Raw genomic sequence first — 45,777 nt, 5'->3', positions numbered from 1 at the left:
TCTCTCTTGTGTCGTGGGCTCGGGGATGGGTATAAGAGACAGGATATTATCATTTAGTTTGTTTTCATTTGATAAATATAATGAGCTCACGTACCTAGAAGCAAAATCGATAGTTGTGACACTTCTTCCTGTGTTTTTTTTTAGTCAACAGCTAATAAATACTAATGATCTTGAGCGCGATCTAAGTTTATATGGGAAAGCGATGTTGATTGGCATAATATTTTATGCAGTATTAAAGCTTTCACTTGTTGTATTTGGTTTTTTCTTTGGTGTTAATACACCTGAAATTTATGAAATAGCTTTTGGTTTAGAACCGAATAAGTGGGAAATTATACCGGGATTTTATCGCGCGCAATATATAAACGATACGGTATGCATTATTCTGTTCTTTATTATTTGTCCGTTGTATGAGAATGAATCTAGCCGTTCTAAATTTTACTATTTGGGTTTTATAGCTATTTGGATTATTGCCGTCAGCTCATTCTCTAGATTGCTTATTTCTTATTGCTTATTTTTAACCTCGCTTTATCTGATCAGATATTTAAAGATAAGAATGCTTTTTATTATAGGTTTGTGTTTTTCAGCATTAATAGTGATGTATTCAGATGTTCTACAGTCCCTAATTGAAGTTAGATTGGATAACAAATATATCGCCGCATCTGATAATGAAAGATTTATGCAATTCAATTGTCTTTTTGACGCATTTAGCGATAATCCAATAGTAGGCCTTGGAATGGGGGCTTATGTTAAATCATGTATTCGTGGTGGTAACGGAACTGAATATCTATATGAAATACAGTGGCTGAGTTTTTTGATGAAATATGGTATTTTTGGTTTTATACCATTTCTGATGTACTATATTTATCCGGTTTTGTTATGGAGGCTAATAGGGGCTCTCGCTGTAAGTAGTTATTTATTGTTTATTTTGTCAGGATTAACCAATCCCTATTTATTGTCATCTACAACAAGCGTGATATTTATGGGGTTGATTCTACTATGTGCCTTTAAGAGGTTCTTACGAGATGGAGCAAAAAGTGCTTAATCTTTGTGTAGTGGTAGTTATATATAATAAATCTTTTTTTAATAGTAAAACACTTCAATCTCTGTTATACCAAAAATATGTTAAAGATTATTTATATATCACGCTTAATATATATGACAATAGCGTAGATGCTAAAATTAAAACAAATGATATCATCGCTTTAAATGAAAATTTTTCAAAGGTTAATTATAACCATGATGGTTTTAATCATCCTTTGAGTGTAATATATGAAAGAGAGTTTAAAAAAGATGGTGGTGATTACGTTTTATTGTTAGATGATGATACAACGTTGCCAGGGAATTATTTTGAAGCGTTTTTTTTACAATATAAGAAATATGGTGATGGGGTTGTATTCGTTCCAAGAATAACAATAAATGGAAAGTTATTTAGCCCGTATCATTCTTGGTTGTTTATTTCAAAACCGATAAACAGTAATCATCAAGGTCAAAGTCATGGTATATCAGCTATTAATAGTGGGGTATATATCCCTAAGACGAAAAAAATAGAAAGTTTTAAATATCCAGAATATACAACTTTTTATGGCACAGACACTGTGCTGTTTGAGTATATTAACCGTGAAAATATATGTATTGTAACTATGGGAATATCAGTGTCACATGACCTGACATTTCATCCTAGCTCTGAAATAGACAAATATATGCTTTCCTTATCAAAGGTTGTTTGCTTTTGGAAAGCTCACTATAAAAAAAATATATTTTCTTATATAATGCTGTTTTTTTACTTACTTTTTTTAACAGTAAAGCTTTCACTGAAAACGAGAAAGTTTATAAATCTATTTAATATGTAATGGTTAATGGTTAATGGTTAATGGTTAATGGATGATGTTAATGCAAACTAAAATTTTCCCTTTTTATTTTCCCCAGTTTTATGCGACCCCGGAGAATGATCTTTGGTGGGGTGAGGGGTTTACTGATTGGCAATTGGTGGAGAATGCTAAAGCAGTATCAACAAAGCAAAGGCAACCCAGGATTCCGTATGGAACGGATTTTTACGATCAATCAATAGTTATGACGTTATCAGAGCAAGCTGCTCTCGCTAAGCGTTATGGTATTTCTGGATTCAATTTTTACCATTATTGGTTTGATGGGAAATTAATTTTGGAAAAACCAGCGGAAAATCTTTTGGAAAATAAAGATATTGATATCGAGTACTTTTTTACTTGGGCGAATGAAACATGGACCCGTCAGTGGGTAGGTAAGCCAAAAGATATTTTAATAAAACAGCAGCATATAGTCGACACTGAACTTTGGAAAGCACACTACCAATATTTAAATCAGCACTTCCAAGATATAAGGTATCTTAAGGTTTCAAATAAACCAGTTTTTTGTATTTATAGGCCTGAGCTGATAAATAATTTAGATAATTTTATGTCTTTTTTTAACGACGAAGCCATAAAGTCAGGGTTTGACGGTGTTCATTTTATTGCACTCCGAGCATATGATGTAATTAATGCAGAGAATCTGTATAAGAACTTCAGTGCAATCGTTAACTTTCAACCTCGTTATGCCATCAACAAATATCTTAAAAAAAATGGTGTTGTAAAAAATGTTCTGGGAAAGATAGCTAGGCGTTTACCTGAATCTATGCAATTAAATATTGCAACAATGTTAAAGAATAAGACGTATAGTGAATTCTCCTATGATTCATATCTAGACACATTGAAAGTTCGTTCTGACTTGAATTTCCTTGACAAACCTGTATATCAAGTCGCATTCCCTGACTGGGATAATGCCCCTAGGTATAATGAGCGCGCAACGTTTTTTTCTAATGTGAAGCTTGAAAAATTTGTTGAGGCACTAGAAATTATAAAATCACAGCTTAATGAATATGATGAAAAAATAGTCTTTATTAATGCATGGAATGAATGGTCTGAAGGTGCTTATCTTGAGCCTGACACAGTCAACGGGCATAAATATCTCGAAGCTGTTAATGATGTCTTTAGATGTGAATATTAGTTATGGATAGTCGCAACAATTATAGTATTGCTGTTCTCTTGGCTGCCTATAATGGTGAAAAGTGGCTCACGGAGCAGGTCGATAGCATCTTAGTGCAAAAGCAAGTTGATATTCATATATATATTAGCCTTGACCGTTCCAATGATGACTCACTGGGGTTGTGTGTTTTTTATGCGTCCAAGTATGATAATATCACCTTGCTGCCTTATGGCGATAGATTCGGTGGTGCAGGGCAGAATTTTTTCAGATTAGTTATGGATGTTGATTTCAATAGATATGATTTTATAGCCTTTAGTGACCAGGATGATATTTGGCATGCGGATAAGTTGATTGGTGCTGTGAGGAAGTTAGACAGATATGATTGCTATTCCTCTAACGTAATCGCCTTTTGGGATGACGACCGAGAGTTACTCATTGACAAGGCTCAATCGCAGCGAAAATGGGATTTCTTATTTGAAGCTGCTGGACCGGGTTGTACCTATGTATTTAAGCGTGACTTGGCTATTGTATTTCAAAGATGGCTTATAAAAAATCATGATGAAGTCGTGAATAAAATATCGTTACACGACTGGTTACTTTATTCCTTTGCACGACATCATGGCTATCGTTGGATTATAGATTCTGAGCCGAGTATGCGCTATCGCCAGCATGCTAATAATCAGGTGGGTACGAATAATAATTGGCTTGCAGCTAAAAAAAGATTGCAATTGATTAAAAGCCATTGGTATAGAGAGCAGGTTGTAAACATTGCAGGCTTATTGGAATTGCATGACATCTCTATCATAAAATATGGTTTATCTGGCAGTTATTTAGGTAACTTATACTTGCTGTCAAAAATCAGCGAATTACGAAGACGAGGGCGCGACAGATTAGCTTTAGCTATCGCATTGCTGTTTAATTTATTCTGAATGTTGAGAACCAATATGATTCTATTGACAGGGGCCACTGGGTTTATTGGTAGTGCGATTGTGAAGCGTTTAAGTGGTACTTCTGGCATGCACATTCGTACTTATGGCCGCAAAGAAATTAATGGTCAATTCATATCACATGTGATGGGGACGGTAGATGCTGTAGCGGATTACTCATCGGCTTTGACTGGTGTTGATGTAATTATTCATGCTGCAGCCAGAGCTCATGTAATGAATGACGCTGAAACTGATCCATTGATTGCGTACCGTAATGTCAATGTGGCTGGAACATTGAATTTGGCACGACAGGCGGTGAATTCAGGTGTTAGGCGTTTTATCTTCATTAGCAGTATTAAAGTAAATGGTGAATCGACAGAGATTGATACCCCATTTAAAAGTACTGATTGCATCCATGCCAATGATCCATATGGTGTCTCGAAAGCTGAAGCCGAAACCGGGTTAAGGAAAATATCTATAGAGTCTGGAATGGAAGTTGTAATCATCCGCCCTCCACTGGTATACGGACCGGGGGTCAAAGCTAACTTTTCCGCGATGATGAATTTAGCTAAGAAAAATTTACCTCTTCCTTTTGGTGCGATACACAATAAGCGCAGTTTAGTTGCCCTCGATAATCTGGTCGATTTGATTATCACCTGCCTTGATCATCCCGAGGCGGCTAATCAAATTTTTTTGGTCAGTGATGATCGTGATGTGTCTACCACTGAGTTGCTAGAGTTGATGACCCGAGCGGCAGGGAAAGTGCCACGGTTGTTGCCAGTCCCCGTGAAGTGGTTAAGGTTGGCTGGCAAACTTACAGGTAAACTGGCGGTGATCGATAGGCTGTGTGGTAACTTACAGGTAGATATTACACATACTAAAGAGACTTTGGGTTGGCTACCGCCAATCTCGCTGGAAGAAGGCATTGGGCGTTGTTTTTTCGAGGATAAATCATGTTGATTCGGTTACTGGATTTTTTGGCAGCCTTTTTTGGTTTGCTATTGCTTTGTCCTATTCTGTTGGTTGTTATAATAATTGGTCAATTTGACACTGGATCTCCTATTTTTGTACAAACCCGAGTTGGTAAGCACAAGAAACCATTCAAGCTCATCAAATTCCGTACTATGGCGGTTGATACCAAGTCGGTTGCAAGTCATTTGGCCAGTGCAGCTTCTATTACAAAGCTTGGTGCCTTTCTGCGTAAAACAAAAATTGATGAGTTACCGCAGCTGATTAATGTTCTGAAAGGCGATATGAGTTTGGTTGGGCCTCGTCCAAATTTATTTAATCAGGAAGATCTTATTGCCGAGCGTGATGCTTTGGGTGTATACGATGTTTTACCTGGGATTACCGGACTTGCTCAAATTCAGAATATCGATATGTCTACTCCTAGACTTTTAGCTAAAACAGATCGTGAAATGATCGACTCCCTGAATGTGCGAAATTATTTTAGTTATATCATCATGACAATAAGTGGTAGTGGTAGTGGTGATGCTGTTAGACCAAAATAGTTTATAACCATTTAAATTTCATAATCATCATGGTGTGATAATGTTCACTTCATTTCTTGGAATTCCTCGTTTATACAAGCGAATTATTAGTGTTTTTGTCGATAGTGTACTGCTCTCACTGGCATTCTGGGGAGGGTTCTGGGTTCGGCTGGATGCCGCAATTCCTATTAAGAGTGTATTGCATTGGCAAACACTGCTTTTATTAATTCCAGTTACTATCATCATTTTTATGCGCTTGGGGCTTTATCGCGCAGTATTACGTTATGTCGGGTTTAAGGTGTTATGGACAGTTATGCTTGGTGTGTCTCTTTCCACCATGTTTTTAGTTATGTTGGCCTTCTTTTTGGAGGCTCCATTACCAAGAACGGTATCTGTGATTTATTTTGCTTTTGCTGTATTACTTGTGGGTGGAGCCAGACTGTTTTTTAGAATGCTGGTCAATCGTGGTAATCATAACCGGATTCCTGTATTAATTTACGGTGCAGGCTCATCTGGTCGTCAGTTACAGCTTGCTCTTAATCAAGGTCATGAATTTTTCCCTGTTGCTTTTGTGGATGATGATCCTGCAATTCGTAAGGCAGTCATTCAAGGAATCAATGTTTACAGTCCGGATCTGATAGGTGAACTAGTCGCCCGCTTTGGTCTCAAGAAAATCTTGCTGGCAATGCCCAGTGCACCACGTTCAGTGCGCCAGGAAGTGATTCACCGCTTGGAGCATTTTCCATGCGAGGTTCTCTCGATTCCAGGTATGTCTGACTTGGTTGGTGGTAGGGCTCTGATCGACGAACTCAAGGAGGTCTCTATTGAAGATCTACTTGGAAGGGATCCTGTTGACCCTATTCCGGAGCTGATCAATGCCAATATCTGTGGTAAGCGAGTGATGGTTACCGGTGCTGGTGGTTCAATAGGTTCTGAGTTGTGTCGCCAGATCGTGTGTTGCAAGCCGGCTAAGCTAGTATTATATGAGTTGTCAGAATATGGCTTATATGCCATTGATAAAGATCTGAATGAGCTTTGTTTACGTGAAAATATTGACTTGGAAATAATTCCGTTATTGGGTTCGGTGCAGCGCCAGCACCGCTTAAGTGCAGTAATGAGTAATTTCCAGATTCAAACAGTTTATCATGCCGCAGCTTACAAGCATGTGCCATTGGTTGAATACAATGTAGTGGAAGGGGTACGTAATAACGTATTTGGAACACTTTATTGTGCACAGGCCGCTATTGAGAGCGGGGTTGAGACATTTGTACTGATCTCGACGGATAAGGCGGTACGCCCGACTAATACAATGGGGGCGACCAAACGCTTGGCTGAGCTTGTATTACAAGCCTTAGCTTCTGCTCAAAATAAAACTCGTTTTTGTATGGTTCGTTTTGGTAATGTACTGGGGTCGTCTGGTTCTGTCGTCCCTTTATTTCGTAAACAGATTCTGGATGGGGGGCCACTCACAGTCACCCACCCAGATATAATTCGCTATTTTATGACTATTCCTGAAGCATCTCAATTGGTTATCCAAGCCGGGGCAATGGGGAATGGTGGTGACGTTTTTGTGCTAGATATGGGGCAACCAGTCAAGATTTTGGATCTAGCCCATCGAATGATTCGTTTAAGCGGTTTAACATTAAAGAATGATAAAAATCCTAATGGGGATATTGCAGTAAAAATCACTGGATTACGCCCAGGAGAAAAATTGTTTGAAGAGTTACTTATTGGTGATGATGTTCAAGGGACAGACCATCCCCGAATCATGACGGCTCATGAAGGCATGCTGCCATGGGAAGAACTTCGCGAGATTCTTCTTGAACTTGATAAGGCTTGCCACTCTTTTGAATATGATGAAATACGGCGAATTTTGCTAGCTGCACCAACAGGCTTTAGCCCTACTGATGGTATTTGTGATCTTGTTTGGCATGCGCGTCAGGAGGGTAATCTTAACACTGCAAAAGTGCATTCTCATGGAATTAAGTTTTTAACAATTGACGCTGATAACGTTTCCAATCAACTGAACTAATGCTCATTTATAAAATCAGTTGTGACTTTTTCGTGTAGTTAAAACTTTAATTCATTTTTGGTTTTTGCATTTAATAGATAAGAGATAGCAAATGAAAGAGAGAACCCCAGATGTACCATCTCAGTGGGTACAGCCCACTGGATCCGATGAGATTGATCTACGCGAGCTAATTCTGGTGCTATGGCGCCAGAAAATATTGATCCTGCTGATCGCAGGTGTGTTCGCCATTGCTGGGGTGGTCTATGCCCTACTGGCTCCTCAGGTTTGGGTTAGCCAAGCAGAGATCAAGCAACCGACTCTCAAGGAAACGGAATCCCTTGAGCTCAATCTCAATCAGTTGATAAATGCCCAAATCCCTGTGACAGCCTTCACCGATTTTGAAAAAAAGTCACTCTACGGTGATTTTGTTAATAACTTCAATAGTTTGAATAACAAGCGTCAGTTCTTGATTGAACGCGGCTATCTCGAGATCGATGCTGCCAAAGGCGGGGCAACAGAACCGAAACAGAAGCGTCAATTGCTCAAGAAGATGGCAGAAGGTATCAATGCCCAAGCTCTGGATAAGTTGAGTGAGGAGGTTACTCTCTCCTTTGCAGCAGATTCGGCAGAGGAAGCCAAGTTGCGTCTGGAGCAATATATCGCCTTCATCCAGCAGCAGGAGTCGGCGGCCAAGGGCAAGGAGCTCAACACCATCTGGCAGAACCGGATCAAGACGTTGGAGACTCAGTTTGAGAGTGCCAAAATGGATACCCTCAAACAACAGCAAGACGATATATTGCGTACCGAATATAGCTTGCGCATTACACAGGCAGCGGGGATAGATACACCGGTGCAAAACCTGCAGAGTCAGGGTAGCCTGAACATTGATCTTGGCGCTCGTGCCTTGGCCGAAAAGCTCAAGATCCTCAAGGAGATCAAGAACCCTGAATTCTTGAATCCGGCGCTGAGTGCCCTGCGTTTGCAGCTGAGCAGCCTTCAGGCCATCAAGCTCGAGGAACAGCCGTTCCAGTCCTTCGCCTACCAGGCTTCACCTAGCGAGCCACTGTCCCGCGACAAGCCCAAGCGCCCGCTGGTCGTGGTGTTGGCTACGCTGCTCGGTGGCATGCTGGGGGTCGGTATTGTGCTGGTACGTCATGCGTTTCGGAGATCAGAACAGGTATAGTGTTCATCTATGAGCGAAAGGGGGCATCAGCCCCCTTTTCTTTTTGAGGTGAAGAGTGATGGCAGGGTCGGTATGGGCGTGAGGGGCTGGGGAAGATGATGGAGACGGCAAGGATTTTTAGTGTGATCAGCGTGCTGTACTGGCTGCTGGGCATGCATTTCTTCATGCACAACCCGGGCGGATCCGGGCTCTATCTGCCGTTCAATGCCTGGGGCTGGGTCTTCGCTAGTCTGGTGATGGGGCTCGGGCTCTGGCAGGTGACGCGGCGGCAGACGTTGGTTGTCTCCCCTCTGATGATGGGGCTGTGGTTGGGGGGCATGTTGTTGCTGCTGCCCATGGCGTATCCGGGGTTCGAGCTCAAGGATTACGCCATTCCACGGTTGCTGGGGCTGTTTGCCGGCCTGCTGTTTCTGAGTTGTCTCTACCAATGGCGATGGGCGAGTCAGACGCGAGATAAGCTGCTGTACCTGTTATTGGGAGCAGTTTCTATTGAATCTATTCTCGGCTTGGTGCAGTTCTATCTGCTGACGCCGGGCAACTGGATAGGCTACGACACTCGGGTCAACCGCCCTTATGGCATCTTCCAGCAACCCAATGTGATGGCGAGCTTTATGGCGACCGGGCTGGCCTTGGCCATCTGGCTGGAAATGCGTGCCGACGCCCATCCTTGGCTGAGGGGACTGCGTTACGGGGTTATCCTGGCGGCGTGCGTGCTTCTGGTGGGACTGCAATCGCGGGTGGGTCAGCTTGGCGGCCTGCTGGCTCTGCTCCTGCTCGTGCCACAACTTCGTCGTCAACGGCAACTGGGCCGAGTATTGGGGCTGGTTGTACTGGGTACAGCGCTGGGTCTGGTATCTCAATATGGGATGAGTGGCGCCAAGCGCGGGCTGGAGATCTATCAATCCGGTGGCATGCGTTCCATCTACTGGCCCTACGCCGCCAAGCTGATTGGGGAGGCGCCCTGGACAGGTTGGGGCTACGGCAGCTTCGAACCCATTTTCCTGCAGCACTATATGGCCGACAAGGCGTTGAACCCGGCCATGGTGCAGATCGAATACAACCTTGACCACCCTCACAACGAGTTTCTCTACTGGGCGGTGGAAGGGGGGCTTGCTCCCATGCTCGGTATGTTGATCATGGCGGGTGCCTTGCTGTGGCGATTGAGCAAAGCCGGCTGGCATCGGGGGTTGGCCTTGCTGGCACTGGTGACGCCCATCTTGCTGCACACCCAGACCGAGTACCCCTTCTATCATGCCATCGCCCTGTGGTGGGCCCTGCTGCTGCTCATTTATGTGCTGGATGCGGAAGTGGAGGAGGGGAAACAAACCTTGGGTCATGCGAGCTGGCGGGAATATGTCTATCGTCCCTGGCTGCTGTTGCGATTCCTGGCCATCGCCATTCCCTTGGCGGTGGTGCCCTTCATGCTGACCGCCATTCACACCGCCTGGGTGGTGACCAAGTATGAGCGCGGCGGCTACAAGCAGCCGACCCTGCTGCTGGAGGTCGTCAACCCCATGGCCTGGTTGACCCGAGTGGAGTTTGACGTGAATGCGGTACGCCTGATGGTGGGCCTGCAGGCCAACAACAAGGAGGAGCTCGAGGCCTACCTCGACTGGGGCAAAGAGTTCGTGCGTCACACCCCGCGTGCCAACATCTACGCCAACATGGTGATCGCCCTCAATGCGTTGGGACGAACGGAGGAGGCCAACCGTCTGCGTACCCAGGCGCTGGCACTCTATCCGGGTGAGCCCTTGCTCACCGCCTCGGCGGCCAAGTCGGTGGCGGCGACCCTGGAGCGCAAGTCTTCCTCCTGATGGCATCGCAGACCCGCTTTGTTTCATAACGGCCGCTTTGCGGCCGTTATCATTTCCATCTCAGGCAAGCTTGCAGTCAGCTTTAGAGGTGTAGTCTCGTTGGAAAATGGCGAGGGCTCTCAATGATCTACGAGCCATTCATCAGCCAGTTGCCCGGATCAAAGGGCATTCATTCTTCATCGGAGTCGACATCGTGAAAAGAATCGCATTCATCGCCGCCAGCCTGCTCATCCTGACCACCTCGTCCGCCATGGCCGGTACCAGTGCCAAGGTCGAATACGGCACAGTGCAGGAGAGCCGCCTCGTCGGCACACCGAGCACCTCCTCTCACCAGCAGGGGAACCGGCCACTGCGCACCATAGGGGCAGCGGCCCTGGGGGCTGCCGCAGGCAGCCAGTTTGGAGGTGGCTCGGGTCAGACCATAGCGACAGTAACGGGGGCCATCGCCGGGGCCGAGGTATCGCGTCGTCGCCAGGGGGATCAGGGGTCGGCTGCGACCGGGCAATCGGTCGAGCTGCTGATCAAGACCGAGGCCGGGACACTGCTCAATGTCGTACAGGAGAGCGATCCCAAGCTCAGCTTCAACAAGGGGGACAGAGTGCGCATCTTGACCTCGGGGACTGATACCCAGGTCGACAAGACCCTCTAGGTTGGGATCTCAGCTCGGACGTGAGATGCATCCTGCCGCCGCGATGCCTGGCGAGTCGCACCCAGGATAGGCGGCACTCTGGCTTTGTCGCCAGACCCAAGTCGCTGGCTGGCTTCGATTGGGTTGCGTTATGCCAGGGCGCCCCGACCTGAACTGTGCGATGTTTCATCAAGGGTTTGATTGGCTCGCAAAAATGCGGTTCAGTGCTGGACGCACGGAGTGCCTTGGCTAAGATAACCGCCTTAACGTTTGGCAAGGGAGATTGAAATGGAGTTAGTACTAGGCCCGCTGGAGGCTCGCGTGATCGGCTGTCTGATAGAGAAAGAGATCTGCACGCCGGATCAGTACCCTCTCTCTCTCAATGCGCTGGTCAATGCCTGCAACCAGAAGAGCAATCGCGAACCCGTGCTGGAGCTCTCCGAGCTGGACATCCGCGCCGTCATCGACGAGCTGATCCGTCGCCGTCTGGTGGTCAATACCGCCGGCTTCAACGCGCGGGTGCCTCGCTATCAGCATCGCTTCTGCAACACCGAATTTGGCGAGCTGAAGTTCAGCGCCCAGGAACTCGGCATCATCTGCGAGCTGCTGCTGCGTGGTCCGCAGACGCCGGGTGAGCTGCGCTCGCGCACCAACCGGCTGTGCAGCTTCGATGATGTGACCCAGGTGGATGCCGTGCTGGCCAGGCTCGCCGAGCAGGGCCCCTATGTGGTCAAGCTGCCGCGCGAACCGGGCAAGCGGGAATCCCGCTACGCCCACCTGTTCAGCGGTGAGATAGATCTGCAGGCCCTGGCCGAGGCGGCCCCCGTCAGCCACCAGGCTTCTCCCGCCGCCGATCGCTTGAGTATGCTGGAGGACGAGGTCGAGGCCCTCAAGGCGCAGTTGCAGGCGCTGGAAGCGCGACTGGCCGAGTTGGAAGGCTAAGCCCTTCGCCTGCTCATCCCACTGTGGACCTCATGAAACAAGGCGCTGCGGCGCCTTTATATTGTCATTTCGCCGCATTTTCCCGCCATTTCTCCGCATTTAACCCTCGTTGTCCCTCTTCCGCCCCCTCGTCGCTCCGGGTCATAACATGAGGCTGCCCGCTTTTTTTGTACTAATTCGCGGTTAAGGGTCGAGCCGCCGCCGCTTTCCCGTTAAAATTCCGCCTTTGCACCTGCCCGTGAGTTCTGATGTCAGCCTTCACCCTCTCTTCGGATTGCTATGCCCTGCTTGGCGAACTGCAATTGCAGCGCACCGCCAGCCCTCGCTATTTGCTCGATATGCTGCCGGCGCCGCTGTCGTTGCAGGCGCTGATCGACAAGCTGAACCAGCTGCAACAGCAGGGGTTGGTGCGGCTGCGCGGGGAGCAGCAGTGGAGCCTGACGGCGGAGGGAAGCCTGACCCTGATCCTGGCGGTACGGGCAGGGCAGTGCCCCATGCCTGACTGGACGCGGGTGCCATCGGTTACCGGTCAGGAGATGGCACAGGCCCTGGTGCGCGAACTCTGTCTGGGGAAGGCGGGTCAGATCCCGGCCTATTACCAGAGTGCCGAGCTGCTGAGCCTGCTGGACTTGCCCGACGCCCATCGCCTGTTGCCGGACGCGAGCCCGGCTTGGCAGCAACTGCTGCTGGAGCATTTTGCCCTGCAGACCCTGCTCGACGCCGAACCTGAGTCAGGCTGGTCGCTGGCACAGCCCACTGCCGCCTGCGCCCCCGAGCTCGCGAGCCAGGTCCATGGGCTGGCCACCGAGTGGGAGTGGCTCTGTGGCCCGCTCGCCGGCGAGGTAACCACTCACTGGCCGGCCTTGCAACAGCTGGCTGAGCGGGGCGGGGAACAACCCCTGGCCGAGCGCCTGCTCGGCGCGCTGGGGCAATGGCAGCAAGAGGAGGGGCGAGCGCCCTGGCCGCGGATGTTCAGTGCCCTGCTCTGGCTTGGCTGGTTGCAGCAAGCCGACCCTGTGCTCGCCAGCGAGCAGCGCAAGAAGTGGCAACGCAGCCTCGGTAATCAGTGCCCGCTGCTTGCCGATCTGCTGGCGCAGTGGGCCGGTGATCGCCATGGGCAGGCGGTCGGGCTGTTCGATACCCTGCAATTACCGCTGGAGGAGTTGCATTGGGGCTATCTCTGGCTCGATCTCTGCACCCTGGCGCGCCATGGGGAGCAGAGCCCTCAGGTGGCGATCTTGCACAAGTGGGATCTCTCCCATGTGCTGGAGGCCACTCCCCGTCATCGCCTGATGGCCTTCTGCCAGGATCTGCTGCGGCTGTTGCTTGGGCTGGGAGCCGAGCACCTCCCGCTGCAGCAGCTGCGTGCCCCCCAGGATCCCGATGCGAGCGACGAGTCGGACGATGAAGACAACACTCCCGCCTCGGCCAGCTGGCTGAACTGGCTGCAGGGGCTGGGGCGCTCCAGCGGCGTGCGCAAGGCGCAGGAGCGGCTGGTGTGGCTGCTCCATGCCGATGGTCCCGAGTTGGAGTGCAAGATCCAGAAACAGAGCACCAAGGGGGAGTGGACCGCCGGTCGCCGGGTCGATCCGGCCCTGCTCTCCACCCAGTATGCCGCCTTGCTCGACGAGGCAGACTGGGCGCTGGTGCGCACCCTGCCAAGGGGAATGAGCAAGTTGCCGCGAGATGCCTGGGCGCCGCTCGCGAGCCACCCCCGCCTGTTCAATGCCAAGGGGCAGAAGCTGCAACTGGCCATCAGTGCGCCCTTGCTGCAGATAGTGGCGACCGAACAGAATTCAGAGACACCGGGCATGAGCGCCGTGTTGAGCCCGGCCGCCGCCGCTCGTGGGGCGCACATAGTGCCGCTGGCGCAGGACTTGTGGCAGCTCATCCTGACGCCGCAAGCCCTGCTGGACAAATTGCCGGCGCTGGAATCCATCCCGCAGCTGCCCGAGGCCGGCTTGGCTGAGCTGCAGCGCACCCTGGACGCCATCCCCGATCTGCCCTGGCACAGCCAGGTGGCGGGGCTCAAGGGCAATGCCGAGCTGGCTCCCTGGCCGGGCGTCGCCGCGGTGCAGCTCGATTGGCAGGACAGCCAGCTGGTGGTGCAACTGGTGACCCGACAGGGGGAGCTGCCACCCTTGCCGCTCGGCAAAGGTGAGGCCATCGTCCGCCAGGGGGTCAGGGACTATCACTACTGGCAGCGGGATCTGCTCGCCGAGAAGGGTGAGGCCCAGCGCCTGCGCAACCAGCTGCCCATCGGGCTGCCGGGCAACGAATGGAAGCTGGAGGGTGAGCAGGCGCTGACCCTGGTCAACTCCCTGCCCGAGCTGGTGGAGGCCGGAGTGGTCATTCACTGGCATCAGGACAGCGCGCGGCTCAAGAGCCTCGACGAGGCCGCCCTGAGTCTTCGCATCGAGCGGCGCCAGGACTGGTTCCAAGTGGAGGGGGCACTGGCGCTGGATGAGCACCAGATCCTCGACCTGCGCCTGATCCTGCGCCAGCTCACCCCGGGTCAGCGCACCGTCCAGCTCGACGAGAAGACCAGCCTGATGCTGAGCGACAAGCTGGTGGAGCGCCTCACTATGCTCGGCGCCATGCTGGACACCGAGCAACGCATCAACAACAAGCTGGCCTATCCCCTGGCCCGGCTGCTGTCGGCGGTCACCACCGCCGGGGATGACGCCTGGCAGTCGCTGCAACAGGAATGGCAACAGGAGGTGGAGTGCGCGCCCGAGCTGCTGACGGCGCTGCGGGACTATCAGAAAGAGGGGGTGCGCTGGATGGCGACCCTGGCCCATCACGGTTTCGGCGCCTGCCTGGCCGACGACATGGGCCTCGGCAAGACGCTGCAGGCGCTGATGGTGCTGCGCATGCGCCAGCATCTGGGCCCGGCGCTGGTGGTGGTGCCCAAGTCAGTGGTCACCAACTGGCAGGAGGAGGTCGCACGCTTCGCCCCCGAGCTGGAGGTGGTGGTGTTTGAGAACCCCGCCGAGCGGGAGGCGCTGATCCAGGAGGCCAAGGCCGGCCAGATCATCCTGGTCAACTACGGCATGCTCGGCAGCCTGGCCCAGGCACTCAAGTCCCGTCGCTGGGCGAGCATGGTGCTGGATGAGGCGCAGCAGATCAAGAATGCCGGCACCCAGCGTGCCAAGCTGCTGTTCCAGCTCGACGGCGATTTTCGCCTCGCCCTGTCCGGCACCCCCATCGAGAACCATCTGGGGGAGCTGTGGAGCCTGTTCACCTTCATCAACCCGGGCCTGCTCGGCAGTCTCGGCGAATTCAAGCGTCGCTTCGGCAAGGCGGTCAAGGATCCCCAGCACATGGCGTTGCTGCGGGCGGTGATCAGCCCCTTCATCCTGCGCCGCCTCAAGCAGCAGGTGCTGACCGAGCTGCCGGACAAGACCGAGATCATCCATCACATCAGCCTCTCCCCCGAGGAGCGCCAGCTCTACGAGGCGACCCGGCGTGAAGTGGTGCAGCAGGTGCAGAGCGCCGATGGCCGCGCCCTGATGCACGTGCTGAGCGGCCTGACCCGGCTGCGCCGGCTCTGTTGCTCGCCAGCGCTGGTGATGCCAGAGTGGAACCAGACCAGCAGCAAGCTGGATGAGGCCATGGCGCTGCTGGAGGAGGCCATCGACGGCGGTCATCGGGTGCTGGTGTTCAGCCAGTTCGTGGATCTCTTGAGCCTGCTGCGCGCGCGCATCGAGCTCAAAAAATGGGACTACTGCTACCTGGATGGCGGCTGCTCCGCCAAGTCGCGCCAGGAGTCTATCCTGCGGTTCCGCCACGACCCCGTGCCGCTGTTCCTCATCAGCCTCAAGGCGGGCGGTACCGGCCTCAACCTGACTCAGGCCGATACCGTGCTGCACCTGGATCCCTGGTGGAACCCGGCGGTGGAAGATCAGGCGAGCGATCGGGCGCACCGCATGGGCCAGACCCAGCCGGTGACAGTCTATCGACTGGTGTGCGAGCAGACGGTGGAGGAGAAGATAGTGGCGCTGCACGACGAGAAGCGGGCCCTGGCCGATGGCCTGCTGAGTGGCCAGTCCGAGGTGCGTGGCCTGGACGTGGAGAGCCTGCGCGCCCTGCTGATGGGGTGACAGCGGCAACCACTGCTCGTGCATTCGTCCAGGCAAGGGGATCGTCATCATGGCGATCCCCTTGTCATTTGAGAGGGGTGACCCCGTTGCCGGCAGGATGGCTAGCCGCAACCCGGTGGCGTCAGCCCCCGTGGGGGGAGGCTACCCCTGATAGCGGTAGAGGTGCAGCCGCTCTATGATGGCTTCGCCCCCTATCTTGCGATCCCGCCGCGCCTGGCGCAGCTTGGGGGGGTAGTGACCGAGGTGGGTGACGCTGGGCGGCGTGTCCGAGCAGAGCAACAGCGGCAGGCTTGCCTTGAGCTGCTGCTTGCGCGGCTCCCTGTCCTGCCACAGCAGGTTGATCATGGGGTGGGTCTTGACCGGCCGCCGGATCCGCAGCTCAACGTCGGCGGGCAGGCGACGAATGTCGTACACCTCCTGATCCACCATCTTGCTCCACTCCTCGTTGTCCGACAGCGCCGGAATATAGCGGCGGCTGCGCTCCAGCATCTCCAGTACCTGCTCCCGGCTGAGGCGGCTGATACTCTGCTTGTCCGCCCAGGTGAAGCCCAGGGAATGCAGCTCTCCTTCCAGCAGCGTCAGCTTGCGGTAGACCTGCAGGGTGATGACCCCGGGCAGCGCCTGGTGCACCAGCTCGAACTTCTCGTCCCGTCCGCCGGCGGCCTGCACCATGGCCTTGAAGGCAAGCTTGTGGCCGTTGATCTCGTCAATCAGCGGGGCGAGCCGTCCGGCGCTGGCGGCGGGGAAGCGCAACCAGCCCGGCAGCCGATGGGTGGCCTTGGTGGAGCAGCCGGGGCGGGCGCTGTGATCCTGATAGGCCCTGAGGGTGGCAGCCAGCGCGGCTTCGCCGCCCAGATAACCCACCTCGATGGCCTCGATGGGATCGTGCTCCTCCCCCAATGGCACCGCGGGGAGGGGATAGACATGGGCCTCCAGCAGCTCGAGTTGACCGAGCTGCCCGGCGAGGCGAGCCAGGGCATCTTCCAGGGTGGTCATCTGCTGGCGCAGGGCGGCACTGGGGGTAAAGGTATCCATCGGCATATCCTGTGGTCGACCCCGCTGCTTGCCCGTGATGGGCGACGCCGGGGCGGGCTAAACTACTGTATAAATAACCATACCAGCATGCTACAGGGGCGCCAAGTGCCGCTTTGATCGGCCCCTTGGACGAAGGGCAAATGCGATAGCCATTTGAGTGTTTTTGTTTTGTATCTGTTTGTTAAATAAGGATCAATAAAAGATCGCATGATTAACAACTGGCTGTAAACCTCAGGTTGTCAACGGGATCGCCGGATCCGGTGACTGCATACCTAATTTGAGAAAGTGCATAGTTAGAAGTACGCCATGCAGCAGAAAATGCTGCAGGGGGAATATGCGGAATAACACATGGCCATTGTTGTTCAAAATCAATGGGTTGATGTTTTTGTGATGCGGTTATTCGCCATTAGTTTTACTAATGTCTTGTATCAAAATTCGTCAATTGAGACGCTCCCTCTGCCTGACTAAGCTTTGCGCAACTGATTTGAACCTTGTGCAGAACCTTCAGAGGAGCCATCCCATGGCCAACATGACGTATACCGAAGCCGGTTACCAGCATTCCAGCCAATCGAATCTGATGGCTCGCGTGAAAACGACTGTCCTGACCTGGCTGGAACGCAGCCGCAGCCGTCGCCAGCTCTCCGAGCTGCCTTCCTACCTGCTCAAAGACATCGGCCTGAACGAAGCCGACCGCTATCAAGAGACCACCAAGCCGTTCTGGCGTGGTTGATCGACCGGGCATGGATGCCTCGTTTTTCTGCCAATAGTCCTTGTATTGCCGCCGCTCACCGCCGGCCCTGTTTCTCCTCGCTTAGCCCGTTTGAATGCCCCTTCTTGCTTGCTGCCCCCATTACGTCATTTGTCATCGCCTGTCGTCACATTTGTATCCTTACTGTTTGAATTTGTTTAAAAACTGATTTTAAGCCCGAGCGCCTTGCGTATAATCCGCATTGTCTGACATCGACAAGTGTGAACCGACAAGAGGGTGAGACGGATGATTCCCCAGCATGACTTTTTGGCCCTGACCCGCCGCCACGAGTGGCAACTCGAGCCTTTCTCCTATGCGCTGCCAAACGGTGACAAGGTGAGCGTGTGGGACACGGGTGTGCTCTGCCTGGAGCCCGCCAGTGGCGCGGGCGATCAACCGGGCGGGCGCAAGGACATAGTGCTCTCCTGCGGCATCCACGGTAACGAGACGGCGCCCATCGAGATCTGCAACCAGTTGCTGACCAGGCTACTCAGCGGTGAGTTGCAGGCCCGCCATCGGGTGCTGTTCCTGTTTGGCAACCCGGCCGCCATGAATCTCGGGTTGCGGGAGGTGGAGGAGAACATGAACCGCCTCTTCAGCGGCGCCCACAGCAAGGGGGAGGGGCTGTGCAACCGGGAGCGGATCCGCGCCATGCGCCTCGAGCAGTATGTGAGCCGCTTCTTCGCCGACTCCGCGAGGCCCCGCTACCACTACGATCTGCACACCGCCATCCGCGGCTCGCGCCACGAGAAGTTTGCGGTCTATCCCTTCCCCCACGAGCGGCCCCACTGCAAGGAGCAGGTGCAGTTCCTCGGCGCCTGCGGGGTGCGCACCATACTGCTCTCCGCCGGGCCGACCACCACCTTCAGCTATTACAGCTCCCATCGCCACGACGCTCATGCCTTTACGGTGGAGCTTGGCAAGGTACGCCCCTTTGGTGAGAACGACATGACCCGCTTCATCGAGGCTCGCCAGGCACTGCAGGAGCTGGTGACCCGGGACGAGATGGTGCTGGAGCCCTGGCGGGCGGACGACTTCACCTTGTTTGCCATCGATCGGGTGATCAACAAGCGCTCGGCGCAGTTCCGTTTCCTGTTTGCCAGCGACGTGGACAATTTCACCGAGTTTCCCCAGGGGTTTGTGCTGGCGGAGGACGGGGATCGGCAGTACAGGGTAGAGAAACCGCGGGAGGCGGTGGTCTTCCCCAATGCCAACGTGGCCATAGGCCAGCGTACCATGCTGCTGGTGGTGCCGACCCGGCTCTGGGAGTGAGCTGAGCCCGTTTTTGCCCGCCAGACCGGCGCCCCTGGCGGCCGAGGAGGCAGAACACATAATGGGAATGATCCCGTACCCACACTGACAGGGAGCCCGAAAGGGCTCCCTTCTTCGTTCCTGCTCGCCGAAAACCCCATCTTCTTTCCAAAATTAAAGAAGTTTCTACTGGTCTAACCTGACGAAATTCCATTGCTATAAAGTTAACATGTTGTTTACATTTTGAGGGTCACCTCATGGTGGTGACGTTGACAACGGCAAGGAGCCAGTTATGACCCATGTCGACATCCCTTTCCTTCGTTACCTCGATGAGGAGGGGCGCCCGGTCGCGACACTGCCGACCTGGCTGGACAAGGCGACTCTGCACACCTTCTACCGCAACATGGTGATGGTGCGCAGCTATGACAAGAAAGCGATAGCGCTGCAGCGAACCGGCAAACTCGGCACCTTCCCCTCTCATCTGGGGGCGGAAGCGGTGGGGATTGGGGTCGGGCTCGCCATGCGGCCAGAGGATGTCTACGTACCCTATTACCGGGACATGCCGACCCTCTATGTGAGGGGCGTGCCCATGGAGCAAAACCTGCAATATTGGGGCGGGGATGAGCGGGGTAGTGTTTTCTACAAGTCAGATGGCGAATTATCGGAAGATTTACCTATCTGTGTGCCCATCGCTACCCAGATCACCCACGCCGCCGGCATCGCGGCTGCCTTCAAGCTGCGCAACCAGCCGAGAGTCGCCGTGGTTACCATCGGCGATGGCGGCACCTCCAAGGGGGATTTCCTCGAGGGGCTCAACTGCGCCGGTGTCTGGCACCTGCCCATGGTGATGATCATCAACAACAACCAGTGGGCCATCTCGGTGCCGCGCAAGCTGCAGACCAGCGCCCCCACACTGGCCCAGAAGGGCATAGGGGCCGGCGTGCGCAGCCTGCAGGTCGATGGCAACGACGTGGTGGCCGTCTATGAGGCGACCCGTGCCGCCATGGAGCGGGCCCGCAGCGGCAAGGGGCCGACCCTGATCGAGGCGGTCAGCTACCGGCTCGGGGATCACACCACCGCCGATGACGCCACCCGCTATCGGGAATCCGCCGAGGTGGAGGCCGCCTGGGCCAAGGAGCCGGTCAAGCGACTGCGTCAGTTCATGGCTGAGCAGGGCTGGTGGGACGAGCAGCAGGAGCAGGCCTTGCTGGTGGAAGCCGGCCGGGAAGTTGAGCGCGCCGTCGCCGCCTACGAGGGCATGGCGCCCCAGGCGCCGGAGACCTTGCTGGATTACCAGTTCGCCGAGCTGCCGAGGGACTATCGTGCCCAGCGCCAGCGCATCATCGCCAAGGGGATGCAGGCCCAGGGCGGGGAGAAACACCATGAGTGACATGAGATTGGACCGCGAGCTGCCATGGGCGCTTGGCGAGGTGGTGGCTGGTTTCGGGGAGGTAGCATGAGCGAAATAACGCTGCTCGAAGCGATCAACCTGGCGCTGCATCACGAGATGGAGCGAGACCCTGACGTGGTGGTGCTCGGCGAGGATGTGGGGGTCAACGGCGGGGTGTTTCGCGCCACCGTGGGCCTGCGCGACAAGTTCGGCTTCAAGCGGGTGATAGACACCCCGCTCGCCGAGGGGCTGATCGCCGGGGTGGCGGTCGGCATGGCCACCCAGGGACTCAAGCCCGTGGCCGAGTTCCAGTTCCAGGGCTTCATCTTCCCCGGCATGGAGCAGATCATCTGCCAGGCGGCGCGGATGCGCAATCGCACCCGTGGTCGGCTCTCCTGTCCTCTCGTCTACCGCTCTCCCTATGGCGCCGGCATCCATTCGCCGGAGCACCACAGCGAGAGCGTGGAGGCGTTGTTCGCCCATATTCCCGGGCTGCGAGTGGTGATCCCCTCCAGCCCCAAGCGCGCGTACGGTCTGCTGCTCTCCGCCATCCGCGACCCGGATCCCGTGATGTTCTTCGAGCCGGATCGCATCTACCGATCCATGAAATCGGACGTGGTGGATGACGGTGTCGGTCTGCCGCTGGATGTCTGCTTTACCCTCAGACCCGGGCGGGATCTCACCATAGTCGCCTGGGGCGCTTGTATTCAGGAGGTGATGCGGGCCGCCACCCAGCTGGCGGAGGTGGACATCCAGTGCGAGGTGCTGGACTTGGCCACCATCAAGCCGCTCGACATGGAGAGCATCCTCACCTCGGTGCGCAAGACCGGTCGCCTGCTGGTGGTGCACGAGGCCTGCGGCAGCTTCGGGGTCGGCGCCGAGATAGTGGCGCGGGTCACCGAGGAGGCGCTGACCTCCCTCAAGGCGCCGCCGAAACGGCTCACCGGGGTGGACGCGGCCGTGCCCTACTATCGCAACGAAGAGTATTACCTCATCACCGAGCAGGATATCGCGGATGCGGCTCACCAGCTGATGGAGAAAAATTGGCTATGACCTTGTTCACATATTGGCGGTTGAACGATCGCGCAGACGACAGGCATGGAATTTTTCAACGTGCGGTGATTTCCCAGCGGATGGAGAACGGGTCATGAAATTTTTCAAATTACCGGATCTGGGCGAAGGCTTGGCCGAGGCCGAGATAGTGGAATGGAAAGTCAGCGCCGGCGATACGGTGCAGGTGGATCAGGTGCTGCTGTCGGTGGAAACCGCCAAGGCGCTGGTGGATGTGCCCTCGCCGGTGGCCGGGGTCATCGCTCGTCTGTGCGGCCAGGAGGGGGATATCCTCCACATCGGCGCCCCCCTGGTGGAGTTTGAAGGGGGCGAGGATGACGGTACTGTGGTAGGCAAGGTCAGCGCCCATCAGCAGCATATCGAGGATCACTTCGTGGTCGGGGCTATGGCTCCCGGCGGCAGCCTGGTGCAGGCCATGCCCGCGGTGCGGTTGCTGGCGCAAAAACTCGGCCTCGACATCGACAAGATCAAGGGCAGTGGCAGCGCCGGCATGGTGACCGAGCCGGATGTGCAAGCAGCCTTCGAGGCGATGCAAAGCAGTGGCAACGAGTTTCTCAAGGGATCTCGCCGTGCCATGGCCAAGGCGATGGAGCTGTCTCACAAGACAGTGGTGCCGGTCAGCCTGACCGACGAGGTGGATCTGAGGCACTGGCGTGCCGATGAAGATGTGACCGTGCGTCTCATCAAGGCCATCGGAGTGGCGTGCCGCGCCGAGCCCTCCATGAACGCCTGGTTCGACGGGGATACTCTCTCAAGACGTCTATTCCAGGAGGTCAACGTGGCCATCGCCGTCGACTCCAAACACGGCCTCTATGTGCCGGTGATGGAGAACGTGGCCGAGCGGGAGCGGGCGGATATCCGCCAGGGGCTGGACCGGATGATCGCCGACGTGAAGGCCCGCGCCGTGCCACGGGAGATGCTGCAGGGGGCGACCATCACGCTGACCAACTTCGGCGCCATCGCGGGCCGCTACGCCAGCCCCATAGTGACGCCGCCTCAGGTGGCCATTATTGGCGCGGGCAAGTTGTTCGAGAAAGTGGTGTTCATCCACGGGGAGGCGAGACCAGTACGGGCCCTGCCATTGTCGATGACTTTTGACCACAGGGCCTGCACCGGCGGGGAGGCCGCACGCTTCCTCAAAGCCCTGGTTCAGGCACTGGAATCTGCGGACGTATAAACGACGGTGCCCTGCGGTTGGCAGGGCACAAATTTGTTTGCGTAATCGACAAAGGCACGTATAATCCTAGGCAGCTTGAAAGGGCGATAGTTATGTCAATGAAGACGATGTTCTACATTTTCTCCTGTTGTCTATAAGTAATCCCGTTTTTGAGCTTTATCCGCTGAAAAGCATAAGTAATTTTTTTGAATACAGGTTAAAGATATGTCTAACATGATCACCGGTACCGTTAAGTTTTTCAACGAAACCAAAGGTTTTGGCTTCATCCAGCAAGAAAACGGCCCGGACGTTTTCGTTCACTTCAGCGCTATCGGCGGTAACGGCTTCCGTACCCTGGCTGAAGGTCAGCGCGTACAGTTCTCCGTGACCCAAGGTCAGAAAGGCCCGCAGGCTGAGAACGTAACTGCTCTGTAATTCTTACAGAATTTAAGAAAGCCGTGGTGCCTCTGGTACCACGGCTTTTTGTTTATGGCATATTCTTAAACCTCCCTCATCCATCACGCCAATCTCCATGATCCCATCACTGCTGCTGACCGCATCCTTGCTCGGCCTTGCCGAGGTTCCCGTACCGGATCCCGTGGCGAGTCAGGCCGTGACCGTCTGTCAGCAGTTCGTACAGGTGCGTCTGGGGAAGATGGAATTGCCTGATGAGATCAAGGCTCAGCCGGTGGCAAAGCGGGTGGGAGAGTGGTTGAACGATGGCAAGATAAAAGGACCCGAAGGTCCTTTGCTGTTTGCTTGTCTGCTGCGACAAGGTAAACATTGGGAATTGCTCAACTTCTCGCTCTGGGCGCCGCAGGAAATCAACTCGGCTTGAGCGCGACCAGCAGATGATGGAGATGTTCGAGCATGGTCATGCCGAAGGGGGTCAGATAGCCACCATCGGCGGCACTGATGAGGCCCTGTTGATGCATCCGCTCTGCCGCCTGGCACAGCCCTTCAGACATGTCGCTGCGTAACTTGATCCCCTGACTCATGTTGGCCGGATCAAAGCATGCCAGTATTTTCAGCTCATTTACAAAATCGTCAGAAACCTGGTCGATCCCACTCATGGATGCACTCCTTACGCTAAAGATGTATGCAAACTAGCATTCCCGATTTTACTTTAGTGCGCGCTGGCTCAAACTATTGGGCTTTGTCCGGACTGGCTGAGTGCGAACGCTGCTTTTTTGGCCTCAGTTCCCAGGCAGGGCAAGCGTGACGGGCACAATCCGTGAGCCGGTAAACATGATAGAATAGTTTCTCTTTTGTCTTTTCGGCCAGGTTCGATCCCGGTCTTCCAGCTCAAGGCGCCTCTTATGATCACTGTGACTCTGGTCTCTCTGCTGCACTCCCTTGCTCCCCGTTTTCCTGTTTATGCTCCCTCTCTGCTGCTGCCCTTGCTCGATGCACACCAAGGGGATCTTTGGCTGCCTGGCATCAAGGGGGAAGACATGACGCGCCTGCGCCAGCATGCCAAGGGGGGAAGTGCGCAGATACTGGTGTCGCTTGCGGCGGGGTGGTGTGATTTTGCGGCGGGCAATGAGGGGAAGACACCCGAACTGGACGCGCTGGAAAGTTACGATGACGAGATGATGGACAACCTGCTGATGTATTGGAGCCATCCAGCCAAGATCAACAGCCCGATCACCGATAACCTGTTCGAGCTGCGCCGTGAGGTGGTGGATGAGGCCCACGGTAGCAAGCTGGCGAGCGCCTGGCAGGAGCAGCAGCAGGCACGCTTCGAGCAGATCATGCAAGGCGTGCAGGCCGGTCGGGATCAGCTCTGCTTCGTGGAGGTGGAGTCCGCCTACTGGCTGCGCCAGCGTCTGAGTGAGACGCCCGGGATTACCCTCATCGCCCCGACGCTGGGTTGAACCCGCCAGACGATAACGTGCTCATGCTGGACAAGCCGTCGGCAAGATGTGAACATGTCGCCCTTTATTGAACGAGAGACTTGACCAATGAGCTATGAACTTAGCGACACCGAGCGCAATGCCGCGCTGCAACTGAACGCCGACTACCGCTTTGATCACTTCATCAGCAAGCTGGTCGAGCACGAAGAGCTGTTTGTCCTGACCGACGAACATGGCGTCATGATGCTGACCACCGAAGACGAAGACTGCATCCCTGTGTGGCCGCACCCTGAGTATGCCAAGGCCTGGGCCGAAGGCGAGTGGGCCGACTGCAAGCCGCAATCCATCACCCTCAAGGTGTGGCTGGAGCGCTGGGTCGATGGCATGGAGCAAGACGAGCTCTGCGTCGCCGTGTTCCCGACCCCGGATCAGGAAGGCATAGTGCTGGAGCCGGCCGACGTGGCCGACGCCATCGCTCAGAAGCAGGCCAAGCGCGGCTAATCCCCCGCCTCTGTATCTGCTGACATAAAAAGACCTCGCCAAGCTGCGGGGTCTTTTGTTTTCAGGCATCTCTCTTTTCGTACAAGAGACCCCGTCCGATATGGCGCGAGGTCTTTCGTTTGGTGCTGCAAGCAAGGTTCAAAGCTGCTGGTAGCGGGTATCGATCAGGGTGACGGGAGGGAAGCGCTGGCCACTCTTGATGGCCGCTTGTGTCTCCTGTTTCACCTGCTCGTCGATCCAGAACAGGCCGCCAACGCTGTAGCCCGAATTGGTACCATCGAGCGGCCAGTACAGCAGATCGCTCTTGGGGGTCGCCGGGATCTTGGGCAATTTCACCCAGCGCCAGGCGCCGGCCCGGGTGTAGGGCACCTGATAGGCGGGCACGAAGCTGGCGAGCTCATAGAGCCGTTGCTGGATCTGGCGAGACAGCTCGGCCTTCTTGGTAAAGTCGAACGCCTTGTCGAACTGCTCCACCAGGGCGGTGATGGCATCGTCATCGATGTTCATGATGTTGTTGGTCTGGGGCTTGTTGGCATTGACCTTGTGAAAATGCTCCCAATAGGCGGGATAGCGGCCGGAGCTCCAACCCATCCAGGCGCTCTGGTGCTTCTTCTCCAGCATGGATTTGAAACCGGCGGAGGCATCCATCAGGTTCAGCTCCAGATTGAGGCCCGCCTTCTTCGCCTCTTCCCGCAGCAGGGTCAGGCGCTGGGCATGCTCCTGGGTGGTGTAGGTGATGCTGAGCGAGAGGGGCTGCCCCTTGTCATTTTGCAAGATGCCATCGGGCCCTGTCCTGGTGAAGCCCGCCTTGGCGAAATATTCCCGTGCCAGCTTGGGATCAAAGGGGCGCGCCTTGAGATCCGTGTTGGTGAAGGCGCCCTGACCTGAGCCATAGCTGTTGAGACGCTGGTAATCCCCGCGCAGCAGGGTGGCGATCATCTTGTCGATGGCGAGCGCGTACTGGATGCCGAGCCGCACATTGAGATCGCTGAGCAGGGGATCGGCGGTGTTGAGGTAGAGCCCCATGGGTGACTGCGGCGTCTGGGTATAGAACCAGATCCTGTCGATATAGCCCTTGTCGAATTCGGCGGTCTTGCTCTTGTCGTGCCACCAGTTGGGCATGACGAGGGGGAAGGTATCGAGCTCGCCGCGCAGGAAGTGCTGCCAGGCGATGTTCTGATCCCGCAGCACCTTGATCTCGATCTGATCGGGATTGAAACGGTGCTGGAAGTAGCGCTCCCCATCCCCCCACCAGTCCTTGACTCTATTGAAGGTCACGGACTTGCCTTTCTTCAGCTCCCCTATCTCATAGGCGCCGGTGACCGGCAGTATCTTCCAGTTGTACTCCTTGACCCAGTTATCGGTGAGCTTGATGGCATGGCTCGGCTCCGGACTGAAGGGCAAGGATTCCAGCAGATCTTCCCGGCTCTTCTCGGTGCCGCTGGTGATGGACAGCGTGTGATCGTCGAACTTGGTCACCGCGCTTATCTGGGTGCTGTAGTAGTTGTTGTACCAGGGATCGTTTATCTCCTTGCTGCGCATCATCTTGAGGGTAAACAGCCAGTCGTCTGCGGTGACGGGCTGACCGTCCGACCAGCGGGCCTTGGGGTTGATGCGAAAGTAGAGGGTCTTGTTGTCGGTCCCGAACGCCCACTGGTTCGCCAGCATGGGCATGGGCTTGCCGGTGAGGGGATGGGTGGCGAGCAGCGGCAGGGTGCCCTCCCGGATATAGCCCGCGAAGCCGCCGTTGGAGTCAGGCCCGTATTTGCGCAAGGTGAGCGGGAAGCTCGACATGAAGTCGTGGAAGGTGCCGCCACGCCGGGCGGCGGGATCGGCGTAGACGGGGTCATTGTCGTTGCTCTCCCACACAAGATCCGCCGGCAGGGCGGCGCTCCAGCCAAAGGTGCTGAAAAACAGCGGGATCACCAGTGTCGTGAGTCGTACAAGGCGTGGAAACAGTGAAATGGTTGGTGACGAAGGGTGCAGCATGTCCTTGCTCTCCTGATGATCGGCGTCCTGCCGGGAACGATGTCAGGCCCGGGAGGGCCTGTCTCATGATGGGAACTTTCCCTCGGTTGGTCAATGCCGCTGCTTTAGTGCTCGGCCTGGGGCTTGAACAGCCTCATGCGCCCGCCCAGCACATGCACCACGAAGCCAAGCAGCACCAGGCCGGAGCCCAGCCACTGCAGGGTGTTGGGATGCTCGTCGAGCAGGAGGGCGGCGGCCACCATGCCGACGCAGGGCACTAGAAGGGAGAGCGGCGCGACCTGGGCCACCGGATAGCGCATCAGCAGGCGCCCCCAGAGCCCGTAGCCGAGCCAGGTGGCGACCAGCGACAGGTAAAGCACGCACAAGAGTCCCTGCCAGCTGAAGTGCTGCAGGCTGCTGGCGATGCGCTCCGGCCCCTCGAACAGCCAGGAGAGCGCGAGGAACGGCAAGATGGGCACCAGACCACCCCAGGCGATGAGGCTCGGCAAGCTGGTCTGATAGCGCAGGCCAATCTGGCGGTTGATGACGTTGCCAAGGCCCCAGCAGGCGGCCGCGCACAGGGTCAGCATGAAGCCGAGCAGGGTGAGATTGCCCTCGCCGTTGGCGGCGATCAGATAGAGGCCACACCCCGCCAGCGGCAGCGCCACCCAGTGATGGGTCTGCCAGCGCTCCCCCAGCCAGATCATGGCGAACAGCAGGGTGAACAGCACCTGGGATTGCAGCACCAGAGAGGCCATGCCCGCCGGCATGCCGAACTTCATGGCGCTGAACAGGAAGGCGAACTGCCCAAGGCTGATGGCGCCGCCATAGGCCAGCAGCCAGCGCCAGGGCATGGCGGGCCTGGGCACCAGCAGGATGGCGGGGAACACCACCCCGATGAAACGCAGCGCTCCCAGCAGCAGAGGCGGGATCCCGTCCAGCCCCCACTTGATCACCACGAAATTGAGTCCCCAGCACAGAATGACCAGGGCGGCCAGACACTTGTCCTTGGCTTGCATGATGCGTCCTTGTTGATACGGCAGTTGTGATGCGAAAGGCACTGGTCAAAGGGCGCCGGCGAGTCGACAGAGACTCGAGCATAACCGCTCAGGGGTGAGGGGTGTCAACCAGATAGCGGCAATGGAAGTGGCAATAGTGCGCCGCCAAGGGCTGGTCAGGCGGCGACGCAGTGCAGGGTCACGCTGCGGGCCGCGAGGGCGCCACGCATGGCGGCGGGCAGGGCATCATCGGTGACCAGCACGCCGATCTGTCCCGGGATGCCCAGCGGGCTGGGGTGGATGACGCCAAACTTGCTGCTGTCGGTGATGACCACGTTGGTCACCCCCTTGGCCAGCACGCTGTTGACCACGTCGGCTCGCATCATGTCGCGGCCGGTGAAGCCGACGTCGGGATGAAAGCCATCCACCCCGATGAAGGCCTTGGAGAAGTGCACCTGCTCGATGCACCGCCGGGTGAGCGGTCCCACCACGCTCTCGCTCTGCTGCTGATAGAGACCGCCGAGCAGCACGACCTGGGCCTGGGTGTCTTTGAGCAGATGGGCGATGAAGCTGCTGATGGTGATGATGGTGACGCGTTTGTGCAGGGCCAGGTGGCGGGCCAGCAGGGCATTGGCGCTGCCCCCCTCGATAAACACCGTCTCGCCATCCTCCACCAGCTGGGCGGCCCGCTCGGCGAGCCGCTCCTTGAGCGGATAGTTGATGTTCATGCGGGCATCGGGATCGTCGCTCTTCAGGACCATGGCAAAGCCGTGCACCCGCTTGAGCAGCCCCTGTTTCTCCAGCTCGGTGAGATCGCCCCGTACCGTGACCTCGGACACCCCGGTCTGTGCGGCCAGGTCGCTCACGCTCATCTTGTGGGCCTGGTGGACCAGGGTGAGGATCTGTTGGCGGCGTTGATTCATGGCAAGGGCTCGATGCGAAGGATGAAAAAAACATGGCGGCAGGGCCGCCATGAGGGTTCCCGTCAGAGGCTGTGCTCGATGCGGGCGATGATAGCATCTTGTGCATTCGGCGGTAAGGCGGTGAAAACACGATAAAATATGCGTGTTCACCTGTTACCTACCGCCGCTCGGAGGCTGTGCTCGGTGCGGGCGATGATGTCGTCCTGGGCATCCGGGGAGAGTGCGGTGAAGAAGGCGGAGTCGCCCGCCACCCGCACTACCCGATCCCGGTACTTGTCCGGCGGCTTCTTGGCCGCCAGCAGGGTTTCGCGCGAGACAATGTTGTACTGCACGTGCCAACCCTTGTGCACCCCGAAGAAGGTGCGCAGCAGGCTCATCAGCTTGGCCTGGCCCCGCGGGTTGTCGAGGCTCGCCGGGCTCAGCTTCTGGTTGAGCAGCACGCCGCTGAGGATGGCCCCGATGGGCAGCTTGCCGAGGGAATTGAACACAGCCGTCGGCTCCAATCTCTCCGAGCCCGAGCCCGAGCCCGGGCTGGTTCCTTCTGCGAGTGGCGTGCGGGCGTGGCGACCATCCGGGGTGGCCTGGGTGGCCGCACCGAAGGGCACGTTGGCGGAGATGGAGGAGGTGCCGGCGTAGTAGGTGCCGCCGATGGGGCCGCGGTGTGTCGCTGGTCCAGGGTCCTGCCGCTGGCGAGGGTCACCACCAACCCGAGCATTGCCGCCGCCGGGGGCTGCCCCTGGCCAGCCTGCTGCTTGCCTTGCGGGAGCTGCTGGGGCCCAAGGCGCGGCTGTTCGCTCAGGTGATGGCAAAAACGGAGACGGGGATGGTGCGGGAGGCCATGGCCCTGCGCGAGCGGGACCCGGAGCTGGTGATCAAGATACCGTCTGCGGGGAGTGGCTGGCGGCCTCCTTTAGAACGCCGCGTCAGGCGCTGGATTGCCTGCTGGCGGGCTGCCAGTCTATCACCCTGCCGCTCTGGCCGAGTCGCTGCCCAACGTGCCGGCAGTGGATGCGGCGCTCGCCAAGTTCGACCAGGATTGGCAGCGGGCCTTCGGTTAAGGCCGGGGGAGGGGACAGGGGAGCTACACTCTGGGGAGGCCCGGCATCCTGGGCCCCTTGGCAGGAGATTCCCCATGAGCGATCACAGTCTGTTGCCCCACGGCGAGGATCTGCGCCGCGCCGTGCGCTGGCTCGGCGAGCACCACCAGCACGACTTGCGGGCCATCGAGGAGGCCAGCCAGCGTTTTTGCCTGTCCCCCCTGGATGAGGAATTTCTCATCCGCTACTGCCGTGAACAGGCGCCGGACGCCCAGAGCCGTTAGACGAAGTTGGCGAGGTTGATGCCAAATTCCTTGGGATCCACCGTGCTTTCTATGCGCTCCTGTACCCCGTTTTTGGCGAGATCCAGCCACTGCACCTCGAGGTAATGACGCTGACCGGTGTGATAGATCACCTTTACCACCGGCTTGAGGGGCTCCTGGGGGTTGCGCTGCATGACGATGGCCAACCGCTGGTTGGACAGCTGCACCAGGGTGCCGACCGGATAGACCCCCATGCACTTGATGAAGCGGGTGACCAGCTCCCGATCGAAGTGGTGATCGGCCCCCTTGAGCAAGATCCGGAACGCCTGGGTCGGCTGCATACCTTGCTTGTAGACTCTGTCCGCCGTCACGGCGTCGTAGACATCGACGATGCCGCTCATGCGGGTGTAGAGGGAGAGCTGGGCGCCCTTCAGCCGACGGGGGTAGCCGCTGCCATCGAGCCGCTCGTGGTGATTGGCCGCCACCTCCAGCATGATGGGAGTGATACCGGCCGTCGCCAGCAGAATGTCGTGGCTGTGCACCACGTGCAGGCGCATCACGCCAAACTCCTCGTCAGTCAGCTTGCCCGGTTTGTTGAGCACCTCGTCCGGGGTCATGATCTTGCCCACGTCGTGCAGCAGTCCCCCCAGGGTCAGCTCCTTGAGCACGCCGTGCTCCAGCCCCAGATAGCGGCCGAAGTTGGCCAAGAGGATGGCCACGTTCATGGAGTGCTCCATCAGGTAGGCGTCCTTGGCCCGGATCCGGGCGAGGCAGAGCATGGCATCGCCGTGGCTGAACATGGTGTCCACCATCTCCTCGGCAACCGCGGCGAGCGGCGTGATGTCGATGGGTTCCCCCGCCTTGAGCTGGCGGATGAACTTGCCCTGCAGCGCGCGCGCCTCCTGATACAGACGGCGGATCTTGAGTTCGCGCCCTTCGCCGTTGGCACTGGCGCCGGGACGCTGGGGGTCGGTGATGGCAGGGGAGGGCTCGGGGGAGAGGGTCTGGTCGATGCTCACCAGCTTGCTGCGGGAGAGATCCACCTGCACGGCGCTGACCCCGCGCCGGATCAGGGCCTCGATCTGTTTGGGGTTAGTGACCAGTCCCGTCTGGGCAATTTCCATGGCGCCGCTCTGGCGGGTGATGGCAACCACATACATGCCTGATTGCAGCTGGTTGACGGGGATGACGGGATGAGGTGTGCTCGACTTCATACGGCTTCCTGACATTATTGTGCGTAACGGGCGCGTTATCGAGCAATCTACCACGACACTATTGAGTCTGTGCCTATTTGTGTGGTTTTTGCCACCGAAAGCAGCTTGTATCGCTATGTAACATCAAGATTGAGGCATTGGGGGGCGGCTTTCAAGCACCGTCTTCAGGCTGGTCCCGCTCAAGCCAGTGAATGATGCTGCCGTTCGATCACGGCAGTCGGCCGTGCCACCTCAGACTGGCCATGGCTTGCAGAGGGGTATCCAGTGACTCCCATCCTTGCTTAGTGCTGGCGTTGTCCGGCCCGGCCGATATAATGACGCCCCTTTATTGATGGACTCCGAGGTTTGTGCATGCGGCTCGATAAGTTTCTTTGCGATTGCTCCGATTTGACCCGTTCCCAGGCGGGCAAGCTGATCCGTCAGGGTGAGGTGATGGTGGACGGGATCCTGGTCAAGCAGCCTGCTTTTCACATCAACGAGCAGAGCCAGGTGGAGTTCGATGGTGTCATGCTCACCCTGGATCAGCGCAATCGCTACTTCATGCTGCACAAACCGGAAGGCTATGTCTGCTCCAACGAGGATCCGGATCACGCCACCGTCTTCCAACTGCTGGATGAACCCGCCATGGGCAAGCTGCACGTGGTGGGCCGGCTCGATCTCGACACCACCGGGCTGGTGCTGATCACCGATGACGGCCAGTGGTCCCATCGCATCACCTCGCCAAGGCACGAGTGCGCCAAGACCTATCATGTCTGGCTGGCCGATCCGGTGAGCGAGGATGCCATCTCGCTGTTTGCCGACGGGGTATTCCTGCGCAACGAGGAAGACAAGACTCGCCCCGCGCAGCTGGAGCTGCTCGGGGAGTGCGAGGCGCTGCTGACCATTCACGAGGGCAAGTATCATCAGGTGAAGCGGATGTTTGCCGCCATCGGCAACAAGGTGGTGGGGTTGCATCGGGAACAGATCGGGGAGCTGGTGCTGGATGAGGAACTGGCGCCGGGTGAATATCGCGAACTGACTGACGACGAGATCGCCCTGTTTTAATCACGGGATCCGGCAACGGATGTCCGATTTCGCCATGATGTTGCCGCGTCCGATCATATCGTTTTGGGGCTAATCGAACCTACAGGGTCAATTGAACTTGCAGATTCGACTAGCGAAGCGTCTTCGGACGATCCTGAGGATTGGGCGTAGGTTGGTGCTGAGCGAAGCGAAGCCCAACATCAACCCCCGACTTACCCCGCTCCCAATACTAAGGCCGTGCCCAGGGTCGCCAGCAGGGCGCCAGCCCAGGCGGGCAGGGCGGGGCGCACTCCCGAATGCCACCACAGCAGGGGCAGCAGTATGACCGGGGTGGTGGAGGAGAGGATCGCCACCATGCCCACGTCCCCCTGACGCAACGCCACCAGAATGAGCGTCATCCCCAGTGCCATCGCCAGGAAGCCGTTGATGCCTATCATGCCGAGCACCCGCCGGTTGATGGGGTTCTGTGGCAGGGCGAGCGGCACCCGCAGCACCCGCAACACCGAGTGCGCCAACAGGGCGCTGCCCATGCGAATGCCGGAGGCACTTACCGCGTCCACCTCGCCGCTCATCATCACCGGCTTGGCGATGATGGCCCCGAGGCTCTGACACAGGGCCGCGGTCAGCCCCAGCCCTATGCCGATGGCCAGGTGGCCGCGCACCTGCTCCCACTCGTTGTGCTGCTGAGAAGACTGCGGATTGCCGCGTCGCCCGAACAGGATGGCGAGCATGACCCCGGCCAGCACCAGCAAGGCCCCCAGCAGACGCCAACCATCGAGCCGCTCGCCAAACAGCCAGAGGCCGAGCAGGGCGGAGAAGAGGGCGTGACAGGAGAACAGCAAGCCGCTGCGGCGCGGCCCCAGCCGGTTCATGCAGGCGAACAGGGCGGTGTCACCGACGAAGATGCCGATGAGCCCGGACAGCGCCAGCAGGGGCAGGGCGCTCTCGGTGAGGGTCTGCCAGCCACCGGTGACCAGGCTGGCACTGCCCAGCATCAGGCTGACCAGAAACATCCGCCAGCGGCTGTAGGCGAAGGCCCCCAGATGGCGGGCCGGTTTGACGGAAATCAGGGCTGCAATCGCCCATAAACTGGCCGCGGCCAGCGCCAGCCACTCATACCCCATAAAAACTCCTAAAAAAAACCCCCGAAGGACTCCATCTATCGGGCAAGCCCGATACAATACGGGCCGTCTTCGGGGATAACAAGCGCGGCATCATGCATTCTCACTCGGGCGCGCGCCGGCCTTCCCCCTTATTTGCAGTCAAAAGAATTGAATGAGGTTTATGTCATGGTTCACCGTCCGGCAGTTCACTGCTCCCTCCACCGGCCAGCCCGTCGCTGGCTCCCTTCCGTGCTGCTGGGTCTGATGCTGGCACCGCCGTTGCAGGCCACCACTGTGGTGCAACAGCCTGCGCTGTCGGACAGGCAGACCCTGGTCAAGGGCAACGGTGCCGAGCCCGAATCCCTGGATCCGGCTCAGATCCGCACCGGTTTTCCGGGGGAGGTGGTGCTGGTGGACCTGTTCGAGGGGCTGGTGAGCGAGGATGGCCAGGGCAAGATAGTGCCGGCCCAGGCCCAGCGCTGGGAGACCAGCGAGGATGGGCTGGTGTGGCGCTTCTTTCTGCGCCCGCAGCTGAAGTGGTCAAACGGCGAGCCGCTGGTGGCACAGGATTTTGTCTACGCCTGGCGGCGCCTGCTGGATCCGGCCCAGGCCTCTCCTTCCGCCGGCCTGCTGCTGGCCACCGGCATCAACAATGCCCAATCCATCTATGCCGGTGCCCTCGATCTCGGGGCGCTGGGGGTCGAGGCCGAGAGCGAGCAGATCCTCAAGGTGACCCTGGAGCGGCCCGTGCCCTACTTCCTGCAACTCATCAGCCAACGCCCCTTCGTGCCGGTCAACGGCAAGGCTATCGCCCAGTTTGGCAAGCAGTGGACCCAGCCCGGCAAGCTGGTCAGCAATGGCGCCTATAAGCTGGTGAACTGGGTGCCGAACGAGCGCATCGAGGCCGAACGCAACGCCCAGTACTGGGACGATGTCCACACCCGCATCCAGCGGGTCACCTATCTGCCGCTCGCCTCCCAGCATGCGGAGCGACTGCGCTACGAGGCGGGGGAGATCCAGCTCACCAACAAGGTGGCGCTGGAGTATTACCAGAAAACCATGCAGGAAACCCCTGAGCGGATCTGGGGCTTGCCGCTGCTCGGCACCTATCTCTATACCTTCAACCTGCGCCGTCCCGAACTGCAGGATGTGCGGGTGCGTCAGGCGCTCTCCATGGCCATCGATCGCCACCTGTTGACCGAGAAGGTCAGTGGCCAGGGGGAGCTCGCCGCCTGGTCTCTGCTGCCCGCCATGCCGGGTTATGAGGAGCTCGGCTCCGGGTTGTCCTCGCTGGATCAACCGACCCGGCTTGCCAAGGCGGTCGCATTGCTTGCGGCGGCGGGTTACAACAGCGCCCATCCTCTCAAGCTGACGCTGACCTACAACACCTCGGAGAACCACAAGAAGCTGGCGCTGGCGGTGGCGGCCATGTGGAAGCCGCTGGGGGTGACGGTGGAGCTCAATAACATGGAGTGGAACGCCTACCAGGTGGCGAAAGACAGCGGAGATTTCATGCTGGCTCGCTCGTTTTTGTTTGGTGATTATGTTGAGCCTTCCTCCATGCTCAACAGTTTCCGCTGCCAGGATCCCCAGAACGAGAGCGGCTACTGCAACCCGGCCTTCGATGGGCTGTTGCAACAAGCGGCGGATACCCTGAACGGGACCACCCGGACCGGGCTCTACCATCAGGCCGAGCAGTTGCTGATGGAGGAGATGCCGGCCATTCCTGTCTATCACTACAACCAGATGCGGCTGGTGGATCCCAGCCTGCGCGGCCTGCCCAGCCGCAACCTGAAGGGGGCGATCGCCACCAAGGATCTCTATTTCAGTCAGCCATGAGGAAAGCGGGATGAAGATAGCCATTGTTTCCGATGTGCACGGCAGTCTGGATGCCCTGGAGCAGGTGTTGGCGCGGCTCGCCCCCTGGCAGCCGGATCACTACCTGCTGCTCGGGGATCTGCTCAATCACGGCCCGCGCAATCCGGTACCGGCAGGCTATGCGCCCGCGGCGGTGGCCGAGCGGCTCAATCAGCTGGCCCCCCGCATCATGGCGGTGCGGGGCAACTGTGATTCGGAAGTGGATCAGATGCTGCTCGATTTCCCCATCACCGCGCCTTACAACCAGCTGCTGGTGGACGGGCGGCGCTGGTTCGTCAGCCACGGCCACCTCTACCGCCCAGGCGAGGTGCCCCTGCCGGCGGGCAGCCTGTTTATCAGCGGCCATACCCATGTCCCCGTGCTGCAGCGGGAAGGGGATCTGGTGCTGGTGAATCCGGGATCCATCTGTTTTCCGCGGGGGGACTGGGCGGCCAGCTATGGCTGTTATGAGGAGGGGATGCTGCGCATTCATGCCTGCGCCGATGGCGCCGAGCTGATGCGGCTGGTGTTGTGAAAGGCTAGCGGATACGCGGATACAAAGAGGGGAAAGGATCAGGCCTTGATACCCAGGGAGCGGGTGCCGGAGCGGGTGTTGCCCTTGGCGTCGTAGGTCAGGGAATTTCTGTCGCGCAGCTTGCTGAGAAAACTGGCAAGGCGGCGGTTGGAGATGATGCTGAGCTCGAGCAGTCGACCATTGAGGTTGTTTTGCTCCTGGCAGGCGTCCAGCTTGGCTTGCAATGCCTGCATCTGTGCCGGGAAGGCAGCGAGCCGTTGCTGCAGATCGGGCAGCTCGGCCAGACTCTTGTCCAGGGTCTCGATAGCCAGCAGCAGTTGCTGCTTGCGATCGGTCAGCGCCGGCAAGGCCAGGGCCTGGTGTTGTTTGAGCAGGTCAAACTCCTCCGCCAGCAAGCCTTGCATCTGGGAGAGGTATTCGTCTTGGGCGTGCAGCAGCGAAGGCAGATCCATCATCCGAGCCGTTTATCCAGATCGGCTTCAAAACTGAACATCTTCTTGGCCACGGCGGCGCTGTCGACCTTGTATTCCCCACTGGCCACGGCCTTCTTCAGGCTTTCGACGCGGCTATCATTACCGGTGGAGGCGGTGTTGAGGGTCTTCTGCATCTGTTGCAATTGCTGCGCCTCATTGGTCAAGGAGACAGAGTCAGTCTTGACGGTTGCCGCGCGGTTGCCTTCGGCCGAGGTCGTAGACTTGCTGGCCACACCCTGACTGGTTGCGTTATTTTGCAACCTGCTGTTTGCCAAGTTGTTGATATTGTTGATAGCCATACGCTTTACCTTCGTCTGCTTTGCTGTTCGCTTATCTGTTTATCGGTGACGGTGGTCAGAACTTTAGAAAAAAAATCGAAGCATTAACAAAATAATCAAAATGTGACCACCACGGAACCAACGGCACTGACGGTGCCCTGTACCTGTCTGCCCGAGCGAATGTTAACTAGCCTGATCATGTCTCCGAAGCTGCCATCTTGCAAGGCTCGGGCCATGGTTTTGATCTGCATGCTGCTATTTTCGGCGAGGAGAGTCACCTCGTCTCCTTTGCACACCACACAGACCTGGGTGAGCCGAACGGGTTGACCCGGTTTCAGTTCACGCTTGCTGCGTGCGCCGATGAGGGGGGCCGGATCGCTCAGATAGTCGCCACGGACCAGGGTCTGGTCCTGATAGGCCAGGGTCAGCATGGACTCACTGAGGATGTCGCCCTTGGCCACCGGGGTAGCGACTGTGACATAGGGCTTCTGGATGCTGACCCGCACCGGCAGGTAGAGATCCCAGGGCTGCGCCGATCCGCACTTAAGATAGACGGTGGTGTTGCGGCGGATCTCCATCCTGGCGGGGAAGGAGATGGTCAGGCCATCCTCGCAGCGGTTGAGGGGGAGCCGCTCATCGATGGCCGCGGCCTTGACCTCGGCCTGGGCATCGAGGGGGATGTCCAGCTGGCCGAGAACGAACGCCTGCGCCTGTTCCTGCAGGTATTGGGTGACCTCGGACGCCATGGCGTGAGAGAGGCCGCAAAACGGCAGTAAGATCAGGAAAAGTCTACTAATCATTTTTGCTTGCCGGTCGATAAGTTGATCACGTATACCACCGTAGTTAACTATGCTTGCTGCTGAATTTGGTTGCCGAGACATCGATCGTCTGACGCAAGCCAACCCGCATGCAGCGACATATGCACGATCAGTGCCAAGCGTTTTTAGGGAGTGTTTATGGCGAGTATTTTGGACTCGGTCAACCAACGGACCCAGCTGGTGGGACAAAACCGACTGGAGTTACTGTTGTTTCGTCTCAACGGACGTCAAAGATTTGGCATCAACGTGTTCAAGGTGCGTGAGGTGCTGCAATGCCCCCCCTTGACCGTCATGCCCAAACTCAACTCCTGCATTCGCGGTGTGGCCCATATCCGTGGCCAGACCATCTCGGTGATCGATCTCAGCATGGCGATGGGCAATCGCCCGATCCAGGATATTTCCAAGTGCTTCATCATCATCTCCGAGTACAACAGATCCATTCAGGGGTTCCTGGTGCAATCGGTCGAGCGCATCATCAACATGAACTGGGAGTCCATCCTGCCGCCTCCCAAGGGGGCCGGTCGCATCAACTACATGACGGCGGTCACCGAGGTGGACGGCGAGTTGGTGGAAATCCTGGACGTGGAGCGCATCCTCAACGAGATCTCGCCGGTCTCCACCGAGGTGAGTGCCGAGCTGGTGGAAGCCAGCGTGGAGCGCAATCCTCACGGGCGTCCGGTGTTGGTCGCCGATGACTCCTCGGTGGCGCGCAAGCAGGTGCAGCGGGCGCTGGAGGCGATCGGGGTGCAGTGTGTGCTGGCCAAAGACGGGCGCGAGGCGCTCAACATGCTGCTGGAGATGGCCAAGCTGGGTCCCATCAAGGATCAGATTGCGCTGGTCATCTCCGACATCGAGATGCCGGAGATGGACGGGTACACCTTCACGGCGGAGATCCGCAACAATCCCGCGCTCAAGGAGTTGCATGTTATCCTGCACACCTCCCTCAGCGGGGTGTTCAATCAGGCCATGGTACAGAAGGTTGGCGCGAACAATTTCATTGCCAAATTCCAGCCTGATGAATTGGCCAAGGCCGTACAAGGCGCTCTCTAATAAAGAAGAAAAAACTGCATGAAGACACTGTCGGACGACTTATACAAACAATTCAGCCATTTTCTGGCGCTGCAGAGCGGCATAGTGCTGGGTGACAACAAACAGTATCTGGTCAAGAGCCGTCTGTCGCCCTTGATGACTCAGTTTGGTATCGAGAGTCTGTCTGAACTGGTGACCCGGGCGATGAACGTGCGCGAACGGGATCTGAAGATGGCCGTGATTGACGCCATGACCACCAACGAGACTCTGTGGTTTCGCGATACCTACCCGTTTCAGCTGCTGAGCGATAAGATTTTCCCGGAACTTGGCAAGAGCGGCCGTCCCATCAAGATCTGGTCCGCCGCCTCTTCCTCCGGGCAGGAGCCTTACTCCATCGCCATGACGGCGCTGGAGCAGCAGGTCAAGCGGCCGGGTACCTTGCCGGGCGGGGTGCAGATAGTGGGGACCGATATCTCCAGCACCATGCTCAACCAGTGCAAGGAGGGGGTCTATGACAGCCTGGCGCTGGCGCGCGGCTTGTCCCCCGAGCGCAAGCGGTTGTTCTTCGAGGCCCATGGTGACAACAAGATGCGGGTATCGGAGCGTGTCAGAAAATTGACCAGCTTCCGACCGCTGAACCTGCTGGAGAGCTACAGCCTGCTCGGCAAGTTCGACATCATCTTCTGCCGCAACGTGCTCATCTACTTTGCGCCCGAGGTGAAGTCCAAGATCCTCAACCAGTTCGCCAGCAGCCTCAATCCCGGTGGCTATCTGATGCTGGGGGCCTCGGAGTCCCTTGCTGGTCTCACCGACAAGTTCGAGATGATCCGCTGCAACCCCGGCATCGTCTACAAGATCAAATAATCCCTTCTAATCCCCCTTTGGCACACCTCTTGCTAAACATTCGTGAAGCAGGAGGTGCGCTATGGCAATTTCATTCGACAAGGCATTCGGTATTCACCAATACACGCTGAGCGTTCGCGCCAAGCGTGCGGAGGTGCTATCGAGCAACATCGCCAACGCGGATACCCCGGGCTTCAAGGCCAGGGACATCAACTTCTCTCAGGCGTTGCAGGACGCCCAGGGCCAGCAAGGCTTTGGCCTCGCCACCACCAGCGAGAAGCACTTCGCCTTGCAGATGGATGCCCCGGGCACGACCCAGTACCGCAACCCCCTGCAACCGGATACCGGTGACGGCAATACCGTGGATGTGCAGCAGGAGCGCAGCGAGTTCCTGCGCAACAGCCTCGAGTACCAGGCCTCCCTCGAATTCATGAACGGCAAGATAAGCGGCCTGCTCAAGGCACTGAAAGGAGATCAATGATGAGTTTGTTCAAGGTCTTTGACATTGCAGGCTCAGCCATGAGTGCGCAGTCGGTTCGTCTCAACACGGTCGCCAGCAACATGGCCAACGCCGACAGCGTCAGCTCCAGCGTGGAAAAAACTTACCATGCCCGGCGGCCAGTCTTTGCCGCCCAGCTGGATCAGGCCATGTCCGACAAGCAGGCCTCGGTCGGGGTCGACGTGAAAGGCATAGTCGAGAGCGATGCGCCCCTGCTCAAGGAGTACAACCCGAACCACCCCATGGCGGACAAGGATGGCTTCATCTTCAAGCCCAACGTCAACATGGTGGAGGAGATGGCCGACATGATTGCCGCCTCCCGCAGTTACCAGACCAACGTCCAGGTCGCCGACGCGGCCAAGAAGATGCTGCAGCAGACGCTCGGCCTCGGCAAATCCTGATAGAGGTGAACCAGATGACAGAGACCTGTGACAGCCTGCCTGGCCGCGGCCATTGGCTCGGCCTGTGCGGCGCGCGGCAAACCCGGACAGAGGGGGGAGCATAAGTGGCAGATACCTATGACAGCCTGCTCGGCGTCAACCGGACTTCGACGAACCAGACCAGTACGGCCAACACCACGACCCCGAAGAAGGAGCTCGATCAGGCTTCCTTCCTCAAGCTGCTGACCATGCAGCTCTCCTATCAGGATCCGTTCAAGCCGGTGGACAACGCCCAGATGTTGTCCCAGATGACATCCATGTCGACCTCGGAGGGGATCAGCAGCCTCTCTACCCAGATGGGCAGCCTCAACAGCCTGATGACCTCCAGCCAGGCGCTGCAGGCGTCGGCGCTGGTGGGCCAGAGCGTACTCATCCCCTCCAACACCGGCTATCTGGAGAAGGGTGGGTCCGTCTCCGGCATGATCGCCACCGGCGACGGCGCCAGCAACCTCAAGGTGACGGTGAAGGACGAGAGCGGTCAGGTCGTCAAGGAGTTTGCCATCGAGGGTGAGAAGAAGGGCAACGTGGCCTTCGAGTGGGACGGCAAGGACAAGGACGGCAACCTGGCCAAGAGCGGCAAATACCAGATCGAGATCCACGGCACCGTGAATGGCAAGTCGGAGGCTATCCCGGCACTGGCCTACGCCCAGGTCGAGAGCGTCACCCTCGGCACCAGCACCAACCCCAGCACCCTCAAACTCAAGGGGCTGGGTGGCATCTATCTGACCGACGTATTGGAAATTGGCGGGACGACCGGCAAGTCGACCACGACCCCGGACTCGACCTCTAAAGCTGTGATCTAAGGAGATAAAGACATGTCATTTAACAATGCCCTCAGCGGCATCAATGCGGCTCAAAAAGACCTGAACGTCACCGCGAACAACATTGCCAACGTCAATACCACCGGCTTCAAGGAGTCTCGCGCCGAGTTTGCGGACGTCTACGCCAACTCCATCTTCGTCAACGCCAAGACCCAGGTCGGCAACGGTGTCGCAACGGGCGCGGTGGCACAGCAGTTCCACCAGGGGGCGCTGCAATTTACCAATAACGCGCTGGATCTCGCCATCCAGGGCAACGGCTTCTTCGTCACCGCCGATAACATGAATAGCCTGGACCGCACCTATACCCGCTCAGGCGCCTTCAAGCTCAACGAAAACAGCTATATGGTCAGCAACTCCGGCGGCTACCTGCAGGGCTATGAGACCAACGCCGACGGCACCCCCAAGGCGGTGAGCATCAACGCGACCAAGCCCATCCAGATCCCGGATCGGGCCGGTGAGCCAGTCATGACGTCCCAGATAGATGCCGGCTTCAACCTGCCTTCCACGGCGTCTCCGCTGGCGGCGGGCAACGGTGCCGCGGATGCCTCCAAGTTCGATCCCAAGGATTCGACCACCTACTCTTCCTCCACCTCGGTCGTGGTGTATGACTCCCTGGGTGAACCCCATACCATCACCCAGTACTTCGTCAAGGAAGCCGACCCGGCAGATGTGACCAAGCCGGTCGTGCCGACCGCCTGGCGCATGTACCTGTATCAGGGTGACAAGCCCATCGACATCGCGGGCGGCACGGCCACCACCATGGCCACCGGCGTCAGCCAGGCCCCCCTGAGCGCCCGGGTTACCTTCGATGCCTCCGGCAAGATGGTGACCCCGACCACGCCTGCGGTCATCAAGACCGAACAACTGGGAGCGGCGGGTGCCGGCATCATCACCAATGGTGCCGACGGCACCCAGGCGATCGAGATGAAGCTCGGCCCCGTGACCCAGTATTCCTCACCGTTCGAGGTCAACAAGTTGACCCAGGATGGCTCCACCGTCGGTCGTCTGACCAAGGTCGAGATTGGGGCGGATGGCATCGTCTCCGCCACTTACAGCAATGCGACCACGGTCAAGGTGGCCATGGTGGCCATGGCCAAGTTCGCCAACTCCCAGGGGCTGACCCAGGTGGGGGACACCTCCTGGCGTCAATCCCTGCTCTCCGGTGAGGCGCTGCCAGGCACTCCCAATTCGGGCACATTCGGCTCCATCAAGTCCTCGGCGCTGGAGCAGTCCAACGTGGACCTGACCACGGAGCTGGTGGATCTCATCACCGCCCAGCGCAACTTCCAGGCCAACTCCCGTTCGCTGGAGGTGAACACCTCGCTGCAGCAGAGCATACTGCAGATCCGCTAACCGGTTTTCATCTCGAAAAGGGCGCTTCGGCGCCTTTTTCGCGCCTGTTCTGGGCGTTTTCCTGCCTCTGCTGCCCCCTTTTATTTGTCTTGGCATTCAACTTGCAGTTGTTCCTCCAGAGTCATCTGTTTGACGGAGGATCCCATGGATCACCTGCTTTATATCGCCATGTCCGGGGCCAAGGAGAACATGAACAGCCTGGCTGTGCGTGGCAACAACCTGGCCAACGCCAACACCATCGGCTTCAAGTCTGACTTCGAGCAGGCGCGCAGCATGCAGGCGTTTGGTGAAGGGCTGCCCACGCGGGTGTTCGCCATGACCGAGAGTCCGGGCCAGAACCTGCAGCACGGCATGCTGATGACGACGGGGCGGGATCTTGACGTCGCCGTCGACGGCCCGGGCTGGATTGCGGTGCAGGACCCCAATGGGAAAGAGGCCTATACCCGCATGGGCAACTTGCAGCTCAATGCGGCCGGCAACCTGCAGACCTCGACCGGACTCAACGTGGTGGACGACGGCGGTCAGCCAATCGTGCTGCCGCTGCCCATGGAGAAGATCGAGATCAACCGGGATGGCACCATCAGCGGCCGTCCCGAAGGCGCCGCCGCCAACCTGCCGGAAGATTTCCAGCGCATCAAGCTGGTCAATCCGGCCAGCGACACGGTGGCGAAGGGCCAGGATGGCCTGTTTCGCCGCAAGGACGGCCAGAATGAAGCCGCCTCCGCCGAGGTCGGCCTGCTGGCGGGCTCGCTGGAAGGCAGCAACGTCAATGTGGTCGACGAGATGACCAACCTTATTCGCTTGCAACGTCAGTTTGAAACTCAGGTCAAGATCATGAAGACCGCCGAGGAAAATGACGAGGCCCAAACCCAGCTGCTGCGTATCAGCTAATCAAGGAGCACACCATGAATCCTGCACTCTGGATCAGCAAGACCGGCCTCGATGCCCAGCAGACCAACATCTCTGTCACCTCGAACAACCTCGCCAACGCCAGCACCGTTGGCTACAAGAAGGCTCGCGCCATCTTCGAGGACCTGCTCTATCAGAACATCAACCAGCCAGGTGGCCGCTCCTCGGCAGACACCGAACTGCCCTCCGGCCTGATGCTGGGGGCGGGGGCCAAGGTGGTCGCCACCCAGAAGAACCACAGCCAGGGCAACGTGCAGACCACGGACAACTCCCTGGATCTGATGATCAGCGGCCGCGGCTACTTCGAAATCCAGCTGCCGGACGGCAGCGCCGCCTACACCCGCAACGGCCAGTTCACCCTCAACGATGAGGGCACCATAGTGACCCCGGGCAACGGCTACCCGCTGCAACCGGAGATCCAGATCCCCGAGAACGCCCAGAGCGTGACCGTGGGGGAGGATGGTCAGGTCTCGGTGCAGCTCAAGGGGGATGGTCAGTCTCAGGTGGTGGGCCAGATCAACACCACCGACTTCGTCAACCCGACCGGCCTGCAACCCATGGGGGAGAACTTGTTCCTCGAGACCCAGTCGAGCGGCGCGCCCATCCAGGGCACGGCCGGTGCGGACGGACTCGGGGTCGTCAAGCAGGGCATGCTGGAGACCTCCAACGTCAACGTGACCGAGGAGCTGGTGAACCTCATTCAGGCCCAGCGGGTCTATGAGATGAACTCCAAGGTCATTTCGGCGGTGGACTCCATGATGTCCTTCCTGACTCAGCGGACCTAAGGCGAAGGTGACATGACTAAGCGACTATTTTGGCAATGTCCGGCGCTGAACCTCATGCTCACCTTCCTGACCCAACGCACCTAATCAGGAACATAAGCGGAGACGCATGATGAAAGCCATCTGGATGCTGGGCCTGTTGACGCTGACAGGCTGCGCCAGCACACCCAACACCGCCAAACCCGACGATCCCGACTTCGCCCCCGTTTATGGCGAGTCTGAGCCGGTCTCTGTCCGGCCAACCGGCGCCATCTTCCAGCCCGAGCAGGTCAATGGCATCTATTCGGACATCAAGGCCCACAGGGTGGGTGACATCATCACCATCCAGCTGGCCGAATCGACCTCGGCGTCGAAGAAGGCCAACACCCAGAGCGGCAAGGACAACAAGCTGGAGCTGGAACCCGTCACCCTGGGCGGGGTGCCGGTGACGGCGAGCCCCTATGATCTGTCGGCCTCCATCGGCCAGACCAGCGCGTTCAAGGGCCAGGCCAAGGCGGATCAGAGCAACAGCCTGCAAGGCAACATCTCGGTCAGCGTGGTCAAGGTCTTGCCGAACGGCAACCTGCTGGTACGCGGCGAGAAGTGGATCATGCTCAACAACGGCAACGAATACATCCGTATCACCGGCCTGGTGCGCCCCGAGGATGTGACCTCGGAGAACAGCGTGTCGTCCCAGCGGGTCGCCAACGCGCGCATCCATTACGGTGGCACCGGCGATCTGGCCAACACCCAGGAACAGGGTTGGCTGACCAGCTTCTTCAACGGTCCCTGGTGGCCCATTTAGGATTCACTGGACCCAGGTCCAGTCAGGAGATCTCATGAATCGACTCCGTCTGCTCGCCCTGCTGTGCTGCTGCTTGCCGCTCGGGCTGGCGCACGCCTCCCGCATCAAGGATCTCAGCTCGGTGGAAGGGGTACGTAGCAACCAGCTGATCGGTTATGGTCTGGTGGTGGGCCTGCCCGGCACGGGCGAGAAGAACAACGCCTTCACCGAGCAGACCTTCAGGACCATGCTCAACAACTTCGGCATCAAGGTGCCGGATAACATCAAGCCCAAGATCAAGGACGTGGCGCCGGTCGCCATCCACGCCGATCTGCCGCCCTTCTCCAAGCCGGGTCAGACCATAGACGTCACCGTCTCCGCCATCGGCGAGGCCAAGAGCCTGCGCGGCGGCACCCTGCTGCAGACCTTCCTCAAGGGGCTGGATGGGCGCGTCTATGCGGTGGCTCAGGGCAGCCTGGTGGTCGGCGGTTTGGGCGCCGAGGGGGCCGATGGCTCCAAGGTAGTGGTCAATACCCCGACCGTGGGACGCATCGCCAATGGCGCCACCGTGGAGCGCGAGGTGCCAAATGCCTTCTCCCAGGGGGACACCATCACCTTCAACCTGAACCGGCCTGACTTCACCACCGCCAGGCGAGTGGCCGACGTGGTCAACGATCTGGTGGGACCCAACACCGCCCAGGCGCTGGATGCGACCTCCATCAAGGTGTTCGCGCCGCGGGACCCCA

The 45,777-nt window shown here is 57.6% G+C and carries 45 protein-coding genes and 2 pseudogenes (1 of these 47 running past the window's edge); 36 read left to right on the top strand and 11 right to left on the bottom strand.

What is annotated here, in order from left to right; genetic code table 11:
* From MM194_RS08085 to MM194_RS08030, 12 genes are all read left to right on the top strand, one after another.
* On the top strand, window positions 1-1,042 hold a 1,042-nt coding region (locus MM194_RS08085; RefSeq protein ID WP_241343264.1), incomplete at its 5' end, for an O-antigen ligase family protein.
* Window positions 1,023-1,850, top strand: a complete 828-nt coding sequence (locus MM194_RS08080; RefSeq protein WP_241343263.1) for a glycosyltransferase — start codon at window positions 1,023-1,025, stop codon at window positions 1,848-1,850. The genes MM194_RS08085 and MM194_RS08080, both read left to right, overlap by 20 nt.
* A gap of 40 nt (window positions 1,851-1,890) precedes the next feature.
* Window positions 1,891-3,018: a glycoside hydrolase family 99-like domain-containing protein gene (locus MM194_RS08075; protein ID WP_241343262.1), complete on the top strand. Its 1,128-nt coding sequence runs from the start codon at window positions 1,891-1,893 to the stop codon at window positions 3,016-3,018.
* Between the two features lie 2 nt (window positions 3,019-3,020).
* The gene (locus MM194_RS08070; RefSeq protein ID WP_241343261.1) at window positions 3,021-3,926 is read left to right on the top strand and encodes a glycosyltransferase; all 906 of its coding nucleotides are present in this window, start codon (window positions 3,021-3,023) and stop codon (window positions 3,924-3,926) included.
* Between the two features lie 15 nt (window positions 3,927-3,941).
* Window positions 3,942-4,883 carry an SDR family oxidoreductase gene (locus MM194_RS08065; protein WP_241343260.1) on the top strand — a complete coding sequence of 314 codons (942 nt, stop codon included), beginning with the start codon at window positions 3,942-3,944 and terminating at the stop codon, window positions 4,881-4,883.
* Entirely contained in the window at window positions 4,877-5,434 is a 558-nt protein-coding gene (locus tag MM194_RS08060) for a sugar transferase (RefSeq protein WP_241343259.1), read from the top strand. Before MM194_RS08065 ends, MM194_RS08060 begins: the two co-directional genes overlap by 7 nt.
* Before the next feature lie 40 nt (window positions 5,435-5,474).
* Complete coding sequence (locus tag MM194_RS08055; protein WP_241343258.1) at window positions 5,475-7,445, top strand: nucleoside-diphosphate sugar epimerase/dehydratase; 1,971 nt, start codon at window positions 5,475-5,477, stop codon at window positions 7,443-7,445.
* A 91-nt stretch (window positions 7,446-7,536) separates the two neighbouring features.
* A complete protein-coding gene (locus MM194_RS08050; RefSeq protein ID WP_241343257.1) occupies window positions 7,537-8,607 on the top strand; it encodes a Wzz/FepE/Etk N-terminal domain-containing protein in 1,071 nt (356 codons plus the stop codon).
* Window positions 8,608-8,702: 95 nt separating this feature from the next.
* Window positions 8,703-10,421, top strand: coding sequence for a Wzy polymerase domain-containing protein (locus tag MM194_RS08045; RefSeq protein WP_241343256.1), 1,719 nt, complete (start codon window positions 8,703-8,705; stop codon window positions 10,419-10,421).
* 193 nt (window positions 10,422-10,614) lie between these two features.
* A complete protein-coding gene (locus MM194_RS08040) occupies window positions 10,615-11,070 on the top strand; it encodes a glycine zipper 2TM domain-containing protein (protein WP_033130521.1) in 456 nt (151 codons plus the stop codon).
* 267 nt (window positions 11,071-11,337) lie between these two features.
* Window positions 11,338-11,991: a DUF480 domain-containing protein gene (locus MM194_RS08035; protein ID WP_033130520.1), complete on the top strand. Its 654-nt coding sequence runs from the start codon at window positions 11,338-11,340 to the stop codon at window positions 11,989-11,991.
* Window positions 11,992-12,239: 248 nt separating this feature from the next.
* Entirely contained in the window at window positions 12,240-16,094 is a 3,855-nt protein-coding gene (locus MM194_RS08030) for a DEAD/DEAH box helicase (RefSeq protein WP_241343255.1), read from the top strand.
* A 141-nt stretch (window positions 16,095-16,235) separates the two neighbouring features.
* Here the strand turns inward: MM194_RS08030 and MM194_RS08025 are convergent, their stop codons facing one another.
* Window positions 16,236-17,129: a DNA replication terminus site-binding protein gene (locus MM194_RS08025; RefSeq protein WP_241343254.1), complete on the bottom strand. Its 894-nt coding sequence runs from the start codon at window positions 17,127-17,129 to the stop codon at window positions 16,236-16,238.
* A gap of 520 nt (window positions 17,130-17,649) precedes the next feature.
* Between MM194_RS08025 and MM194_RS08020 the strand changes: the two genes are divergently transcribed.
* From MM194_RS08020 to MM194_RS07990, 7 genes are all read left to right on the top strand, one after another.
* Window positions 17,650-17,859 carry a DUF1127 domain-containing protein gene (locus tag MM194_RS08020; RefSeq protein WP_033130517.1) on the top strand — a complete coding sequence of 70 codons (210 nt, stop codon included), beginning with the start codon at window positions 17,650-17,652 and terminating at the stop codon, window positions 17,857-17,859.
* Between the two features lie 264 nt (window positions 17,860-18,123).
* Window positions 18,124-19,149, top strand: coding sequence for a succinylglutamate desuccinylase (astE, locus tag MM194_RS08015; RefSeq protein ID WP_033130516.1), 1,026 nt, complete (start codon window positions 18,124-18,126; stop codon window positions 19,147-19,149).
* 271 nt (window positions 19,150-19,420) lie between these two features.
* A complete protein-coding gene (gene pdhA / locus MM194_RS08010) occupies window positions 19,421-20,518 on the top strand; it encodes a pyruvate dehydrogenase (acetyl-transferring) E1 component subunit alpha (RefSeq protein WP_033130515.1) in 1,098 nt (365 codons plus the stop codon).
* 66 nt (window positions 20,519-20,584) lie between these two features.
* The gene (locus tag MM194_RS08005; protein WP_241343253.1) at window positions 20,585-21,571 is read left to right on the top strand and encodes an alpha-ketoacid dehydrogenase subunit beta; all 987 of its coding nucleotides are present in this window, start codon (window positions 20,585-20,587) and stop codon (window positions 21,569-21,571) included.
* A 94-nt stretch (window positions 21,572-21,665) separates the two neighbouring features.
* Window positions 21,666-22,766, top strand: a complete 1,101-nt coding sequence (locus MM194_RS08000) for a dihydrolipoamide acetyltransferase family protein (RefSeq protein WP_241343252.1) — start codon at window positions 21,666-21,668, stop codon at window positions 22,764-22,766.
* A 204-nt stretch (window positions 22,767-22,970) separates the two neighbouring features.
* Window positions 22,971-23,180 carry a cold-shock protein gene (locus tag MM194_RS07995; RefSeq protein ID WP_033130512.1) on the top strand — a complete coding sequence of 70 codons (210 nt, stop codon included), beginning with the start codon at window positions 22,971-22,973 and terminating at the stop codon, window positions 23,178-23,180.
* Between the two features lie 97 nt (window positions 23,181-23,277).
* Complete coding sequence (locus MM194_RS07990) at window positions 23,278-23,583, top strand: hypothetical protein (protein WP_241343251.1); 306 nt, start codon at window positions 23,278-23,280, stop codon at window positions 23,581-23,583.
* Here MM194_RS07990 and MM194_RS07985 read toward each other — a convergent pair.
* Window positions 23,570-23,818, bottom strand: a complete 249-nt coding sequence (locus MM194_RS07985) for a TIGR02647 family protein (RefSeq protein WP_033130510.1) — start codon at window positions 23,816-23,818, stop codon at window positions 23,570-23,572. The two genes, MM194_RS07990 and MM194_RS07985, sit on opposite strands and share 14 nt — an antisense overlap.
* Window positions 23,819-24,064: 246 nt before the next feature.
* On the opposite strand from MM194_RS07985, the gene MM194_RS07980 reads away from it, so the two are divergent.
* Window positions 24,065-24,622 (top strand): hypothetical protein, encoded by a 558-nt coding sequence (locus MM194_RS07980; protein ID WP_241343250.1) that lies wholly within the window; start codon window positions 24,065-24,067, stop codon window positions 24,620-24,622.
* An 87-nt stretch (window positions 24,623-24,709) separates the two neighbouring features.
* On the top strand, window positions 24,710-25,102 hold the full coding sequence (locus MM194_RS07975; RefSeq protein WP_033130508.1) for a DUF2750 domain-containing protein: 393 nt from the start codon (window positions 24,710-24,712) through the stop codon (window positions 25,100-25,102).
* A 138-nt stretch (window positions 25,103-25,240) separates the two neighbouring features.
* Here MM194_RS07975 and MM194_RS07970 read toward each other — a convergent pair whose 3' ends face one another.
* The 4 genes and pseudogenes from MM194_RS07970 to MM194_RS07955 all read right to left on the bottom strand — a co-directional run.
* Window positions 25,241-27,091 carry an extracellular solute-binding protein gene (locus MM194_RS07970; protein ID WP_241343249.1) on the bottom strand — a complete coding sequence of 617 codons (1,851 nt, stop codon included), beginning with the start codon at window positions 27,089-27,091 and terminating at the stop codon, window positions 25,241-25,243.
* Window positions 27,092-27,195: 104 nt separating this feature from the next.
* Complete coding sequence (locus tag MM194_RS07965) at window positions 27,196-28,089, bottom strand: EamA family transporter (RefSeq protein WP_241343248.1); 894 nt, start codon at window positions 28,087-28,089, stop codon at window positions 27,196-27,198.
* A gap of 155 nt (window positions 28,090-28,244) precedes the next feature.
* On the bottom strand, window positions 28,245-28,991 hold the full coding sequence (locus MM194_RS07960; RefSeq protein ID WP_241343247.1) for a DNA-binding transcriptional regulator YciT: 747 nt from the start codon (window positions 28,989-28,991) through the stop codon (window positions 28,245-28,247).
* A gap of 146 nt (window positions 28,992-29,137) precedes the next feature.
* Window positions 29,138-29,650, bottom strand: a pseudogene (locus tag MM194_RS07955) (glycine radical domain-containing protein); the annotation flags it as partial.
* Here MM194_RS07955 and MM194_RS07950 point away from each other — a divergent pair.
* Both MM194_RS07950 and MM194_RS07945 read left to right on the top strand, forming a co-directional pair.
* A pseudogene (locus MM194_RS07950) lies at window positions 29,651-30,049 on the top strand (hypothetical protein).
* A 74-nt stretch (window positions 30,050-30,123) separates the two neighbouring features.
* Window positions 30,124-30,312 carry a hypothetical protein gene (locus tag MM194_RS07945; RefSeq protein WP_033131122.1) on the top strand — a complete coding sequence of 63 codons (189 nt, stop codon included), beginning with the start codon at window positions 30,124-30,126 and terminating at the stop codon, window positions 30,310-30,312.
* On the opposite strand, the gene MM194_RS07940 is transcribed toward MM194_RS07945, so the two are convergent.
* Window positions 30,309-31,505, bottom strand: coding sequence for an HD-GYP domain-containing protein (locus tag MM194_RS07940; RefSeq protein WP_033131123.1), 1,197 nt, complete (start codon window positions 31,503-31,505; stop codon window positions 30,309-30,311). The two genes, MM194_RS07945 and MM194_RS07940, sit on opposite strands and share 4 nt — an antisense overlap.
* A gap of 351 nt (window positions 31,506-31,856) precedes the next feature.
* Between MM194_RS07940 and rsuA the strand changes: the two genes are divergently transcribed.
* Window positions 31,857-32,549, top strand: a complete 693-nt coding sequence (rsuA, locus tag MM194_RS07935) for a 16S rRNA pseudouridine(516) synthase RsuA (protein ID WP_033131124.1) — start codon at window positions 31,857-31,859, stop codon at window positions 32,547-32,549.
* 191 nt (window positions 32,550-32,740) lie between these two features.
* Here rsuA and MM194_RS07930 read toward each other — a convergent pair whose 3' ends face one another.
* Complete coding sequence (locus MM194_RS07930) at window positions 32,741-33,652, bottom strand: DMT family transporter (protein ID WP_033131125.1); 912 nt, start codon at window positions 33,650-33,652, stop codon at window positions 32,741-32,743.
* A 165-nt stretch (window positions 33,653-33,817) separates the two neighbouring features.
* Between MM194_RS07930 and MM194_RS07925 the strand changes: the two genes are divergently transcribed.
* On the top strand, window positions 33,818-35,470 hold the full coding sequence (locus tag MM194_RS07925) for a peptide ABC transporter substrate-binding protein (protein ID WP_241343246.1): 1,653 nt from the start codon (window positions 33,818-33,820) through the stop codon (window positions 35,468-35,470).
* A 10-nt stretch (window positions 35,471-35,480) separates the two neighbouring features.
* Complete coding sequence (yfcE, locus tag MM194_RS07920) at window positions 35,481-36,023, top strand: phosphodiesterase (protein ID WP_241343245.1); 543 nt, start codon at window positions 35,481-35,483, stop codon at window positions 36,021-36,023.
* 38 nt (window positions 36,024-36,061) lie between these two features.
* On the opposite strand, the gene MM194_RS07915 is transcribed toward yfcE, so the two are convergent.
* The 3 genes from MM194_RS07915 to flgA form a co-directional block, all read right to left on the bottom strand.
* Complete coding sequence (locus MM194_RS07915; protein WP_033131128.1) at window positions 36,062-36,478, bottom strand: flagellar protein FlgN; 417 nt, start codon at window positions 36,476-36,478, stop codon at window positions 36,062-36,064.
* Complete coding sequence (gene flgM, locus MM194_RS07910; protein ID WP_241343244.1) at window positions 36,475-36,795, bottom strand: flagellar biosynthesis anti-sigma factor FlgM; 321 nt, start codon at window positions 36,793-36,795, stop codon at window positions 36,475-36,477. Before flgM ends, MM194_RS07915 begins: the two co-directional genes overlap by 4 nt.
* Window positions 36,796-36,890: 95 nt before the next feature.
* Entirely contained in the window at window positions 36,891-37,496 is a 606-nt protein-coding gene (gene flgA / locus MM194_RS07905) for a flagellar basal body P-ring formation chaperone FlgA (protein ID WP_277605078.1), read from the bottom strand.
* Between the two features lie 234 nt (window positions 37,497-37,730).
* Here flgA and MM194_RS07900 point away from each other — a divergent pair, with 234 nt between their 5' ends.
* The 10 genes from MM194_RS07900 to MM194_RS07855 form a co-directional block, all read left to right on the top strand.
* Window positions 37,731-38,642, top strand: coding sequence for a chemotaxis protein CheV (locus tag MM194_RS07900; protein ID WP_033131130.1), 912 nt, complete (start codon window positions 37,731-37,733; stop codon window positions 38,640-38,642).
* A gap of 18 nt (window positions 38,643-38,660) precedes the next feature.
* Window positions 38,661-39,485 (top strand): protein-glutamate O-methyltransferase, encoded by an 825-nt coding sequence (locus MM194_RS07895; protein WP_033131131.1) that lies wholly within the window; start codon window positions 38,661-38,663, stop codon window positions 39,483-39,485.
* Between the two features lie 61 nt (window positions 39,486-39,546).
* The gene (gene flgB / locus MM194_RS07890) at window positions 39,547-39,945 is read left to right on the top strand and encodes a flagellar basal body rod protein FlgB (protein ID WP_033131132.1); all 399 of its coding nucleotides are present in this window, start codon (window positions 39,547-39,549) and stop codon (window positions 39,943-39,945) included.
* A complete protein-coding gene (gene flgC, locus MM194_RS07885; RefSeq protein ID WP_005329775.1) occupies window positions 39,945-40,364 on the top strand; it encodes a flagellar basal body rod protein FlgC in 420 nt (139 codons plus the stop codon). Before flgB ends, flgC begins: the two co-directional genes overlap by 1 nt.
* Before the next feature lie 104 nt (window positions 40,365-40,468).
* The gene (locus tag MM194_RS07880; RefSeq protein ID WP_033131133.1) at window positions 40,469-41,206 is read left to right on the top strand and encodes a flagellar hook assembly protein FlgD; all 738 of its coding nucleotides are present in this window, start codon (window positions 40,469-40,471) and stop codon (window positions 41,204-41,206) included.
* A gap of 12 nt (window positions 41,207-41,218) precedes the next feature.
* Window positions 41,219-42,577, top strand: coding sequence for a flagellar hook protein FlgE (gene flgE, locus MM194_RS07875; protein WP_241343243.1), 1,359 nt, complete (start codon window positions 41,219-41,221; stop codon window positions 42,575-42,577).
* A gap of 144 nt (window positions 42,578-42,721) precedes the next feature.
* On the top strand, window positions 42,722-43,468 hold the full coding sequence (gene flgF / locus MM194_RS07870) for a flagellar basal-body rod protein FlgF (protein ID WP_033131135.1): 747 nt from the start codon (window positions 42,722-42,724) through the stop codon (window positions 43,466-43,468).
* A gap of 14 nt (window positions 43,469-43,482) precedes the next feature.
* A complete protein-coding gene (gene flgG, locus MM194_RS07865) occupies window positions 43,483-44,271 on the top strand; it encodes a flagellar basal-body rod protein FlgG (protein WP_033131136.1) in 789 nt (262 codons plus the stop codon).
* Between the two features lie 109 nt (window positions 44,272-44,380).
* Complete coding sequence (flgH, locus tag MM194_RS07860) at window positions 44,381-45,052, top strand: flagellar basal body L-ring protein FlgH (RefSeq protein WP_033131137.1); 672 nt, start codon at window positions 44,381-44,383, stop codon at window positions 45,050-45,052.
* Window positions 45,053-45,086: 34 nt separating this feature from the next.
* Window positions 45,087-45,777, top strand: partial view of a flagellar basal body P-ring protein FlgI gene (locus MM194_RS07855; RefSeq protein ID WP_033131138.1) — the 5' portion only. Its footprint extends 407 nt past the window's final position; 691 of the gene's 1,098 nt are visible here — the first part of the coding sequence; the start codon lies at window positions 45,087-45,089; its stop codon lies off the right edge, out of view.

This window comes from Aeromonas sp. MR16, assembly GCF_022549315.1.
GTDB classification, from domain to species: Bacteria; Pseudomonadota; Gammaproteobacteria; order Enterobacterales; family Aeromonadaceae; genus Aeromonas; species Aeromonas aquatica.
The sequence above is the reverse complement of the archived record's forward strand: the minus strand, read 5'-3'. Positions and strand labels throughout refer to the sequence as shown.

What these genes read in the sequence shown, in the direction of transcription:
- MM194_RS08080 (WP_241343263.1), top strand. Translation starts at nt 1,023, where the DNA reads ATGGAGCAAAAAGTGCTTAATCTTTGTGTAGTGGTAGTTATATATAAT.
- MM194_RS08075 (WP_241343262.1), top strand. Translation starts at nt 1,891, where the DNA reads ATGCAAACTAAAATTTTCCCTTTTTATTTTCCCCAGTTTTATGCGACC.
- MM194_RS08070 (WP_241343261.1), top strand. Translation starts at nt 3,021, where the DNA reads ATGGATAGTCGCAACAATTATAGTATTGCTGTTCTCTTGGCTGCCTAT.
- MM194_RS08065 (WP_241343260.1), top strand. Translation starts at nt 3,942, where the DNA reads ATGATTCTATTGACAGGGGCCACTGGGTTTATTGGTAGTGCGATTGTG.
- MM194_RS08060 (WP_241343259.1), top strand. Translation starts at nt 4,877, where the DNA reads ATGTTGATTCGGTTACTGGATTTTTTGGCAGCCTTTTTTGGTTTGCTA.
- MM194_RS08055 (WP_241343258.1), top strand. Translation starts at nt 5,475, where the DNA reads ATGTTCACTTCATTTCTTGGAATTCCTCGTTTATACAAGCGAATTATT.
- MM194_RS08050 (WP_241343257.1), top strand. Translation starts at nt 7,537, where the DNA reads ATGAAAGAGAGAACCCCAGATGTACCATCTCAGTGGGTACAGCCCACT.
- MM194_RS08045 (WP_241343256.1), top strand. Translation starts at nt 8,703, where the DNA reads ATGATGGAGACGGCAAGGATTTTTAGTGTGATCAGCGTGCTGTACTGG.
- MM194_RS08035 (WP_033130520.1), top strand. Translation starts at nt 11,338, where the DNA reads ATGGAGTTAGTACTAGGCCCGCTGGAGGCTCGCGTGATCGGCTGTCTG.
- MM194_RS08030 (WP_241343255.1), top strand. Translation starts at nt 12,240, where the DNA reads ATGTCAGCCTTCACCCTCTCTTCGGATTGCTATGCCCTGCTTGGCGAA.
- MM194_RS08025 (WP_241343254.1), bottom strand. Translation starts at nt 17,129, where the DNA reads ATGGATACCTTTACCCCCAGTGCCGCCCTGCGCCAGCAGATGACCACC.
- MM194_RS08020 (WP_033130517.1), top strand. Translation starts at nt 17,650, where the DNA reads ATGGCCAACATGACGTATACCGAAGCCGGTTACCAGCATTCCAGCCAA.
- astE (WP_033130516.1), top strand. Translation starts at nt 18,124, where the DNA reads ATGATTCCCCAGCATGACTTTTTGGCCCTGACCCGCCGCCACGAGTGG.
- pdhA (WP_033130515.1), top strand. Translation starts at nt 19,421, where the DNA reads ATGACCCATGTCGACATCCCTTTCCTTCGTTACCTCGATGAGGAGGGG.
- MM194_RS08005 (WP_241343253.1), top strand. Translation starts at nt 20,585, where the DNA reads ATGAGCGAAATAACGCTGCTCGAAGCGATCAACCTGGCGCTGCATCAC.
- MM194_RS08000 (WP_241343252.1), top strand. Translation starts at nt 21,666, where the DNA reads ATGAAATTTTTCAAATTACCGGATCTGGGCGAAGGCTTGGCCGAGGCC.
- MM194_RS07995 (WP_033130512.1), top strand. Translation starts at nt 22,971, where the DNA reads ATGTCTAACATGATCACCGGTACCGTTAAGTTTTTCAACGAAACCAAA.
- MM194_RS07990 (WP_241343251.1), top strand. Translation starts at nt 23,278, where the DNA reads ATGATCCCATCACTGCTGCTGACCGCATCCTTGCTCGGCCTTGCCGAG.
- MM194_RS07985 (WP_033130510.1), bottom strand. Translation starts at nt 23,818, where the DNA reads ATGAGTGGGATCGACCAGGTTTCTGACGATTTTGTAAATGAGCTGAAA.
- MM194_RS07980 (WP_241343250.1), top strand. Translation starts at nt 24,065, where the DNA reads ATGATCACTGTGACTCTGGTCTCTCTGCTGCACTCCCTTGCTCCCCGT.
- MM194_RS07975 (WP_033130508.1), top strand. Translation starts at nt 24,710, where the DNA reads ATGAGCTATGAACTTAGCGACACCGAGCGCAATGCCGCGCTGCAACTG.
- MM194_RS07970 (WP_241343249.1), bottom strand. Translation starts at nt 27,091, where the DNA reads ATGCTGCACCCTTCGTCACCAACCATTTCACTGTTTCCACGCCTTGTA.
- MM194_RS07965 (WP_241343248.1), bottom strand. Translation starts at nt 28,089, where the DNA reads ATGCAAGCCAAGGACAAGTGTCTGGCCGCCCTGGTCATTCTGTGCTGG.
- MM194_RS07960 (WP_241343247.1), bottom strand. Translation starts at nt 28,991, where the DNA reads ATGAATCAACGCCGCCAACAGATCCTCACCCTGGTCCACCAGGCCCAC.
- MM194_RS07945 (WP_033131122.1), top strand. Translation starts at nt 30,124, where the DNA reads ATGAGCGATCACAGTCTGTTGCCCCACGGCGAGGATCTGCGCCGCGCC.
- MM194_RS07940 (WP_033131123.1), bottom strand. Translation starts at nt 31,505, where the DNA reads ATGAAGTCGAGCACACCTCATCCCGTCATCCCCGTCAACCAGCTGCAA.
- rsuA (WP_033131124.1), top strand. Translation starts at nt 31,857, where the DNA reads ATGCGGCTCGATAAGTTTCTTTGCGATTGCTCCGATTTGACCCGTTCC.
- MM194_RS07930 (WP_033131125.1), bottom strand. Translation starts at nt 33,652, where the DNA reads ATGGGGTATGAGTGGCTGGCGCTGGCCGCGGCCAGTTTATGGGCGATT.
- MM194_RS07925 (WP_241343246.1), top strand. Translation starts at nt 33,818, where the DNA reads ATGGTTCACCGTCCGGCAGTTCACTGCTCCCTCCACCGGCCAGCCCGT.
- yfcE (WP_241343245.1), top strand. Translation starts at nt 35,481, where the DNA reads ATGAAGATAGCCATTGTTTCCGATGTGCACGGCAGTCTGGATGCCCTG.
- MM194_RS07915 (WP_033131128.1), bottom strand. Translation starts at nt 36,478, where the DNA reads ATGATGGATCTGCCTTCGCTGCTGCACGCCCAAGACGAATACCTCTCC.
- flgM (WP_241343244.1), bottom strand. Translation starts at nt 36,795, where the DNA reads ATGGCTATCAACAATATCAACAACTTGGCAAACAGCAGGTTGCAAAAT.
- MM194_RS07900 (WP_033131130.1), top strand. Translation starts at nt 37,731, where the DNA reads ATGGCGAGTATTTTGGACTCGGTCAACCAACGGACCCAGCTGGTGGGA.
- MM194_RS07895 (WP_033131131.1), top strand. Translation starts at nt 38,661, where the DNA reads ATGAAGACACTGTCGGACGACTTATACAAACAATTCAGCCATTTTCTG.
- flgB (WP_033131132.1), top strand. Translation starts at nt 39,547, where the DNA reads ATGGCAATTTCATTCGACAAGGCATTCGGTATTCACCAATACACGCTG.
- flgC (WP_005329775.1), top strand. Translation starts at nt 39,945, where the DNA reads ATGAGTTTGTTCAAGGTCTTTGACATTGCAGGCTCAGCCATGAGTGCG.
- flgE (WP_241343243.1), top strand. Translation starts at nt 41,219, where the DNA reads ATGTCATTTAACAATGCCCTCAGCGGCATCAATGCGGCTCAAAAAGAC.
- flgF (WP_033131135.1), top strand. Translation starts at nt 42,722, where the DNA reads ATGGATCACCTGCTTTATATCGCCATGTCCGGGGCCAAGGAGAACATG.
- flgG (WP_033131136.1), top strand. Translation starts at nt 43,483, where the DNA reads ATGAATCCTGCACTCTGGATCAGCAAGACCGGCCTCGATGCCCAGCAG.
- flgH (WP_033131137.1), top strand. Translation starts at nt 44,381, where the DNA reads ATGAAAGCCATCTGGATGCTGGGCCTGTTGACGCTGACAGGCTGCGCC.